Annotated in this window: 46 protein-coding genes, 4 tRNA genes and 1 pseudogene (2 of these 51 cut by a window edge); 23 read left to right on the top strand and 28 right to left on the bottom strand. The window is 63.7% G+C overall.

What is annotated here, in order from left to right:
- Window positions 1-1,167: the 3' portion of a guanine deaminase gene (gene guaD / locus ACK3BK_RS08460; RefSeq protein ID WP_411384102.1), read on the top strand. The gene continues 138 nt to the left of window position 1, outside the view; the window shows 1,167 of its 1,305 coding nt (coding positions 139-1,305); the start codon falls outside the window, past its left edge; the stop codon is at window positions 1,165-1,167.
- 201 nt (window positions 1,168-1,368) lie between these two features.
- On the opposite strand, the gene ACK3BK_RS08455 is transcribed toward guaD, so the two are convergent.
- A complete protein-coding gene (locus tag ACK3BK_RS08455; protein ID WP_186707889.1) occupies window positions 1,369-2,124 on the bottom strand; it encodes a GntR family transcriptional regulator in 756 nt (251 codons plus the stop codon).
- A gap of 467 nt (window positions 2,125-2,591) precedes the next feature.
- On the opposite strand from ACK3BK_RS08455, the gene ACK3BK_RS08450 reads away from it, so the two are divergent.
- The 12 genes and pseudogenes from ACK3BK_RS08450 to ACK3BK_RS08395 all read left to right on the top strand — a co-directional run.
- Window positions 2,592-3,827, top strand: a complete 1,236-nt coding sequence (locus tag ACK3BK_RS08450; protein WP_371105597.1) for an NCS2 family permease — start codon at window positions 2,592-2,594, stop codon at window positions 3,825-3,827.
- Window positions 3,828-3,986: 159 nt separating this feature from the next.
- Window positions 3,987-4,946: an AAA family ATPase gene (locus tag ACK3BK_RS08445; RefSeq protein ID WP_186666748.1), complete on the top strand. Its 960-nt coding sequence runs from the start codon at window positions 3,987-3,989 to the stop codon at window positions 4,944-4,946.
- Between the two features lie 5 nt (window positions 4,947-4,951).
- Window positions 4,952-5,893 carry a DUF58 domain-containing protein gene (locus ACK3BK_RS08440; protein ID WP_186666749.1) on the top strand — a complete coding sequence of 314 codons (942 nt, stop codon included), beginning with the start codon at window positions 4,952-4,954 and terminating at the stop codon, window positions 5,891-5,893.
- Entirely contained in the window at window positions 5,890-6,384 is a 495-nt protein-coding gene (locus ACK3BK_RS08435; protein ID WP_063543917.1) for a DUF4381 domain-containing protein, read from the top strand. The genes ACK3BK_RS08440 and ACK3BK_RS08435 overlap by 4 nt, the downstream gene beginning before the upstream one ends.
- Window positions 6,377-7,453 carry a vWA domain-containing protein gene (locus tag ACK3BK_RS08430; RefSeq protein ID WP_186666750.1) on the top strand — a complete coding sequence of 359 codons (1,077 nt, stop codon included), beginning with the start codon at window positions 6,377-6,379 and terminating at the stop codon, window positions 7,451-7,453. The genes ACK3BK_RS08435 and ACK3BK_RS08430 overlap by 8 nt, the downstream gene beginning before the upstream one ends.
- On the top strand, window positions 7,450-9,174 hold the full coding sequence (locus ACK3BK_RS08425; RefSeq protein WP_411384101.1) for a VWA domain-containing protein: 1,725 nt from the start codon (window positions 7,450-7,452) through the stop codon (window positions 9,172-9,174). Before ACK3BK_RS08430 ends, ACK3BK_RS08425 begins: the two co-directional genes overlap by 4 nt.
- Window positions 9,171-10,796, top strand: coding sequence for a BatD family protein (locus ACK3BK_RS08420; protein ID WP_411384100.1), 1,626 nt, complete (start codon window positions 9,171-9,173; stop codon window positions 10,794-10,796). Before ACK3BK_RS08425 ends, ACK3BK_RS08420 begins: the two co-directional genes overlap by 4 nt.
- A gap of 446 nt (window positions 10,797-11,242) precedes the next feature.
- Window positions 11,243-12,478, top strand: coding sequence for an exonuclease SbcCD subunit D C-terminal domain-containing protein (locus tag ACK3BK_RS08415; protein ID WP_186707896.1), 1,236 nt, complete (start codon window positions 11,243-11,245; stop codon window positions 12,476-12,478).
- Entirely contained in the window at window positions 12,475-16,119 is a 3,645-nt protein-coding gene (locus ACK3BK_RS08410) for an AAA family ATPase (protein WP_411384099.1), read from the top strand. Before ACK3BK_RS08415 ends, ACK3BK_RS08410 begins: the two co-directional genes overlap by 4 nt.
- On the top strand, window positions 16,116-16,709 hold the full coding sequence (locus tag ACK3BK_RS08405; protein ID WP_411384098.1) for a glutathione S-transferase: 594 nt from the start codon (window positions 16,116-16,118) through the stop codon (window positions 16,707-16,709). Before ACK3BK_RS08410 ends, ACK3BK_RS08405 begins: the two co-directional genes overlap by 4 nt.
- Before the next feature lie 203 nt (window positions 16,710-16,912).
- Complete coding sequence (locus ACK3BK_RS08400; RefSeq protein WP_411384097.1) at window positions 16,913-17,650, top strand: ribonuclease T2 family protein; 738 nt, start codon at window positions 16,913-16,915, stop codon at window positions 17,648-17,650.
- A 45-nt stretch (window positions 17,651-17,695) separates the two neighbouring features.
- A pseudogene (locus ACK3BK_RS08395) lies at window positions 17,696-17,836 on the top strand (glutathione S-transferase); the annotation flags it as partial.
- 126 nt (window positions 17,837-17,962) lie between these two features.
- Here ACK3BK_RS08395 and ACK3BK_RS08390 read toward each other — a convergent pair.
- The 5 genes from ACK3BK_RS08390 to ACK3BK_RS08370 form a co-directional block, all read right to left on the bottom strand.
- Window positions 17,963-18,142, bottom strand: a complete 180-nt coding sequence (locus ACK3BK_RS08390) for a hypothetical protein (RefSeq protein ID WP_186666757.1) — start codon at window positions 18,140-18,142, stop codon at window positions 17,963-17,965.
- A 121-nt stretch (window positions 18,143-18,263) separates the two neighbouring features.
- Window positions 18,264-19,394, bottom strand: coding sequence for a lactonase family protein (locus ACK3BK_RS08385; RefSeq protein ID WP_411384096.1), 1,131 nt, complete (start codon window positions 19,392-19,394; stop codon window positions 18,264-18,266).
- Window positions 19,360-19,650: a DUF5629 family protein gene (locus ACK3BK_RS08380; RefSeq protein WP_411384095.1), complete on the bottom strand. Its 291-nt coding sequence runs from the start codon at window positions 19,648-19,650 to the stop codon at window positions 19,360-19,362. The genes ACK3BK_RS08385 and ACK3BK_RS08380 overlap by 35 nt, the downstream gene beginning before the upstream one ends.
- Window positions 19,651-19,776: 126 nt before the next feature.
- Window positions 19,777-22,149, bottom strand: coding sequence for an efflux RND transporter permease subunit (locus tag ACK3BK_RS08375; RefSeq protein WP_411384457.1), 2,373 nt, complete (start codon window positions 22,147-22,149; stop codon window positions 19,777-19,779).
- A 20-nt stretch (window positions 22,150-22,169) separates the two neighbouring features.
- Window positions 22,170-23,192, bottom strand: coding sequence for a YCF48-related protein (locus ACK3BK_RS08370; RefSeq protein WP_288375325.1), 1,023 nt, complete (start codon window positions 23,190-23,192; stop codon window positions 22,170-22,172).
- Window positions 23,193-23,552: 360 nt separating this feature from the next.
- On the opposite strand from ACK3BK_RS08370, the gene ACK3BK_RS08365 reads away from it, so the two are divergent.
- The 6 genes from ACK3BK_RS08365 (at window position 23,553) to ACK3BK_RS08340 (ending at window position 30,261) form a co-directional block, all read left to right on the top strand.
- Entirely contained in the window at window positions 23,553-25,658 is a 2,106-nt protein-coding gene (locus tag ACK3BK_RS08365; RefSeq protein ID WP_411384094.1) for a type VI secretion system Vgr family protein, read from the top strand.
- On the top strand, window positions 25,628-26,017 hold the full coding sequence (locus ACK3BK_RS08360; protein WP_411384093.1) for a DUF4123 domain-containing protein: 390 nt from the start codon (window positions 25,628-25,630) through the stop codon (window positions 26,015-26,017). Before ACK3BK_RS08365 ends, ACK3BK_RS08360 begins: the two co-directional genes overlap by 31 nt.
- Before the next feature lie 199 nt (window positions 26,018-26,216).
- Entirely contained in the window at window positions 26,217-27,059 is an 843-nt protein-coding gene (locus tag ACK3BK_RS08355; protein WP_411384092.1) for a hypothetical protein, read from the top strand.
- On the top strand, window positions 27,052-28,935 hold the full coding sequence (locus ACK3BK_RS08350) for a hypothetical protein (protein ID WP_411384091.1): 1,884 nt from the start codon (window positions 27,052-27,054) through the stop codon (window positions 28,933-28,935). Before ACK3BK_RS08355 ends, ACK3BK_RS08350 begins: the two co-directional genes overlap by 8 nt.
- Window positions 28,936-28,937: 2 nt before the next feature.
- On the top strand, window positions 28,938-29,867 hold the full coding sequence (locus ACK3BK_RS08345) for a hypothetical protein (RefSeq protein ID WP_411384090.1): 930 nt from the start codon (window positions 28,938-28,940) through the stop codon (window positions 29,865-29,867).
- 124 nt (window positions 29,868-29,991) lie between these two features.
- Window positions 29,992-30,261 (top strand): PAAR domain-containing protein, encoded by a 270-nt coding sequence (locus ACK3BK_RS08340; protein ID WP_411384089.1) that lies wholly within the window; start codon window positions 29,992-29,994, stop codon window positions 30,259-30,261.
- Window positions 30,262-30,346: 85 nt separating this feature from the next.
- Here the strand turns inward: ACK3BK_RS08340 and pepN are convergent, their stop codons facing one another.
- The 6 genes from pepN to ACK3BK_RS08310 are packed head-to-tail and all read right to left on the bottom strand — an operon-like array spanning window position 30,347 to window position 36,859.
- Window positions 30,347-33,007, bottom strand: a complete 2,661-nt coding sequence (gene pepN, locus ACK3BK_RS08335) for an aminopeptidase N (protein WP_411384088.1) — start codon at window positions 33,005-33,007, stop codon at window positions 30,347-30,349.
- Window positions 33,008-33,020: 13 nt separating this feature from the next.
- Entirely contained in the window at window positions 33,021-33,851 is an 831-nt protein-coding gene (locus tag ACK3BK_RS08330; protein WP_186666763.1) for a DUF2797 domain-containing protein, read from the bottom strand.
- Window positions 33,848-34,108, bottom strand: coding sequence for a YeaC family protein (locus ACK3BK_RS08325; RefSeq protein WP_065861159.1), 261 nt, complete (start codon window positions 34,106-34,108; stop codon window positions 33,848-33,850). Before ACK3BK_RS08325 ends, ACK3BK_RS08330 begins: the two co-directional genes overlap by 4 nt.
- Before the next feature lie 14 nt (window positions 34,109-34,122).
- Window positions 34,123-35,001: a rhomboid family intramembrane serine protease gene (locus ACK3BK_RS08320; RefSeq protein WP_186707909.1), complete on the bottom strand. Its 879-nt coding sequence runs from the start codon at window positions 34,999-35,001 to the stop codon at window positions 34,123-34,125.
- A complete protein-coding gene (locus tag ACK3BK_RS08315; RefSeq protein WP_411384456.1) occupies window positions 34,998-35,972 on the bottom strand; it encodes a metallophosphoesterase in 975 nt (324 codons plus the stop codon). Before ACK3BK_RS08315 ends, ACK3BK_RS08320 begins: the two co-directional genes overlap by 4 nt.
- A complete protein-coding gene (locus ACK3BK_RS08310; protein WP_054893119.1) occupies window positions 35,969-36,859 on the bottom strand; it encodes an NAD(+) kinase in 891 nt (296 codons plus the stop codon). Before ACK3BK_RS08310 ends, ACK3BK_RS08315 begins: the two co-directional genes overlap by 4 nt.
- Between ACK3BK_RS08310 and ACK3BK_RS08305 the strand changes: the two genes are divergently transcribed.
- Window positions 36,858-37,892, top strand: a complete 1,035-nt coding sequence (locus tag ACK3BK_RS08305) for a DUF1853 family protein (RefSeq protein ID WP_411384087.1) — start codon at window positions 36,858-36,860, stop codon at window positions 37,890-37,892. The genes ACK3BK_RS08310 and ACK3BK_RS08305 overlap by 2 nt on opposite strands.
- 151 nt (window positions 37,893-38,043) lie before the next feature.
- Window positions 38,044-38,589 (top strand): cytochrome b, encoded by a 546-nt coding sequence (locus ACK3BK_RS08300; protein WP_186666766.1) that lies wholly within the window; start codon window positions 38,044-38,046, stop codon window positions 38,587-38,589.
- Here the strand turns inward: ACK3BK_RS08300 and ACK3BK_RS08295 are convergent.
- The 3 genes from ACK3BK_RS08295 to ACK3BK_RS08285 form a co-directional block, all read right to left on the bottom strand.
- Complete coding sequence (locus tag ACK3BK_RS08295) at window positions 38,580-39,479, bottom strand: 1-aminocyclopropane-1-carboxylate deaminase/D-cysteine desulfhydrase (RefSeq protein WP_411384455.1); 900 nt, start codon at window positions 39,477-39,479, stop codon at window positions 38,580-38,582. The two genes, ACK3BK_RS08300 and ACK3BK_RS08295, sit on opposite strands and share 10 nt — an antisense overlap.
- Before the next feature lie 34 nt (window positions 39,480-39,513).
- Entirely contained in the window at window positions 39,514-43,455 is a 3,942-nt protein-coding gene (locus ACK3BK_RS08290; protein ID WP_411384086.1) for a dermonecrotic toxin domain-containing protein, read from the bottom strand.
- Window positions 43,456-43,524: 69 nt separating this feature from the next.
- Window positions 43,525-45,561: an FAD-dependent oxidoreductase gene (locus tag ACK3BK_RS08285; RefSeq protein ID WP_411384085.1), complete on the bottom strand. Its 2,037-nt coding sequence runs from the start codon at window positions 45,559-45,561 to the stop codon at window positions 43,525-43,527.
- A 186-nt stretch (window positions 45,562-45,747) separates the two neighbouring features.
- Between ACK3BK_RS08285 and ACK3BK_RS08280 the strand changes: the two genes are divergently transcribed.
- Entirely contained in the window at window positions 45,748-46,866 is a 1,119-nt protein-coding gene (locus tag ACK3BK_RS08280) for a nitrilase-related carbon-nitrogen hydrolase (protein ID WP_186666769.1), read from the top strand.
- Window positions 46,867-46,870: 4 nt separating this feature from the next.
- On the top strand, window positions 46,871-47,911 hold the full coding sequence (locus ACK3BK_RS08275) for an AraC family transcriptional regulator (RefSeq protein WP_186719810.1): 1,041 nt from the start codon (window positions 46,871-46,873) through the stop codon (window positions 47,909-47,911).
- 411 nt (window positions 47,912-48,322) lie between these two features.
- On the opposite strand, the gene ACK3BK_RS08270 is transcribed toward ACK3BK_RS08275, so the two are convergent.
- From ACK3BK_RS08270 to ACK3BK_RS08210, 13 genes are all read right to left on the bottom strand, one after another.
- The gene (locus ACK3BK_RS08270; protein WP_186666771.1) at window positions 48,323-49,201 is read right to left on the bottom strand and encodes a DUF2242 domain-containing protein; all 879 of its coding nucleotides are present in this window, start codon (window positions 49,199-49,201) and stop codon (window positions 48,323-48,325) included.
- A gap of 257 nt (window positions 49,202-49,458) precedes the next feature.
- Window positions 49,459-49,535 (bottom strand) — tRNA-Asp (locus ACK3BK_RS08265).
- 139 nt (window positions 49,536-49,674) lie between these two features.
- Window positions 49,675-49,751: transfer RNA gene (locus ACK3BK_RS08260), tRNA-Asp, on the bottom strand.
- Window positions 49,752-49,850: 99 nt separating this feature from the next.
- A tRNA-Asp gene (locus ACK3BK_RS08255) sits at window positions 49,851-49,927 on the bottom strand.
- Between the two features lie 79 nt (window positions 49,928-50,006).
- Window positions 50,007-50,082 (bottom strand) — tRNA-Val (locus ACK3BK_RS08250).
- A 167-nt stretch (window positions 50,083-50,249) separates the two neighbouring features.
- Window positions 50,250-51,023, bottom strand: a complete 774-nt coding sequence (locus ACK3BK_RS08245; RefSeq protein ID WP_411384084.1) for an SDR family oxidoreductase — start codon at window positions 51,021-51,023, stop codon at window positions 50,250-50,252.
- Complete coding sequence (locus ACK3BK_RS08240; protein WP_411384083.1) at window positions 51,020-52,231, bottom strand: O-succinylhomoserine sulfhydrylase; 1,212 nt, start codon at window positions 52,229-52,231, stop codon at window positions 51,020-51,022. The genes ACK3BK_RS08245 and ACK3BK_RS08240 overlap by 4 nt, the downstream gene beginning before the upstream one ends.
- 25 nt (window positions 52,232-52,256) lie before the next feature.
- Complete coding sequence (purF, locus tag ACK3BK_RS08235; RefSeq protein ID WP_186666774.1) at window positions 52,257-53,762, bottom strand: amidophosphoribosyltransferase; 1,506 nt, start codon at window positions 53,760-53,762, stop codon at window positions 52,257-52,259.
- A 42-nt stretch (window positions 53,763-53,804) separates the two neighbouring features.
- Entirely contained in the window at window positions 53,805-54,359 is a 555-nt protein-coding gene (locus tag ACK3BK_RS08230; protein ID WP_411384082.1) for a CvpA family protein, read from the bottom strand.
- 196 nt (window positions 54,360-54,555) lie between these two features.
- Window positions 54,556-55,233: an SPOR domain-containing protein gene (locus ACK3BK_RS08225; RefSeq protein ID WP_186722458.1), complete on the bottom strand. Its 678-nt coding sequence runs from the start codon at window positions 55,231-55,233 to the stop codon at window positions 54,556-54,558.
- Window positions 55,217-56,524 (bottom strand): bifunctional tetrahydrofolate synthase/dihydrofolate synthase, encoded by a 1,308-nt coding sequence (gene folC / locus ACK3BK_RS08220; protein ID WP_186707927.1) that lies wholly within the window; start codon window positions 56,522-56,524, stop codon window positions 55,217-55,219. The genes ACK3BK_RS08225 and folC overlap by 17 nt, the downstream gene beginning before the upstream one ends.
- Entirely contained in the window at window positions 56,524-57,417 is an 894-nt protein-coding gene (accD, locus tag ACK3BK_RS08215; RefSeq protein WP_054893105.1) for an acetyl-CoA carboxylase, carboxyltransferase subunit beta, read from the bottom strand. Before accD ends, folC begins: the two co-directional genes overlap by 1 nt.
- Before the next feature lie 252 nt (window positions 57,418-57,669).
- Window positions 57,670-57,671 carry a 2-nt sliver of a phosphoribosylanthranilate isomerase gene (locus tag ACK3BK_RS08210; RefSeq protein WP_411384081.1) on the bottom strand. 619 nt of this gene lie beyond the right edge of the window, so a 2-nt sliver of its 621-nt coding sequence is all that appears in the window; its start codon lies off the right edge, out of view — the gene reads right to left on this strand; only part of the stop codon is in view: it crosses the right edge, with 2 bases visible at window positions 57,670-57,671.

Here is a 57,671-nt window from a genome sequence, read left to right as displayed (position 1 = left end):
GGGCACGCCACCGACCTGCTGCCGACCCTCGACGCCGATATCGAGGTGGTGCACTACCAGGACGCCCTGATCACCCCGGGCTTCATCGACACCCATATCCATTTCCCGCAGACCGGCATGATCGGCTCCTACGGCGAGCAACTGCTGGACTGGCTGAACACCTACACCTTCCCTTGCGAAAAGCAGTTCGCCGACAAGGCTCATGCCGACAAGGTGGCGAAGATCTTCCTGCAGGAACTGCTGCGCAACGGCACCACCACCGCGCTGGTGTTCGGCAGCGTGCACCCGGAGTCGGTCAACGCCCTGTTCGAGGAGGCCGAGCGTCTGGACCTGCGCCTGATCGCCGGCAAGGTGATGATGGACCGCAACGCCCCCGACTACCTGACCGACACCGCCGAATCGAGCTACAGCGAGAGCAAGGCGCTGATCCAGCGCTGGCATGGCAAGGCTCGCCTGCACTATGCGGTGACGCCGCGCTTCGCGCCCACCAGCACGCCTGAACAGCTGGCCATGGCCGGACAATTGCTCAAGGAACATCCGGGCGTGTACCTGCACACCCACCTGTCGGAGAACCTCAAGGAGATCGACTGGGTCAAGGAGCTGTTCCCCGAACGCAAGGGCTACCTGGACGTCTACGACCACTTCGAACTGCTGGGCGAGCGCTCGGTGTTCGCCCACGGCGTGCACCTGTGCGACGAGGAATGCCAGCGCCTGGCCGAGACCGGCTCGGCCGTGGCCTTCTGCCCGACGTCCAACCTGTTCCTGGGCAGCGGCCTGTTCAACCTGCCCCAGGCCGAGCGTTTCAAGGTCAATGTCGGGCTGGGCACCGACGTGGGTGCCGGTACCAGCTTCTCGCTGCTCCACACACTGAACGAGGCGTACAAGGTGATGCAGCTGCAGGGCGCGCGCCTGCACCCGTACAAGTCGCTGTACCTGGCCACCCTCGGTGGAGCCCGCGCCCTGCGCCTGGACGACCGCATCGGCAGCCTGCGCGCCGGCAACGATGCCGATTTCGTGGTGCTCGACTACAAGGCCACGCCGCTGCTGGACTACCGCATCCAGCAATCCAACAGCATCGAGGAGACCTTGTTCGTGCTGACCACCCTGGGCGATGACCGTACCGTGCGCGAGACCTTCGCCGCGGGGCGCTCGGTACATCGGCGCTGATGCACAAAGGGCCGCTGCGCGGCCCATCGCGGGACGAGCCCGCTCCCACAGAGAAAGCACCAGGCCCGAGGGATGTGCTGTACCTGAACTGCCGCAAAGGTTGGATTCATGTCCAACTTGGTAGCAGTCCATACCTGTGGGAGCGGGCTGTTCCCGCGATGGGCTGCACAGCAGCCCTCGGTCATTCATCCAGGCAAACGATCAACCCTTGGCGGCAGCCTTGGGTTTTTTCAGCAGGTGCGAGAACACCGCATGCAGGTCGTCCGATGCGCTGTCTTCGTCGAGGTTGAGCTTGCTGTCGATATGATCCATGTGGTGCATCATCAGGCTCACGGCCTGCTCGGCATCGCGCGCCTCGATGGCGTCGATCAGTTGCATGTGCTCATCGTACGAGCAATGCGAGCGGTTGCCGCTTTCGTACTGGGCGATGATCAACGACGTTTGCGACACCAGGCTGCGCTGGAAGCTGACCAGCGGCGCATTGCCGGCCGCCTCGGCCAGCTTGAGGTGGAACTCGCCGGAAAGGCGGATGCCAGCGCCACGGTCGCCACGCGAGAAGCTGTCGCGCTCATCGCGGACCATCTGGCGCAGCTCGTTGAGTTGCTCGTCGGTGGCATGCTGCACCGCAAGCTCGGTGATGGCGCGCTCGACCATGCGCCGGGAGAAGAACACCTGGCGCGCCTCCTCCACGGTGGGGCTGGCCACGACCGCGCCACGGTTGGGGCGCAGCAGCACCACGCTTTCATGGGCCAGACGCGACAAGGCGCGACGGATGATGGTGCGGCTGACGCCGAAGATCTCGCCCAGCGCTTCCTCACTCAACTTGGTGCCCGGCGCCAGGCGCTGTTCGAGGATGGCCTCGAAAATGTGCGCATAGACGATGTCGTCCTGGGTACCGCTGCGGCCGGCCTTGGCTGTGCGCGCAGGTTTCTTCAGAGGTTGCAGCTGTTCGTTCATGGGCACTCGAGCACAAGGGATCGGCCAGTGGAACCTCGACTGTAATACCTGTCAGAGGGTGGCTGGCAAGTCCTGGGGTGAAAAAAGGGATCAAGGTATCTGCGCATTGTACACAGGCTGAGCCGTTTCTGCAGGTGGCCAATACCCATATAGCTGCGTGAGCACAGATTGTGCGCTCAAAAGATAAAACATTATTTGCATTCTTTGTACACAAAAGCATAATCCACCGAGCAACTTCCTGACCCAAAAGTCAACAAACCCGTCAGACGTCTGCCACCCCCTCGCGGAGCCGCCAAGTGCATGCGCAGGACCAAGGCTCCAGAACAACAAGAAAGACTTGAGGAGTACTCGCTGTGGAAAGCCGCAAATCCGAAGCCCCAACGCTGGATCTCGCTGCGTCGCCCCGACCGGGATGGCTGGAGCGGATCTTCAAACTCCGGCACCACGGCACGACCGTCAGGACCGAAATGATCGCCGGGATGACCACATTCATCACCATGGCCTACATCATCTTCGTCAACCCCAACATCATGGCCGACGCTGGCATCGATCACGGTGCCGCCTTCGTCGCCACCTGCATCGCCGCCGCCCTGGGCTGTCTGCTGATGGGCCTGTACGCCAACTGGCCAGTGGGCCTGGCGCCCGGCATGGGGCTCAACGCCTTCTTCACCTACACCGTGGTCGGCACCATGGGCTACACCTGGGAGGCGGCGCTGGGCGCCGTGTTCGTCTCCGGCGTGCTGTTCATGTTGCTGACCCTGTCACGGGTGCGCGAGTGGCTGCTCAACAGCATTCCGGTGAGCCTGCGCCATGCCATGGGTGCCGGGGTCGGACTGTTCCTCGGGCTGATCGGCCTGAAGACCGCCGGCATCATCGTCGACAGCCCGGCGACGCTGATCAAGCTGGGCTCGCTGCATGAACCCGGACCGCTGCTGGCGGCCGTGTGCTTCCTGATGATCGCGGTGCTGAGCTACCACCGGGTGTTCGGCGCCATTCTCATCAGCATCATCGCCGTGACCCTGGCCGGCTGGGGCCTGGGCCTGGTGCAGTATGGCGGGGTGTTCTCGCTGCCACCGAGCCTGGCACCGACCTGGATGGCCATGGACGTGGCCGGCGTCTTCAACGTCAGCATGATCAGCGTGGTACTGGCCTTCCTGTTCGTGCACATGTTCGACACCGCCGGCACCCTGATGGGCGTGGCGCAGCGGGCGAACCTGGTGGCCCCGGACGGGCGTATCGAGAACCTGTCGCGCGCCCTGAAGGCCGACAGCGCCTCCAGCGTGTTCGGCGCCGCAGTGGGCGTACCGCCGGTGACCAGCTACGTGGAAAGTGCCGCCGGGGTCGCCGCGGGCGGGCGCACCGGCCTGACGGCGGTGGTGGTCGGCCTGCTGTTCGTCGCGGCGATGTTCTTCGCCCCGCTGGCCGGGATGATCCCCGCCTATGCCACGGCTGGCGCGCTGATCTACGTGGCGATGCTGATGATGGGCAGCATGGCGCACATCAACTGGGACGAGGCGACCGACAGCATCCCGGCGATCGTCACCGCGATCATGATGCCGCTGACCTTTTCGGTGGCCGACGGCATCGCCCTGGGCTTCATCAGTTACGTCGTGCTCAAGGCCGGGACCGGCAAGTACAAGGAAATTTCCGCAAGCCTGTGGGTGCTGTGCGTGATCTTCATCGCCAAGTTCGTGTTCCTCTGACACGTCGCCGGGCCCGCAACGGGCCCGGACCACGCCGGCCGTCAGGATTTTTTCTGACACCCAATTGGTCGCCGCCCCCCTGGATGGATTAAAGTATCACCCCCTGCCCGGCAACCGCCCTCCCCCAAGCGCCCGGCCCATTTCCAGGAACCGCCGACGATGGAACACCGTGAAGCGCTGATCGCGCTGCGCACCTTTCTCTCCTCCCAGATCCTTGGCCAGGAGAAGCTGGTCGACCGCCTGCTGATCGTCCTGCTCGCCGACGGGCACATGCTGGTCGAGGGCGCACCGGGCCTGGCCAAGACCAAGGCCATCAAGGAGTTGGCCGAGGGCATCGAGGCGCAATTCCACCGTATCCAGTTCACCCCCGACCTGCTGCCGGCCGATATCACCGGCACCGAGATCTATCGCCCGGAAACCGGCAGCTTCGTGTTCCAGCAAGGGCCGATCTTCCACAACCTGGTCCTGGCAGACGAGATCAACCGCGCCCCGGCCAAGGTGCAATCGGCCCTGCTCGAGGCCATGGCCGAGCGCCAGGTCAGCGTGGGCCGCAGCACCTACGAGCTGTCGCCGCTGTTCCTGGTCATGGCCACGCAGAACCCGATCGAGCAGGAAGGCACCTACCCGCTGCCCGAAGCGCAACTCGACCGTTTCCTCATGCACGTGAAAATCGGCTTCCCCGACGCGGCCGTCGAACGTCGCATTCTCCAGCAGGCCCGTGGCGAAGCGCTGGGCGGCGAGGTCAAGCCGGAGCGCCAGGTCAGTCAGCAGGCGATCTTCGCCGCACGCAAGGAAATCCTCGGCCTGTACATGGCCGATGCCGTGGAGGAATACCTGGTGCAACTGGTCATGGCCACGCGCACCCCGGCCAAGTTCGACGGCGAACTGGCCGACTGGATCGCCTACGGCGCCAGCCCCCGTGGCTCGATCGCCCTGGACCGCTGCGCACGTGCCCATGCCTGGCTGGCCGGGCGCGACTTCGTCAGCCCGGAAGATATCCAGGCCGTGCTGTTCGACGTGCTGCGCCACCGTGTCATCCTGTCGTTCGAAGCCGAAGCTGCGGGCATCGACCAGGACCGGGTGGTGCAGCGTATCCTCGACGTCGTCGCCGTCGCCTGACCCGCATGCCCGCCACGCACCTCGCCGAACCCGGCATCCGCATCGGCCTGGCCGAGCTGATCGACATGCGCCACCGCGTACGCGAGATCCAGCTGTTCTCCCGGCCCGGCCAGCGCAGCCCGCTGGTGGGCCTGCACCACTCCAAGCTGCGCGGACGTGGGGTCGACTTCGACCAGGTGCGCGTGTACCAGGCCGGCGACGACGTGCGCAACATCGACTGGCGTGTCACCGCACGCACCCAAGAGCCCCACACCAAGCTCTTCCATGAAGAGCGCGAACGGCCGATCTTCATCATGGTCGAGCAGAGCCAGCGCCTGTTCTTCGGCTCGGGCCTGATGTTCAAGTCGGTGCTCGCGGCCCAGGCTGCGGCGCTGTTCGGCTGGGCGGCGCTGGGCCATAACGATCGCATCGGCGGGCTGGTGTTCGGCGACAACGAACACCACGAGATCAAGCCCCGACGCAGCAAGCAGAGCCTCCTGCAACTGCTCAACCGCCTGGCCAAGGTCAACCAGTCGCTGCACACCGAAGCGCTACCCCAATCCGACAGCCTGGGCCTGGCACTGCGCCGCGCGCGCGAAGTGCTGCGCCCCGGCAGCCTGGCCATCGTCATCTGCGACGAACGCGCACTCACCCCAGCCGTCGAACAGCACCTGGCGATGCTCTCACGCCACTGCGACGTGCTGCTGATGCCGGTCTCCGACCCGCTCGACCACGCGCTGCCCGCCGCCGGCCTGCTACGCTTCGCCCAACGCGGCGCGCACCTGGAGCTCGACACCCTGGACGCCAACCTGCGCCAGCTCTATCGCCAACAGGCCGAAGCACGCATCGAACGCTGGGAACTGCTGGCGCAGAAAATGCGCGTGGTGCTGATGCCGTTGAGCACCCAGAGCGAAATGATCGAGCAGTTGCGCGAGTACCTCAACCAGCGTCCGGGAAGCGGCCAATGAACCCGCTCGACCAGTTGCAACCGCTGATCGCCCCGCCGGCCATCGGTCTGTGGCCACCGGCGCCGGGCTGGTGGCTGCTGCTGGCCCTGCTGCCGCTGCTCGGCTGGGGGCTGTGGCGCCTGCGCCGCTGGCGGCCAGGCCGACGCCAGGCGCCACCCGCCGAACAGCCGCTGGACCCGATCCGCGTCGAAGCCCTGGCCGAGCTCGCCCGCCTGCCGCGCCCCTACGACGGCGCACCGGCCGGGGCCTGGTTGCAGCAGATCAATGCCCTGCTCAAACGCCTGTGCCGCAATCACTACCCTGGTGCCAACAGCCACACGCTCAACGGCCGTCAATGGCTGGCGTTTCTCGACAACCGCTGCCCGGCTGCCGGCCTGACCCGCTGGATGGTACTGGTCGAAGGGGCCTACAAGCCCGAGTGCAAGCTCGACGACAAGGCCATCGCCGGGCTCGCCCAGGCGGTCGAGACCTGGATTCGCAAACATGTTTGACCTGGCCTGGCCGTGGATCTTCGCCCTGCTGCCGCTGCCCTGGCTGATGCGCCTGCTGCTGCCTGCCGCCGACAGCGGCGAGCCGGTGCTCAAAGTGGGCTTTCTCGATGAGCTCGAAGGCCTTGCCGGGCGCCGCGCCCGCCTCAACCTGCCAACCTGGCGCCAGCAGGCGCCCTTCGTGGTGATCTGGCTGCTTCTGCTATTGGCGGCCGCCCGGCCGCAGTGGTTGGGCGATCCGGTACCGATCGCGGCAAGCGGCCGCGACCTGCTGGTGGCGGTGGACGTGTCGGGCTCGATGGACTTCCCCGACATGCAGTGGAAAGGCGACGAAATCAGTCGCCTCGACCTGGTCAAGGCGCTGCTCGGCGATTTTCTCCAGGACCGCGAGGGCGACCGGGTCGGGCTGATCCTGTTCGGCAGCGAGGCTTATCTGCAGGCCCCGCTGACCTTCGACCGGCGCACCGTGCGTACCTTCCTCGACGAAGCGCAGATCGGCATCGCCGGCAAGAACACCGCCATCGGCGACGCCATCGGCCTTGCGGTCAAGCGTCTGCGTCAGCGCCCCGCACAGAGCCGAGTGCTGGTACTGGTGACCGATGGCGCCAACAACGGCGGGCAGATACACCCCCTGACGGCCGCGCGCCTGGCGGCCCAGGAAGACGTGCGCATCTACACCATCGGCATCGGCGCCAACCCCGACGCCAGCGGCACCCCGGGGCTGCTCGGCCTGAATCCGAGCCTGGACCTGGACGAAGCCTCGCTCAAGGAAATCGCCGAACTCACCCATGGCGCCTATTTCCGCGCCCATGACGGTGCCGAGCTGAACAGCATCGGTGACACCCTCGACCAGCTCGAACCAGTAGCCCAGCAACCGACCCAGGCGCGCACTGCCAGGGAGCTGTATGCCTGGCCGATGGCCCTGGCGCTGCTGCTCAGCGTCCTGCTGGTGATCGCCGTGCAGTGGCCAGACAATCTGCTGCAACGCCTGCTGCGTCGACCCCGCTTTCTGCAACCCCACCCCGAATGGCGCCAGCGCCTCAAGCGCCTGCGTCTGAGGAGGCGGCGATGATCGAACTCTGGCCACAATGGCTGCGCCCGCTCTGGCTGCTGGTGGTGCCCCTGCTCGGCTGGCTGCTGTTCAAGCTCTGGCATCGACGCAAACGTGCCGGCCGCTGGCAGATGATTCTGCCGCAGCAGTTCCATGCAGTGTTGCTCGGAGGCGGCAATGGCAGCACCAGCAAGCTGCCGTGGATCGCCCTGGGCCTGGCCTGGCTGCTGGTGCTCCTGGCCCTGCTCGGGCCCAGTTGGCAGCGCCTGGAAGAAACCCGCCAGCGCCCGGCCGACCCGTTGGTGATCCTGCTCGAACTGACCCCGCAGATGCTCGCCGAGGACAGCCCGCCCAACCGTCTGGAACAGGCTCGGCGCAAGGTCCTCGATCTGCTCGAACACCGTCGCGAAAGCCAGACCGCGTTGATCGTCTATGCCGGCAGCGCGCATACCCTGGTGCCACTGTCGGATGACCTGGGCACCACACGCAACCTGCTTGAGGCAGTCGACCCCTCGATCATGCCGCAGCCCGGCCATCGCGCCGATCTGGCGGTGCAAAAGGGCCTGGCACTGCTCGCTCAGAGCGGCCTGGGGCAAGGCCGCGTGCTGCTGATCGGTAGCTCGCTCAGCCAGCAGGAGCGCCAGGGTATCGTCCAGGCCCTGGGTCGCCAGGGCCCCTCTTTATTGATGCTCGGCGTCGGCACCGCCGAAGGTGCACCCGTGCGCCAGGCCAGTGGCGAGTACCTCAAGGACGACCAGGGCGCCATCCTCGTACCACGCCTGGACAGCGCCGAGCTCAAGCGCTTCATCGTCGGCACGGGCGGACGCTACCGGCATGCCCGTATCGACGATCTCGACCTGCGCGGTCTGGGCCTGTTCGACTCCCCCCGCGCCCTGCGCAACGACGGCCAGACCCTGCAACTGGACAGTTGGGCCGACCAGGGCTACTGGCTGCTGCTGCCGCTGTTGCTGCTGGCCGCCTGCGCCGGACGCCGCGGCTGGCTGTTCTGCCTGCCGCTGCTATTTGCCCTGCCCCAACCGAGCCAGGCGTTCGAATTCCAGGACCTCTGGCGTCGCCCCGATCAACAAGGCCAGTACCTGCTGCAACACCAGCGTCCCGCCGAAGCCGCCCAGCGCTTCGAGGATCCACAGTGGCGCGGCATGGCGCTGTACCAGGCAGGCGACTACACTGGCGCGGCCCAGGCATTCGCCCAGGGCAACAGCGCCGCGGCGCACTACAATCGAGGCAATGCCCTGGCCCGTGCCGGCGAACTGGATGCCGCCCTGGATGCCTACGAGCAGGCCCTGGAGCGCCAGCCCGACCTGCAACCGGCACTGGACAACCAGGCACTGGTGCAACAACAGCTGCAACAACGCGAGGCCAACGCCGAGCAAAAGCCGGACAACAGCGACGCGCAACCGACACCGAGCCGCGACACCGACGGCAACAGCAGCTCGGCTTCCAGCAGCGCCCAGGGCACGCCCGGCAACGACGAGCAGAGCCCAGCGCAGGATGGTGGCGACAGCACCCGCAACAGCAACAACCAGGCGTCGTCCGGCAACCAGGGCGGCGATGATGACAGCCTCACCCAGCCGCCGCAGCGGCCCACCTCGACCAGCCTCGACGCCGAACAGCGCCAGGCCCTGGAGCAGTGGTTGCGGGAAATTCCCGACAACCCGGCGCAACTGCTGCGACGCAAATTCTGGTACGAACAGCAATTGCATCAGGAACCCCAACGATGAGTCGCCTCGGCGTCTTCTTGCTCAGCCTTCTCTGGCTCACCCTGGCCCAGGCCCAACCGGCGCTGCAGGCGAGCGTCGATCGCACCCGCGTGGAGGCCGGCGAAACCCTGGAACTCACGCTGGAAAGCCAGGATGTCACCGAGTTCGGCAAGCCCGATTTGCGCGCCCTGGAGGGCGACTTCGAAGTGCGCGGTACGCGCCAGCTCAATAGCCTGCATACCCTCGATGGCGAAACCCGGGCCAGCACGCGCTGGATCGTCACCCTGCTGCCCCGGCGTAGCGGCAACCTGCAGATCCCGGAGCTGCAACTGGGGCAGTCGCGCAGTCAGGCCATCGAGCTGCAAGTGGTGCAACCCGACCCCAATCGCCCGGACAGCGCCTCGCAGGTGTTCATCGAGGCAACCCTCGACAGCCCCGAAGTGTATGTCCAGGCCCAGGCCGTACTGACCCTGCGCATCTACCACTCGGTGTCGCTGTACGATGACAGCAGCCTGAGCCCGCTGCGGCTCGAAAACGCCAAGGTCGAGCCGCTGGGCGAGTCGCGCACCTACGAGAAAGAAATCAACGGCGTGCGCCATGGCGTGATCGAAACCCGCTACGCGCTTTACCCGCAACAGAGCGGCACACTGCTAGTGCCGCCCCTGACCTTCACCGCCACCGCTGCCGACAGCACAGAGCCGCCTGCCACAGGTGCTCGCAGCGGGCGCCAGGTGCAGGTCAGCTCACTGCCGCTGACCCTGCAGGTCAAGGCCATCCCTGCGGCCTGGCCTGCCGGTTTGACCTGGCTCCCGGCCCGCAGCCTCACCCTGGAGGAGCGTTGGAACCCCGACCCGACCCAGCAGCCGACGCAGATCGGCGATTCGCTGACGCGCAGCACCACTCTGCGCGCCGAGGGGCTGTCCAGCACGCAGTTGCCACCGTTGCCGGCCACCGAGGTCACTGGCCTGCGCCGCTACCCGGACCAACCACTGCTGCGCAACGAGATCAACGAGCGCGGCATGACCGCCAATCGTGAAGAGCGCGAAGCGTTGGTGCCGATCCACAGTGGCAACCTGATGCTGCCTGCGCTGGAAGTCACCTGGTGGAACACCCTCGAAGATCATCTGGAGCACAGCAGCCTCCCGGCCCGAAGCATCAAGGTTGACGATAACCCCGCGCTGAGTGCCGACACGCCGGTGGGTGACGTTGCCAGCGGCGCCAATCCATTGTGGCCCTGGCAACTGGCGACGCTGGTCCTGGCACTGACCACGCTGCTCGGCTTTGCCCTGTGGTGGCGCGCCCGTTCGCAGCCTGCGGTGCTACGGGCGGCACAAAGCGGCCCAAGCCCCCGCACCTTGCTCGACGACCTCAAGCGCGCGACCCTCGCCAACGACCCCCAGGCCACGCGCCAGGCGCTGGACGCCTGGGCACGCCAACAACCGGAGACGCTGGCCGAGATGGCGGCGCGCTTCGTGCCCTTGTCCAACGCCCTCGACGGCCTCAATGGCGCGCTCTACAGCGAGTCGGGCCAGCATTGGCAGGGTGATGAGCTGTGGCGGGCAATTGGGAATATTCCTTCGGTGCAGCAGGGGTTGCCTGTGGGTGCAGATGGTGGGAGTTTGCCGCCGCTTTATCCCAAGTGATTTTTTCAGGTGCTCGTCGAAAGATTTTTGGGGCCTATGAGATCGAGCGCCGCCCGCGCGGCGCTTCGCGGGCAAGCCCGCTCCTACGTTTGTTTCGGGCCAGTGAGTCCTGTGGCATTTTCGCGCGCCCCCTTTGGCGCACGGCGCGGTACCGAGTCGTACACACCAGGCGGTCGCGCGCCTATGGCACAGGCATAACTGGCCCGAAACAAACGTAGGAGCGGGCTTGCCCGCGAAGCGCCGCGCGGGCGGCGCTCGATCTCATAGGCACCCAAAATCTTTCGGCAAGCACCTGTCAGCCTCTACGCAGACACCTCGCCCAACAACTTCGGCAGCAACAGCAAAGCGAACCTGCACAGCCACTTGGGTTACCATACCCGCCCTCCGAGACCCCATCTCAAGCGCAGCCCCGACCGGTCGCTTGATTCGACACCAACAGGTCCTCCATGCGTCTGTTTCACACCTCCGACTGGCACCTGGGCCAGAGCCTCCACGGCCAGGAACGCGACTTCGAACACGCCTGCTTCCTCGACTGGCTGCTCGGCCAGCTACGCCTGCGCCAACCCGACGCGCTGCTGATCGCCGGGGATATCTTCGACACGGTCAACCCACCGGTCAAAGCCCAGGAGCGCCTCTACGACTTCATCGTCCAGGCCCACGAACAGCAGCCCAAGCTGGACATCGTGATGATCGCCGGCAACCACGACTCCGGCTCGCGCATCGAATTGCCCGCCGCCCTGATGCGCCGCCTGCGCACCCACGCCCTGGGCCGGGTGCACTGGCTTGACGAAGGCCAGCTCGACGCCGAGCGCCTGCTGATCCCGCTGACCAACGCCCGCGGCAAGGTCTGTGCCTGGTGCCTGGCCCTGCCCTTCCTGCGCCCGGCAGAAGTCACCGGTCCGCAACTGGGCGATGACTACCTGCAGGGCATCACCCAGGTGCACCAGCAACTGATCGCCGCCGCCCTTGGCAAGCGCAAGAAGGACCAGGCACTGATCGCCATCAGCCACGCCCACATGGCCGGTGGCTCGATTTCCGAAGACTCCGAGCGCAGCCTGATCATCGGCAACGCCGAAGCCCTGCCGGCGCGGTTGTTCGACAAGGCCATCAGCTATGTCGCCCTGGGCCACCTGCACAAGCCCCAGAAGGTCAACCGGGAGAACCGCATCCGCTACAGCGGCGCGCCTATCCCGCTGTCGTTCGCCGAGATCAACTATCCGCACCAGGTACTGGAGATCGAGCTGGACGGCACCGAGCTGCTCAGCGTCGAACCGCGCCTGGTGCCTCGGGCCGTGGCCCTGCAGCGCATGGGCCCGGCACCGCTCGGCGAACTGCTCGAGCAGCTTGCCGACCTGCCGGTGATCGACCTTCTCGAAGACCCCAATCGCCAGCCATGGCTGGAAGTGCGGGTACGCCTGGACGAGCCGCAGCCCGACCTGCGCCAGCAGATAGAAAGCGCACTGCAGGGCAAGGCGGTGCGCCTGGTGCGCATCAGCGCCGAATATGCCGGGCGCAATGCTCAGGACGAGGACGAACAGGCCTTCGTCGAGCTGTCGCAGATGACCCCGCAGGACCTGTTCGGCCGCGCCTGGGAGCAGGCCTACGGCAGCCCCGTCGATGAACAGACCCTGAGCGACTTCGCCCTGCTGCTGCAGGACGTGCAACTGGAGGAGCAGCCATGAAGATCCTGGCCATCCGCCTGAAGAACCTTGCCTCCCTGGCCGGTCCCATCGATATCGACTTCACTGCCGAGCCCCTGGCCAGCGCCGGTTTGTTCGCCATCACCGGGCCGACCGGCGCAGGCAAGAGCACCCTGCTCGACGCCCTGTGCCTGGCGCTGTTCGGCACGGTGCCACGTCTGAACGAGATCGGCCGCGAAGCCAAGGTGCCGGACGCCGACGGCGAAATCCCCACCTCCGATCCGCGCAACCTGCTGCGCCGGGGCACCGGCAGCGGCTTTGCCGAGGTCGATTTCGTCGGCATCGATGGCAAGCGCTACCGCGCCCGCTGGGAGGCCAACCGCGCGCGTGACAAGGCCAACGGCAAATTGCAACACAGCCGCCAGAGCTTCTACGACCTGGACGGCGAACAACTGCTGGCCAGTGGCAAGAACGAATACAAGCAACTGGCCGAAGCCCGCCTGGGGCTGAATTTCGAGCAGTTCACCCGTGCGGTGATGCTGGCCCAGAGCGAGTTTGGAGCCTTCCTCAAGGCGGACGATCGCGAACGTAGCGAACTGCTGGAAAAGCTCACCAACACGGCCATCTATACCCGCCTGGGGCAGCGCGCCTTCACCCGCTCGCGCGAGGCCGCCGAGGCGCTCAAGGCACTTGAGGAGCGCGCCAGCCACCTGCTGCCGCTGGCCGCTGAGGCCCGTGCCGAACTTGACCAGCGCCTGGAACAGGCGCAACAGCACTTCAAGGGCGAACAGGCGCGCGAGCGGCAGCTTGAACAACAGTGCATCTGGCTCAGCGAACAGCAGCGCCTGCTGGCCCAACACACCGAAGCCAGTGAAGCGCTCAAGGCCGCCGAGCACGCCAGCGCCCAGCTCAGCGAGCAGCGCATCGACCTGCAACGCCTGGAGCGCCTGGCCCCCCAGCGTCATCAGTTCCACCGCCAGTTGACCCTGGCCGCCCAGCTCACACCGCTGGCCGCCGAAATCGCCGAGCAGGTACGCCAGCAGACCGAACTGCACACCCGTATCGGCGAACTGGAGCAGGCGCAGCTCAGCGCACGCGATGCGCTCGCACAAAGCCAGGCGCAGCACAGCGAGAACGCCCCCCGTCTGCGGCAGGCCTTTGCCGCCCAGGACGGCCTCGCCCGCCTCGACCAGGACCTGGCGAAACAGCACTCGGCCTGCCAGCAGGGTGAGCAAGGCCTCGCCGAAGGCCAGCAACAGTTGCAGCAGCTGGAGCAGAACCAGCAGCGCAGCCTGGAACAACTGGCCCTGATCGACACCGCGCTGGCCGACAGCCAGCACTTGGCGGGCCTGGCCAATGCCTGGCAGGCCTACCTCCCGCAACTCAAGCAGGTGATGCTGATCGGCAGCCGCTTGGCCAAGGGTCGCGAAGAACTGCCAGGCTTGCAGGCACAGGCCAGCCAGGCCAATACCCAACTGCAAACCCAGCGCGACAGCTTCGAGTTGCTGTTCCGCGAAGCCAAGGCCGAACCCCAGGCCCTGGCCGAACAGATCGACCTGCTCGGCGGCATGCTGCAGGACAACCGCAAGCAGCAGCGCGCAGTCGAGGAACTGTCGCGCCTGCACGGTCGCGAGATGGAACTGCGCCAGCAGCTCGACGCCCTGCGTGAGCGGCAGCAACAGGCCATGCAGCAGCGCCAGCAACTGATCGGCGAAGGCACATCGGCCAAGGCCAGGCTGGAAACGGCAGAACAGGCACTCGCCCTCACCCGCCAGTTGCTCGATCGCCAACGCCTGGCGCGCAACACCAGCGTCGAAGAATTGCGCGGCCAACTGCGCGACGGCGAACCCTGCCCGGTCTGCGGCAGCGCCGAGCATCCGTTCCACCAGCCCGAAGCGCTGCTGCAGAGCCTTGGCCGCCATGACCAGGCCGAAGAAGAAGCCGCGCAGAAACAGGTCGAGACCCTCAACGGCCAACTGGTGGAACTGCGCACCCAATTGGGCGTGGTCAACGCCCAGCTCAAGGATTTCCAGCAGCAGCAACAGCAACTCGGCGAACAGTTGCAACCCTTGGTGGCACAGGTGCAGGCCCACAGTCTGTGGCCAGCCCTGGCACCACAGGACGACAAGGCACGCAGCGTCTGGCTCGACAGCCAGCTGCGGCGCCTGGACGAGGAAATCGGCAAGGACGAGAAACGCCAGAGCGCCCTGCTCGCCCTGCAGAAGGACGCCGCACGCCTCACCCAGCAATTGCAGGCGGCCCAAGAAGCCCAGCAACAGGCCCAGCGCCATCTGGACCAACAACACCAAGCCTTGGCCAACGACGAGCAGCAACTGGAGCAAGGGCTGAAGGACCTCGCCAGCGTGCTGCCGGGCGACGTGCTCAAGGCCCTGAGCGACCATCCGACCCACGCTTTCGTCGCCCTCGACCAGCAGATCAGCCAGCGCCTGCAGCAGCTCGAACAGCGCAAGGACGAACAGGAAGAACAGCAGGCGCGCCAACTCCAGTTGGACAAGCTGCGCGATCAGCATCAAGCACGGCTGGACACCCAGGAGCAACTGCGCCAGCAACTCGCCGCCCTCGAGGCCCAGCGACAGCAGGCCCAGGCCGCGCTGGCCGAGTTGCTCGGCGAACAGCCCAGCGCCGAAGCCTGGCAACAGCATATGGATGCGCAACTGGAGCAGGCACGGGCGCTCGACGCCGATACCGCACAACACCTGCAGACGCTGCGGACCCAAGGCGTGCAGTTGGCCAGTGAGCTCAAGGCCAACGGCAATCGCCAGCAGGCACTGGAACAGGAACACCAGCAACTGCACGGCGACATCGCCCAATGGCGCGCCGAACACCCTGAACTGGACGACGTCGGCCTGGAGCGCCTACTGGCCATCGATGAGGCCGCCGTCAGCGCGCTGCGCCAGCACCTGCAAGATGCCGACAAGGCCGTCGAGCAAGCGCAGGTGCTGTTGCACGAGCGCGAACAGCGTCTACAACAGCACAGCGCCGAGTGCGCCGTCCAGGCTTCCGCCCAAGACCTGCAGCAGAGCCTTGGCGAACTGCGCGAGCAACTGGCCATCCACGAACAGCACTGCGCCGAGCTGCGTGCCCAGCAGGCCGACGACCAGCGTCGCCAAGAGGCGCACCAGGCACTCGCCGAGGACATCGACAAGGCCCGTGGCGAGCGCCAGCGCTGGGGTCGGCTCAATGACCTGATCGGCTCGGCCTCAGGTGATGTGTTCCGCAAGATCGCCCAGGGCTACAACCTCGACCTGCTGCTGCACCACGCCAACAACCAGTTGCGCCAGCTGGCCAGGCGCTACCGCCTCAAACGCGGCGGCAGCGCCCTCGGCCTGCTGGTGCTGGATACCGAGATGGGCGATGAACTGCGCTCGGTGCACTCGCTGTCGGGCGGCGAGACCTTCCTGGTCTCGCTGGCACTGGCCTTGGGGCTGGCATCGATGGCCTCCAGCACCCTGCGCATCGAATCGCTGTTCATCGACGAAGGCTTCGGCAGCCTGGACCCCGAGTCACTGCAACTGGCCATGGATGCGCTCGACGGCCTGCAGGCCCAGGGTCGCAAGGTCGCGGTGATTTCCCACGTGCAGGAAATGCATGAGCGTATTCCGGTACAGATCCAGGTGCGTCGCCAGGGCAACGGCCTGAGCGATGTCGAGGTCTGCGGGTGATTCTCTATTCGTTCCGCCGTTGCCCCTGGGCCATGCGTGCGCGCCTGGCCCTGCGCTATGCAGGCTGTGACGTGGAAATTCGCGAGGTGTCGCTCAAGGAGAAGCCGGCCGAGCTGCTGGCTCTGTCGCCCAAGGGTACGGTGCCGGTGCTCGATACCGGGGAGCGGGTGCTGGAAGAAAGTCTGGATATCATGCGCTGGGCACTGGCGCATGACGATCCGCAGGACTGGCGGCTGCTGGCCGATCCGCTGGCGGCTGAACGAGGCGAGGCGTTGATCGCGCGCAATGACCGGGATTTCAAGGCACAGGTCAACCTGTACAAGTACGCCGAGCGCTACCCGGAGCATTCACGCGAACACTACCGCCAGCAGGCCGAGGCCTGGCTGGCGGAGCTCGAAGGCCTGCTCGAGAACAGGCCTTTCCTGCTGGCAGACCACCCAAGCCTGGCCGATGCCGCGTTGCTGCCACTGCTGCGCCAGTTCGCCGGGGTCGAACCTCAGTGGTTCGCCGAGGCGGCTTATCCGCGGGTGCGGAGCTGGTTGCAGGGATGGCTGGACTCAAGCCTGTTCAAGGCAGTCATGGCTCGGTGAAACAACCTTTTCTGGGCCAGGTCGGACTTGTTTCCAGCCGTCCGGCGGCCTGAACCGATAGGGAATAAACCCATGTCAGTTCGGCACCGTCCAAGTTGACATGCCCATGACCTGTCATTTTTGCCAGTGGTCAATAACGCGCATAGCGCAGTAGATTCCTCGTAAACCGCATCAACATGCGGTGTTATCTGAGGATGGATCCGATGAAAAAACTACTCGCCAGCCTGGCACTTCTCGCTGCCACCAACGCTTGGGCAATGGATGCCAACGAAGAAGCCGGCCCATCACCCTCTGAATTTCCCACCGATTTCCTGGTGTATTCGGTGACTTGGCAACCCTCTTTCTGTGAAATGGAAAAACTCAGGAAGCCCCAGGACAAATGGGCTGCGGGTTGTGAGAACGCGCCACAGGCCTTCCTCACCCATGGAATCTGGCCTTACAGCAAAAGCATTGAGCCCAAGAACAATCGCCACCCACAATTCTGTGAGGCCCTGTCCAAATGTACGGGCAAGGAATGCACGATCTCCGACGAGCAGATGCAAGCAGTCCTGAAGATTCCCAAGCTGGCCAACATGGTCACGCAGCGACCAGAAGGTATGTTTCGCCATGAGTGGAGCAAGCATGGCAGTTGCTCGGGCCAGGAATTGCATAGCTATTTCGCGGACTTCGTGAATTTGCGCACCGTGGTGAAGTACGACCCATCCAAGTTCAATCAAATGATCGGGAAAGACACGCCTTTCGCCGAGATCAAATCCGCTTTCCCAGAGAACACCTCATTCCGCTGCTACCAAGAGCAGGGTAAGCAATACCTGCATGAAGTCTTCTACTTGATTGATCGCCAAGGAAACCCCTACAACGGCGAAAAGAACCTGCAAATCGGTGTCGCTTGCAACGACAAGGCACCTACCCATATTCCTGGCGGCAAGCCGCATGAAATCTGAAAGGTCTCTGCCAACGGCGAACACCTTTCACGCATTACTGGGCTGAACACCGCGTTGCTGCCATTGCTGCGCCAGTTCGCCGGGGTCGAACCTCAGTGGTTCGCCGAGGCGGCTTATCCGCGGGTGCGGAGCTGGTTGCAGGGATGGCTGGCATCGGACCTGTTCAAGGCGATCATGGTCCGCTGAAAAACCGATTGACCAGGTTCCTGTGGGAGTAGGCTTGCTCGCGAACACCGGCGGAGTCGGTGCCATAGCACCGTGGTGACTGCTTCGCCAGCAAGCCCGCTCCCACAAGAACCTGTCAGGGGTCGATCAGTTGCTGTGCTTGGCACTCAGGGCTGCGTGGAAGTGGGCACTCTGGCGCAGGTACTGCTCGGTGTAGCTGTGGGTTTCGGCAGCCTTGCTGCGGCTTTCCGACTGGGCATGGACCGGCAGCACGACGGAAGCGGAAATGGCGGAAGCGGCAATGACCGGGAAGAGATTGAAGTTCATCGGAGTGTCCTCGTCTTCGGTGTTTGACAGTGGCCCTCTTGGGCCTTGGGTCAAACTTACGCCGACGAGGCGCTTGGCTGAAATTCATTGCAGCAGTAGCGATTATCACGCCGATTGATAGTCAATCGAGAAACTTCAGGTCCGAAGGCGCATCCTGGGGCAGTGTCTGCACCGTTTCGCCAAGCTTGCCAGTACGCGGATCGCAGCGCATGACCACGATCTGGTTGCTCTTCTGGTTGGCCACCAACAGGAAGTTGCCGCTTGGGTCCAGAGTGAATTCGCGTGGGTGATCGCCTTCCACCGAGCGACGCTGCAGCAAGGTCAACTGGCCGTCGTCCTTGCCCACGGCGTAGACCACGATCTGATTGGCGCTGCCGCGGTTGCTGACGTACAGGAAACGTCCGTCGGCGGACAAGTGCAGGCCACCCGCGGCCTTGGCGGCAGGATCGCTGCTGTCGGTCAACGGCAGGCGCTGACGCTCATGCAACGCACCGTCCAGAACATCGAAGGTCACCACCTCGGCACTCATTTCCAGCGTGAGGTAAGCATGCCGGCCCTTGGCATCGAACAGCAGGTGCCGTGGCCCGCTGCCTGGCGGCAAGCTGACGAATGCGGGTATCGCCGGGCTCAACGGCCGGTCGGCACTGGCGCCGTCGTAGCGGTAGATGAACACCTTGTCGGCCCCCAAGTCACTGGCATACAGGTGGCGGCCATCGGGCGACTGGACCACCGAATGCACATGAGCACCGGCCTGGCGCTCGGGGTTGACCTTGCTCGGGGCATGGCGCAACTGCTGTAGCGCCGCCTTGAGCTTGCCGTCACGCGCCACCGGGACCACCACCAGGCTACCGCCAGGATCGGGCACCACGGCGTAATTGGCGACGAACAGGTAGCGCTGGTCGTGACTGAGGCTGGCGTGGGTCGGTTCGTCGCCCAGGCTGGCGACCTGGTTCAGCGGCGTGATCTCGCCATTGGCACTCACCGCGAAGCTGCTGAGGTGCCCCATGGGCGTTTCGTTCACCGTGAACAGTTGCCGCTGGTCGGCCGACAGCACCAGCCACGAAGGGCTGACAGCCTTGACCACCTGCCGGGCTGGCGTGGCGATCTGACCACTGCGCGGGTCGAATTGATAACGGTAGATGCCTTGGCTGGCACCCTCGGTGTAACTGCCGACCAGCAAGGTGGCAGCCTGGGTGTGGATCGACAGGCTCATCAGACTAGCGGTCAGCAGGCGCTTCCAGGTCAACTTCATCTTCGTCATCTTCCGGGGCGCGAAACGCACTCATCAAGACTAGACGGTGTTCTGCTTGGGCGTCGTGGAGCAACCAATCGTTCCCTTCTGCGCGGGCGGCAGCCATTTGCTCGGGGGTGAAACTCCAGCGGCGCAACTGGCGGCCGTCCATGCATTCAATCATGAGGCCGGAAGTGTCGCAGGTGAACTCGAAGGCGTGCAGGCCATCGATCAGGAGCATGTCGCAGGTTTGCAGGGCGGTCGCGAGAGGGGGCATGGGGGCACCTTGGGCTAGGAAGGTGGCCATTATATCTTCGGATCACTTCTTCGGATCACCGCAAGAGGCCTTGAAACCGTGCAGGAGCGGCCTTGCGCCGCTCCTGCACCAATAGCGTCGGTTTCCTCAATGGGCGAAGATCGAGCCACCCTCCTTGCCCACCATCTTCTCGGGCTTGATCAGGAACCGCGCCAGGGCCGGCAGCAGCCACAGCGCGCCGAACATGTTCCACAGCAGCATGAAGGTCAGCATCAGGCCCATGTCGGCCTGAAACTTGATCGCCGAGAAGATCCAGGTGCACACGCCGATCGCCAGGCACAGGCCAGTGAACAGCACCGCCTTGCCGGTGGAGCGCAGGGTCTCGTAATAGGCTTCCTGCAGCGGCAGGCCCGCGCGCAGGAAGCTTTCCAGGCGGCTGTAGATGTAGATGCCGTAGTCCACACCGATGCCCACGCCCAGGGCGACCACCGGCAGCGTCGCAACCTTCACGCCAATGCCCATGAACGCCATCAGGGCGTTGCCCAGCACCGAGGTCAGGACCAGCGGCAGGACGATGCACAAGGTGGCGGCGAAGGAGCGGAAGGTGATCATGCACATCACCGCCACGCAGATGTACACCAGGATCAGGATGGTCAGCTCGGCCGACTTGATCACCTCGTTGGTGGCCGCCTCGATGCCGGCGTTACCGGCCGCCATGAGGAACTGCAGGCCTTCCTTGTTGTGCGCATCGGCGAAGGTCTTGGCTGCAGCGGTGACGCGCTCGAGGGTCTCGGCCTTGTGGTCGTTGAGGAACACCAGCACCGGCGCCAGCGAGCAGTCGGCGTTGTACAGGCCATCGGCACGGGCGATGGAGTTGTTGAGGATGTCCGGGTTGCGCGAGAGGGTCTCCCACTTCAGGCTGCCCTCGTTCATGCCCTTGATCACCTGCTTGGACACGGTCACCAGGGAGATGGTCGACTGCACCCCCGGGGTGTTGTCCATGGTCCACATCAGTTCGTCGATCGGCGCCATGGTCGAGTGGATCGAGCAGCTCTCGGCCGGGGTCTTGACCATGATCACCAGTACATCCGAACTGGTCGAGTAGTTGTTGATGATGAAGCTGTTGTCCTGGTTGTAGCGCGAATCCGGACGCAGCTCCGGCGCGCCTTGGTCGAGGTCGCCGATCTTCAGGTTCTGGCTGTACCAGAGCCCGCCGGCAAAGGCGACCAGCGCGAGTGCGATCGACACCGGCGCCACCTTGGGGCTGGCGAAGTTCGACAACAGGCGCCAGAACGGATGCTCGCAGACCGCATCCTTCTTGCTGCGGGCGATGGCCTTCTGGCTGATGCCGACATAGCTGATCGCGACCGGCAGCAGGATCAGGTTGGTGAAGACGATCACCGCCACACCGATCGAGGCCCCGATGGCCAGCTCACGGATCACGCCAATGTCGATGATCAGCAGGGTAATGAAGCCCACTGCATCGGCGAGAATGGCGATCATCCCCGGCAGGAACAGCTGGCGGAAGGTGCGCCGCGCGGCGGTCAGGGCGTTGTCGGCATCGCTGGACTGCAAGGCGATACCGTTGATCTTCTGCACCCCGTGGGAAATGCCGATGGCGAAGATCAGGAACGGCACCAGCATCGAGTACGGATCGAGACCGAAGCCGACCGCGTGCATCAGCCCAAGCTGCCACACCACCGCCACCAGGGTGGTGATGAGCACGGCGATGGTGCTGCGGATGCACCAGGTGAACCAGTACAGCAACGCCCAGGTGATGACCAGCGCCACCCCGAAGAACATCGCCACCATCACCAGGCCGTCGATCAGGTCACCAACCTTCTTGGCGAAACCGACGATATGAATCTTCACGTTCGGGTTCTGCGCCTGGAACTTGTCGCGGATCTTCTCTTCCAGCTGGTGGGAGAATTTCTGGTAGTCCAGCTTGGTCAGCTTGCCCGGGTCCTGCGGGTCGGGGAAGTTTTCCAGCAGCGGAATGTCGACGATGCTCGACTTGAAGTTGTTGGCCACCAGCCGCCCGACCTGGCCAGACTTGAGCACGTTGTCACGCAAGGTGTCGAGGCTGTCCTGCGAGCCGTTGTAGGTGTTGGGGATGACTTCGCCGCCGGAGAAACCTTCCTCGGTCACTTCGCTCCAGCGCACGCTCGGGCTCCACAGCGACTTCAACCCGGCACGGTCGACGCCGGGGATGTAGAACACCTCGTCGTGGATCTGGCGCAGGGTCTCCATGTAGTCCTTGTCGAAGATGTCGCCATTGACCGCCTCGACCGAGATGCGCACGGTGTTGCCGAGGTTGGCCAGGTCATTGCGGTGCTCCATCATCTGTTCGATGAACGGATGCTGCAGCGGGATCATCTTCTCGAAGCTGGTGGAGGGGCGAATCTGCGTGGCCTGCCAGAACAGGAAGATGCTCACCAGCACGCACAGGGCGATGACCACGGGGCGGTTGTTGAAGATCAGCCGCTCGAGCAGGGTGGCCTTGTCCTTGTGGTGGGGCATGTTGAAATTCTCCGGACGGGTCATGGCCGAGCCTCCTCGGCGCCTTCAGCAGTGGCCAGGTGTATGCCACCCTGCCCCACCAACAGCAGGCCGCCATCGGCCAGGCCGCTGACACCGGCCAGCGCGATGCGGTCGGCGCGGTTGTACACCGTGAACGTCTGGCCATCGTCGCGGCTGCGCAGCACGCTGCCACCATTGCCGACCACGACGAGGCTGCCATCTTCGAGAAGCGTAGCGTTAGCCAGGCCGAATTCGAGCGGACCCCGCCCTGCCTCCAGCGGGATGGCTTGCCAGGTGTCGCCAAAGTCGGTGGAGCGCAACAGGTTGCCGCGCAGTCCGTAGGCCAGCAGCGTGTGCGCTTGCCCGGTGCCGGTCACGCCGAACAGCGAGCCCTCGTAGGGGCTTTCGACATGCGACCAGGTCTGGCCGTCGTCGCTGGAGCGGAACATGCTGCCCTGCTCGCCCACGATGAACAGGCCGGCATCCTTCACCTGGGTGATGCCATTGAGGTGCAACTGGTCGGGGTTGTCGAGACGCTCGGCGACGTCCTGCCAGTTCTGCCCACCGTCGGTGGTTTCCAGCAGCGCGCCATAGGCGCCGACGGCGAAGCCGTGCTGGGCATCGATGAAACGCACATCGAGCAGCGGGGCTTCACGGGAGAGGTCTTCGAACTGCTTGCTCCAGGTCGCACCGCCGTCGCTGCTGGCGAGAATCTGCGCGTCATGACCGACCGCCCAGCCACGCTTGTCGTCGAGGAAGAACACGGCAGTGAGCAGTTGACGGGTGGGTACCCGGGCCTGGGTCCAGGTCTTGCCCTGGTCGTCGGAGAACAGGATATGGCCGCGATCGCCGACCACCACCAGGCGTTTGCCGGCGTGTACGGCGTCGATCAGCAGGCTCTGGCTGGCCTTGGCCGATTCCACCGAGTATTCAGCGACGGCCGCGGCCTGTGCGGTGCCTGTCCATGTGCCCAGCGCCAGTAACGCGCTGGCCGTCAACGCCAAGGCTCCGCGCCTGGCATCCGCCTTCAGCCATTCCCTCATGACCGCCCCCTGTTGTGTTCTTGTAGTGGGTCAATGCCTTGCAGGTACTGCGAAAACCCTTGATCCAGAGCCCTGCAATAGCTTTGGGCCATCCTATCGGGGAAGATCGCGCGAACACAACGGGCGGGACGTTATGTTTTGTTAACCGCCCCATCGCTGCACGGGATGCTGGGATGCTTTCCCCGCGAACGAGTGCTGTGCCGGGCCCAGCGCGCCGCTACGCATCCGGGAAATCTCCCACAACACTAAAGGAAGCCGCTGGCAAGACGCTTATTCCCCATCGCATTACGGTCTTTTCTGACTGCCTCCGAACGCTTTACCCCGTTCACAGAGACATGCAGAACCCGACAAGGACCGTTTATGCCAAGCCAATCCGACTTGCGCTTCACCTTCACGCCCCTGGCAGGCAGCGCTGAATTCGAGGTGGTGTCGTTCACGCTCGATGAAACCGTCAGCACGCCATTTCAGTTGACACTCGATCTGGTCAGCCACGAAAACGACATCGACTTCGGCCATCTACTCGATAAACCCGCATTGTTCACCCTCTGGCAAGGCGCACGACCGGTACGTTATGTCCACGGCCTGGTCAGCAGCTTCAGTCAGGGTGAAAGCGGCTTTCAGCGCACCTTCTATCACGCTCGGGTAGAGCCACAGCTGGCCCGCGCAAGGCTGCGCTCGAACTGGCGCATCTTCCAGCACAAGACGGTCCCGCAGATTCTCCAACTGATGCTCGAACGCCAGGGCATCACGCGATTCGAAATCAGCACCGTGCTCGACCACCAGGTCCGTGAGTTCTGTGTACAGGCAGGGGAGACGGACCTCGACTTCATGGCTCGCCTCGCGGCCGAAGAGGGCTTGGTCTACCGCTTCGCCCACAGCGCCAAGCACCACACGTTGCTCATCACTGATCGTCTGCTGTCGATGGGAACGCTCACCCGCAGCGCCATCCAGGCCGATGACCAGGATCCATTCGATGACGACACACCCGGCGCCGCCTATACAGTGCTCTACCATTGCACCGGCGGTGGCGATCCGGAACAACCATGCCTGCGCAAGCTTCGCTACAGCGAGCAGGTCCGTACCGCACGGCAGGTGCAACGCGACCATACCTTCACACACCCGGCCTACCGCCAGGAGCACAGGGCGTGCGCGCCCGCCAGTCATCTGGCCCACCAATCGTCGAACTACGAACGCTTCGACTACCCCGGTCGCTACAAGCGTTACAAGGTCGGCAAGCCATTCACCGAAACCCGCATCAGCGCCCTGCGGCACGACGCCCGCATCGCCGAAGTCGAAGGTGATGACATACGCCTGCAACCAGGCCTGGGCTTCACGCTCACCGATCATCCGCGAGACGACTTCAACGTCCACTGGCGAGTCATCGGCCTGACCCACACGGGCAAGCAGTTCACCAGCCTGCAGGAGGAAGCAAGCCGCGCGGACCAGGGCACGCATTACCAGCACACCGCAGTGCTGGTCCCGGGGCTGGACGAGTGGCGCCCTGCCCCGCTGGACAAACCTCGCATCGACGGCCCGCACATGGCTACCGTCGTCGGACCACCTGGCGAGGAGATCTATTGCGACCAATGGGGACGCGTCAAAGTCAGCTTCCCGTGGGACCGTGAAAGCCACGACAACGAGTTCAGTTCCTGCTGGGTACGCGTCTCGCAGGGTTGGGCCGGGGGCAGTTGGGGATCTATGGCCATCCCGCGCATCGGCAATGACGTGATCATCCACTACGTCAATGGCGACCCCGATCAGCCCATGATCACCGGCCGCACCTACTGCGGCACCCAGCTGCCGCCCTACGACCTGCCCGACCACAAGACGCGCATGACCATCAAGAGCCAGACCCACAAAGGCAACGGCTTCAATGAACTGCGTTTCGAGGATGAACTGGGCTGCGAAGAAGTGTTCATTCATGCCCAGAGGAATATGAACACCAAGGTGCTTCATGACGACCAGCGCATCGTCGGCAACGACCGGACCACCAAGACTGGCCGTGATGCGCAGTCCAGCATTGCCCGGGACGAGACGACCAGCACAGGGCGTGACCGCCGCGATCATGTGCATCAGGACAGTTTCACCACCATCGACCGCAACGCGGTGCGCGACATCGGCAATGCCAGCAAGGAAACCGTCGGCACAGACCAGCATTTCACGGTAGGGCGAAACCAGACACTCATCGTCGAAGGTACTCGCACCCTCGAGATCCGCACCGGCCAACGCTTGCTGACCCCCTCCTACATGCTCCAGGGCACCGAGCGCATCCATATTCGTGGCCCCAGCGGCAAGATTGTCTTCGATGCCGACGGCATCACGATCGAAGCGACGAATATCCGCTTCAACGGCAACGTCACCTACCAGACGCCTGCAAACGCACAGACCGACGCGATCGAAGCGGCGATCCGCGAGGGTTCTCCACTGATCGAGGAATGCCCCTTCAGCAAGAAGGGGGGCGCATGAGTTTTATTGCGCAGTTGCGCGAATGCGGGCTCGGAACAGAGCCTGCCAGCGGCCATCTGTACCTGCTCGCAGAAGCCTCCGCCCACCCGGGGTTGATAGGGCACCTGGAGTTCCAGGGCGCAAGCCACCTGTGCCTCTGGCACCTGGAACCGGGGAGCGGGCTGGAAAAACATGCCCCATGGCTGTTCCAGCTTACCCCCGACAGCGCCCTTGATACCTGGCTAGGTTCCGCGCACGGCGGCCTGGGCTGCACGGTGATCGAGACCGATGCAGCGATTGCAGGCACCTGCGCCGGTTCAGCAAGATCCAGCAGGGCAAAAAACGCTATTTCCTGCGTCTGGGTGACCCCGGATCGCTGAGCTTCTATGTCGCGTCACTGGCAAGGCAGCCGAGTGCACTCGCGCAGTTGTTCCATCATGTGCGTCTGCGCACGCTTTATTTCCATGACCCGAAAACCGAGCTGGCAATGACTGCACAACCATTGTTCGAGCAAGCAGCGGACACGTGCGAGCAGATGGGCTGTCTGGCCTGGCGGTTTCCTCGAGCGAAGGACACACCATGAAGCTGCCGCCTCTGGAACTCGAGGCTGTACGCAAAGCCATGCTGCATGCCAACAACCGCCGCCTTTCTCGAAGCCTGCTGGCAACGCTCGGGCCTTCGCTGGCCACACTGCATACCCGTCCCGAACGCGTGCCGCTGCTGGTCGCCTGCGTAACCGAGCTACTCGAGCATACCGAGGCCTACCACCCTGGTGACTACAGCATCCTGGTCCTGCCTCACTTCCTCCTGGGGCTGGGGTGGTGGAAAGACCCGGCCTGCGAGCTGCTAGCACACGTCGATCAAGCCCCCGGCATGCGCCAGCAGGAGCGGCTGGCCCTGTTGACCGAGCACACGATCAACCATCGCCAGCAGTTGGAGAAGCAGCTATCGCGCATGCATGACATCACCCTGTCCATGCTCGAGGCCCCAGCGCAAAGCGAAGATCCCAACCACCTCTGGTACGCCCTCGAGCAACTGATGACGCTGCGTGGTATCGCATGCGAAACGCAGCAGGCCAGTTATCGCCTGTACGAGGCAGATGCCTACGCCAGGTACGCGCTGGCCCGCCCCTCGCCCCAGGAACTCAGCGGCAACCAACTACTGGGCTACCAGCATTACGGCATACGGATTCCGCAGCCATCCGACGACCTGCGAAAGCTTGCCCCCCTCTCACGCCATCACGTGTTGTTGCACATCGCGCTAGCGATCACGTTCGGCCGCTATTTCCACCATAACCCTTTGTTCAGTTCATGGGTCAAGCCGCTGGATGAACTGCAATGCCCGCGCGAAAGAGGCCGGCAGTTGGCCCGGGAACTGATCGCTCACCAGCAAGCACTCAAGGACAACTTCTCGCATGCCTGAACCCCTCCCGAACTCTGGCCTGGAACGGTTGCGCCAGGATGTGCGCAACGGCGCCCTGCCCGCTCCAGCCAGTGTCTGCATTCCCTGCTCGCTCCCCGGCGCACTGTTTTCGCTCGATGGCATGGACGGTTGCGACTCGCTGCTGGGCATCCCCTCCGGCGATGGCGTAGGCCCAGGCTGGTTCCGCAACAACCCGTGGATCCGCGACCACGCCCGCAACTACCGCGATACGTTTCTGCAACAAGTGCTGGAACACGCCGGCACGACCCTGGGCGATGCCTGGCTCGCCGAGTTCCATGCGTTCGTCAGCCGCGAAAAATTCGAACTGCTGTGCGTCGATGAGCAGATCCGGGACAACGACCTGGCGCCGCCGGTGCTCGACCACATGGGTGTCCGTACCCATGACGGGCTCGGCTTCGAACTGCAGCGCAACTTCCTGTTCCTGGCCGGCAAGCTCTATTTCGCCACATTCACCCACGCCAGCTGGGCTGAAGCTGCGCGCGAGGAATACCTCGACGACAACGGCGAGCGTCGGATCAGCCCGCCGTATACCTGGCATAGCCCCACCGGTCTGTATCCCATCGCCGACGCGTGCGAGCAATTGGCACGGCATTTCATCGAGGCCAAGGCCAGCGCGCGCTTTTGGGCAAGCGTGGCAGGCGCTGGCGAAGCCGCCCTCGGCGTGTTGGCGATGATACCGGTAGTACGTGGCATCACCGGTGGTGTGACCGTGGGCCGTTATGCCTTCGCCGCCATCGAAGCCGCGCTGGCCGCCGATGCCATCGTCGATGGCAGCAGCCGCATGATCACCGGCGAGGGCTTGAGCATCGGCGAGCGATTCTTCACCGACCTGGCCCGCCTGGCCAACCCTGACACCGCCGAAGCCCGCGGCAAGCAGGTTTTCATGGCCATCAATCTCGCGCTGTTGCTGCCCGCGGCCTACGGTGGCGCCCGTTGGCTCATGCACAAGGTCCGCCCCGGCAGCGTGACCACTGTGCGCCTGGACGACACCGCCTTGAGCGAAGACGCGGTCCGACGGCTGGGCAGGCGCACGGCGGGCGAAATCAACGTACTGGAAACCCGTATCGACCGACGCGTGGTTGACGGCGGCCTGCCAGTGCGCGCGAGCGAGCTCCATTCAGTGGAGCGCAACGCCAGCCTGGTAGGCCTGGACGTCACCGGCGGCAAGGCCGACTACCAGTACATGGCCACCACCCTGCGCGACCGCCTGGTGGCGTTGATCCAGCACAGCGTCGGGCCGGTGCGCATGGGCGGCAGCCTGACCCGCGTGGTCGCCGATGCCGGCGAAGAAGCCCTGGCAGCGGCGTTGGTCAGTCACTGGAAGGTCAAGCCCGAGAACATACTCGGGCTCAGCACCCAGCCCGGCAAGGCCAGCCAGTTCGGGCTGAAGAACAGGAGCGATCAAGGCATCGACATGCTGGTATACGTGCCGCCACCGCCGTCGATGACCGTGAGGAATCCCACTACCGGGGCCATGCGCCATCACATCGATGGGATCAAAGGGACGGCACCGGTGGAAGAGTTGAGGTTCGAGGAAGGGACGTTGTTGGTGATCGAGGTGAAGACGACGCTGGGGAAGAGTAGGACGCCTGGGTTTTTGAAGACTCAAGCAAGTGGGGGCGAGCATGATCTGGAGCGTATTCGACAATTGATCTTAACGAAAAAACAAGGATGGAACATTGGAAAGTTATCAAGTTCGGATCCAATGTTTTCAGAAAAGTTAAGCTCAGTAAACGATAGACTTCTAACTGGAAAAATATCATATCTCCACGCTCAAGTTTTTTTTGATTCCGCAGGAAACCCTAGCAGATTGACGGGGAATAGTACTGGCATTCAAATCAATCACTGGAACTAGAAATGATAAAAACCAGACTAAGAAAAGCGCTTAGCCAAATTTTCGACTGGGCGAAAGATGACATCCCAACAAGATACCACATACTCAATTCGTACTTTGAGGGCAGCGGAAATGTAGCAATCGCCTGCAGCGAGCTCTACACGATTGGCATGAACGATCTTGGAAAAGCTTTACAATTAGAGCCGAAAAACAATACATATACTGCAACACTTCAATTAAGCACAGGGCTTGCCAAACAACTAGTTTCGAACTCAATTCTAATTAGCAGCTTAAAAGGTACTGCGAGAAATGCAATAAACGATCTGGATGGTATGACCCAGCAGATGTTCTACACCCTTGCTATTGGACAGTTGGACATGATCGTGCCCTTCCACCAAGCTGTTATTACAGGGCTGGAAAACAGGTACGGCATTCGCGACGGCCACAATCTCCCAATAGGCACCACTCTACGCTATGCCGCCTTTGGCCTCACCATCATCGGTGATTGGCTCGGTAAACCTCTGGACCTCGACAAACACGCCCTCCCCCGCGACCCCGCCTGGGGCCAACTGGTCGCACACTGGCGCGAACCCGATCCCGAAAAGCTCCTCCCAATCCTGCTCGACGCCTGCGATACCCACGTCGAACGCATTGCCCTGAACTCACGCGAAGTCGACTCCGGCAATTTCGAGTTCGGCTCACCCTTCGAGGCCGTCTACCCTGCCGAAATCCTCGCCATCAAAAACCTGCGCCGCTCGCTCGGCCTGGAGACTCCCTCCATCGATCACCCGTTGATGAAAAGCCCCTACGCCATGCTGACCTTGCCGCCAAACACACCGTTGGAGCACGACGAACTGTTGGAGCAATTCATGAAAGCTGCCTGCCGCTACAACCCTGAAGCCGTTCCTGAGGGGTTGTATGAAGCTGTGCGCGAAACGGGCGCGATACGTTGACACATGCTTGCTCTGAAGCAGTGGCAGCGCCCTCGGTGCTGTCGAGGATCCGAGCATCATGGCCAACGGTTCAGCGGCGCTTGCACCGAGGAGAGGGTTCCAAGAACCAAAGGAGATCTGAAGCATGAGCAGACGCGGTGCCATTCGCATGGATGACGTCCACGCAGGAGGAGGCAGGATGATCGAGGCCAGCGGTATGCTGATCAACGGTCGTGCGCAGTGTGTACTCGGGGATCGAGCAGAATGCCCACTTCACAACGGGGTGTTCGCACTTGTTTCGGGCGGGGAGGACAGCATCAAGTCCAACGGCAGACCCTTGGTGTTCGAGCCAGCCAAGCTGGACTGTGGCTGCCAGGTCAGGTCCAGTTGCTCGGCGGGATATGCCAAGCGCTGAACGGAGCATTGGCGCGAGTGTCCGCCTCATCGCCGACCTACCTGCTCGACTGGACTCAGGTTGGTCGACGATAAGGTCCATGTGATCAAGCCAGGCTCTTGCTCACCACCTCATACACATCACTGGACAGCGCCCCGGAGGCGAGGATCCGCTCGAGCTCGCCCTTCATCAGTGCCTGACGCGCGGCATCGTACTTGCGCCAGCGGGTCAACGGCGCCAGTTGGCGCGAGGCGATCTGCGGATTGAGCGCGTTGAGCTCGATCACAAGGTCCGCCAGGAAGCGATAACCCGAGCCGTCGGCGGCATGGAAGTTGACCAGGTTCTGCCCGGCAAAGGCGCCGACCAGCGCACGTACCTTGTTCGGGTTCTTCAGGGTGAAGGCCGGGTGCTGCATCAGCGCCTTGACCCGCGCCAGCCCGCCCGGCAGGCTGCTTGCCGCCTGCACGCTGAACCACTGGTCCATGACCAGGGGGTTGTCCTTGAAGTGCTCGGCGAAGGCCTCCAGCGCCTTGGCGCGCTCGGCTTCGAACGGCGAATTGACCAGCACGGCCAGCGCGGTCAGGCGCTCGGTCATGTTGTCGGCGTGCTCGAACTGCTCCAGCGTAGCCTCCAGCACCTGCGCCTTGCCGCTGAGCATCAGGTACGACAGCGCGATGTTCTGCAGGCTGCGGCGGGCGAAGTGTTCGGCTGCGGCTACATAAGCGGTGTTGCGCGACACTTCGCGGTTGGCCTGGTAGCGCGCCCACAGCGCATCGAACAGCTGCTCGGCGATCTGCTTGCGAGCGAACTCGCGGGCCGCATGAATCGCGTCGACATCCGCCACCTGGCTGATTTCGGTGAGGTAGGCCTCGCCTGGCAGCGACAGCATTTCGGCGACCATGGCCGGGTCCAGCGACTCGTTGGCCAGTACCGTACCCAGGGCAGTGATCAGCCGAGGGTCGAGTTTCAGCGCTTCGCCGCGCTGATGCTGGCCGATCAGCTCCTGCAGCACCTGCACGGCCAGCTGCTGGCCCGCTTCCCAGCGGTTGAAGCCATCGCTGTCGTGCTGCATGAGGAACATCAGCTGGTCGCGGTCATAGGGGAAGCTCAGCTTGACCGGTGCACTGAAGCCACGCAGCAACGACGGCAGCGGCTTGGCGACGATGCCCTGGAAGGTGAAGGTCTGCTCGGCTTCGGTCACCGAAAGTACGCGTTGGGTCGCGGCGTTGGCAGCCGCTTCACCGGCCAGTTGCAGCGGCAGGTCATTGCCCTCGGCATCGAGCAGGCCCAATGCTACCGGGATCACGAACGGCAGTTTGTCGAGCTTGTCCGGCGTCTGCGGGCAGCTCTGGCGGAAGGTCAGGCTGTAGGTCTGCGCCGCGCCATCATAGGCTTCGCTGACCTCGAGGCGCGGCGTGCCGGCCTGGCTGTACCAGCGCTTGAACTGGGTCAGGTCGACGCCGTTGGCGTCTTCCATGGCCTTGATGAAGTCGTCGGTAGTCACCGCCTGGCCATCGTGACGCTCGAAGTACAGGTCGCTGCCCTTGCGGAAGCCCTCGGCGCCCAGCAGGGTACGGACCATGCCAACCACTTCGGCGCCCTTTTCGTACACGGTCAGGGTGTAGAAGTTGGAGATCTCGATGAAGCTGTCCGGGCGCACCGGATGGGCCATGGGGCCGGCGTCTTCGGCGAACTGGTGGGTGCGCAGGTAGGCGACGTCCTCGATGCGCTTGACCGTGCGCGAGTTCATGTCGGCGCTGAACTCGGCGTCGCGGAACACCGTGAAGCCTTCCTTGAGCGACAGCTGGAACCAGTCGCGGCAGGTCACGCGGTTGCCCGACCAGTTGTGGAAGTACTCATGGGCGACCACCCCTTCGACGCGCTGGTGGGCAGCATCGGTGGCGGTTTCGGCGCGGGCCAGCACGCAACTGGAGTTGAAGATGTTCAGGCCCTTGTTTTCCATGGCGCCCATGTTGAAGTCGTTGACCGCGACGATCATGAAGATGTCCAGGTCGTACTCACGGCCGTAGACCTCCTCGTCCCAGCGCATGGACTTCTTCAGGCTGACCATCGCGTGGTCGCACTTGTCGATGTTCTCGGGCTCGACGTAGATGCGCAGGGTCACATCGCGACCCGACTGGCGGGTGAAGCTGTCCTCGACGCACCAGAGATCGCCCGCCACCAGCGCGAACAGGTAGGCCGGCTTCTTGAACGGGTCTTCCCAGGTTGCCCAATGGCGGCCGTCTTCTGCCGGGCCGCTGCCGACCGGGTTGCCGTTGGACAGCAACACCGGGTAGCGGTGCTGCTCGGCGATCACCGTGGTGGTGAAGGTGCTCATCACATCCGGGCGGTCGAGGTAGTAGGTGATCTTGCGGAAACCTTCGGCTTCGCACTGGGTGCAGAACATCTTGCCGGACTTGTACAGGCCTTCCAGCGCGGTGTTGCTTTCCGGATGGATCTTCACGCTGGTGTCGAGGGTGAAGCGCTCAGATTTGGGGTGGAGGGTCAGGCTGCTGTCATCGAGCTGGTAGTCATCGGCCTGCAGCTCCTGGTCGTCCAGCGCGGCGCGCTGCAGCGCCAGTTGCTGGCCATCGAGCACCAGTGGCGGCAAGCCGGCACCGCGCTCGGGGTTGCGGCGCATGACCAGTTGCGCATGGACCAGGGTGTGGTCCTCGAACAGCTCGAAGGTCAGGTGCGTCTCGTCGATCAGATACTCGGGCGCCTGATAGTCCTTGAGGTAGATCACTTGCGGTTGTTCGGTACGCATGGTGACGATCCTTTTACTGGAGCACGGCCAGCTGGTAGGCCGTGTACTTGCGAATATTGATCACGCCGGTGTCGAAGATCAGGTACTGGCCCTTGATGCCCAGCAGCGTGCCTTCCACCACCGGGTCCTTGTCCAGGTTGAAGCTGACGATCTTCTTCGGGTAGGCCTGGACCGGGTAGCGCATCTCGACCACTTCGGCATCGGGCAGTGGCTGGATCGCCTGCAGGCCGAAGCGGCCTTGCAGCTCGCGCAAGCCTTCGGCGCAGGCATCGAAGATCTGCTCGCGCACCGCGACCAGGTCCAGCGCTTCGGCATCGCCCTTGAGCAGGGTGCGCCAGTTGGTGCGATCCGGTACCTGGCTGCGCAACAGGTCTTCGACCAGGCCCGACTGTTGGCGGGTGGCCACGCGCATGATCGGCAGTGCCTGGCTGGCGCCCTGGTCGAGCCAGCGGGTGGGCAATTGCGTGGCACGGGTGATTCCCACCTTGATGCCCGACGAGTTGGCCAGGTACACCACATGGTCGGTCATGCAGAACTGCTCGCCCCACGACGGCTCGCGGCAGGTGCCGGCATCGTAGTGGCAACGTTCCGGGGCCATGATGCACACATCGCACTGGGCCAGTTTGGTCATGCAGGGGTAGCAGTAGCCCTGGCTGAAACTGGTCTTGGTGCGCTTGCCGCAATGGGTGCAGTGGATCGCACCGAGGTATTCCAGACGCAGCGACTGGCCGATCAACGGGTTGACCGGCACCTGCTCTTCACCGAGGCGAAAGCTGTACTGCACGACCGGTGCTTCGAGACGCACCGCCATCTTGCTCAAGGAGCCACGAGCGAGTTCAATCAATGTACCGAGTCCGACTTGAACAGAATGTTGGGGATCGGCGCGGATTTGGAGGCGCATTCCTGCGGCCCCATGTAGCCGGTGCGCTCTTCCTCGGGCAGGTTCTGGATTTCCCAGGCGATCACTGCCTGCAGCGACAGCTCCTTCTGCTCGGCGGTGAGCTTGCGGCCATCGGACCATTTGCCGAGTTCCACCGCCGTCTTCAGGCTCTGGTAGATCTCGGGGGTGATGTTTTCGATCATTTGCGCGAAAGTGGACATGAGCGTCTCCTAAATCAAGCCGACAGTTTACGCCGGGCCAGCAGTCCACCCAAGAGGCCTGTCAGGCATCCGATGAGCAACCCGCCGACATGGGCGGCATTGGCGATCTGGCCGAAGCCGAGCTGGCCGACCACGCCACTCAGGCAGATCACCAGCCAGATGAGCATCATCACCAGCACGCCGCGGGGCAGGCTGAACAAGGGGTTGGGCGCCAGCCACTGGTAGAGCCAGAGGTAACCGAGCAAGCCGTAGAGCACTCCGGACAGGCCACCGAACAGGTTTGGGCCGCCGATGAAATGCTGGGCCAGGTTCGACACCAGGCTGAACACCAGGGTCAGCGCCAGCAACGCCCAAGGCCCTTGGCGCAACTCGATGCGCCGCCCCAGCTCCCAGTACCACAGCCCGTTCATGGCCAGGTGCAGGACGCCGAAGTGCAGCAGCATGGGCGACACCAGGCGCCACCACTGGCCCTCACCCAGGCTTTGGGCCAGCGGCACGAAGTAGAGGTAGTCGCCCTGTACCTGGTAGTCCTGGAAGGTGAACCAGCTCAGGGTCGAAAGGTTTTCGCCAAGGCCGGTCAAGCCGACCACGGCAATGCACAGCAGCAGGATCGCAGCGGTGACCTTGCAGGCGCGCAACTGCTCCTTCAGCGGCGGCCGGGTCGGCTCGCTCGCGGGCGTTTGCGCACCCACGAGCGAATCCGCATCGGCATTACCGTCAGGGTAGCGGCGATAGAGCTCGAGCACCTGCGCGGCCATGGCGGGCGGCACCCAGAGCACTTGCTCACTGCCCTCCTCGACCACCCGGTGCGGCACCTCGAGGCGCCGCAACAAGGTGACGAAGCCACTGAGGTCGACACCCAGCGGCAGACGCATCACTTCGATCACGTTCATTGGCTGGCCTGCGGTCGGTCGACATCGACCCAGACGAACTTGTGCGGGTCGATGCGGGTTTCTTCGTCCAGCCGGTAGGCGGCCAGCTTGCCGTAGAGCACCGCGCTGTAGTCCAGGCAGGCCAGGTTGGCGCGGATCGGCGCGGGGTGGCCGCTGCGCCAGTAATGACCGACGAACAGCAGTGGTTCATCCTCCGAATAACGCAGCAGCGCGTTCTTCTGGCTGTGGCTGAGCGGCGCGCGGGCCACTTCCTCGGGCAGCGCATCGGGCTGGAACACGATGTCGCCATAGGTTTGCGGGTCTTCCTCCCAGAATTTGGTGCGGAAGAAGGCGCGGGTCAGGCCGTCGCCGCCGGTCAGCGTGAGGCCGTCTGGCAGGCGCATGTCGGTGCCGCGCAGCAGGCGGTTGCACACGGTCGAGGCAAAGCTTCCCGAGACCGCAGAGGCCTGCACGAAGTGCTCGTCGATACGGCCGTTCGGGTATTGGGCGCGCAGTTGTGCGATCAGTTGGTGGTCCCAGCAGGCATGCACCAGGCGGAAACGCCCGGCGTCGACGAACAGCGGCAGGGTGTAGAACCACTGGATGAAATCATGCCAGTCGCCGGGATGCTGGGCGAATTGGGTGAGGGTCTCGTCGATCAGGCGGGCATGACGCGGCGTGTGCTCGCGCACGAAGGCCTTGCCGCTGCCGGGAAGCGCCGGCGTGACCCAGCCCAGGGCGTTGTACTCGTGATTGCCCATGATGCAGTGGGCCTGGCCGGCTTCGACCATGTCATGGACGATGTGCAGCGCCTCGCGGATGCGCGGGCCTCGATCGACGATGTCGCCGAGGAACAGTGCCTGGCGCCGCGCATGGCGCCAGACACCACCCGTGCGCGTGTAGCCAAGGGTGTCGAGCAGGCGTTCGAGGGTCAACGCACAACCGTGAACGTCGCCGATGATGTCGAAACTGCGTGCCGGATCGAGCATCAGTCGTCCCTGCCCCCCAGACGACTGCCCCAGCCAAGCTTGGTGCGGCAGACTTCGTAGTAGTTATGATCCAGCGGATGGATCAAGCGCAGCTTCTGTGGCTTCTTGCTCACCGTGATGGTGTCGCCTGGAGCGCAGGTGAAGTGGTTCTGCCCGTCGCAGGAGACCTGCGGGTAGATCTGCAGGTCCTTGGCGACCACGATCTTCAGCTCGCTGTTGCCATCGACCACGATCGGCCGGCCAGACAGGGTGTGCGGATACATCGGCACGATGACGATGGCATCGAGCTTGGGGTGCATGATCGGGCCGCCGGCCGACAGCGCGTAGGCGGTGGAACCCGTGGGCGTGGCGACGATCAGGCCGTCGGCCTTCTGGCTGCAGACGAACTGGCCGTCGATGTAGATCTCGAACTCGATCATCCGCGTCGACTTGCCCGGGTGCAGCACCACATCGTTGAGCGCGTCGCCCTGGCCAATGGCTTCGTTGTGGCGGCGAACCTCGGCCTGCAGCAGGAAGCGGTTCTCGACCAGATAGTGGCCGTCGAGCACCTCGGCGACCTTGGTTTCCAGCTCGTCGGGGCGAATGTCGGTGAGAAAGCCCAGGTTGCCGCGGTTGATACCCAGCACCGGGATGTTGTGCCGGGCCAGCGCTCGGGCGGCGCCCAACAGGCTGCCGTCGCCACCGACGACGATGACCAGGTCGCAGACCTCGCCCAGCAGCTTGCGCGTGGAGGTCTGCAGGCCGTGGCCGGGCAGCACTTCGGCGATAGTGTCCTCGAGGATCACGTGCAGGTGGCGCTCGAGCAGGAACTTCTTCAGTCGGCGAATGGTGTCGAGCACCTGCGAGCTACCGAGGCGTCCGATGATACCGATATTGCGAAATTGCTCCATGGGGCTCCTGCAAGGCTCTGCGGCGGGTGACAATGCCTGGATTATGGGCGAAACGACCGGCCAGCGGCAAACCGGCTATGCTCGCAGGATGACGCCCTTCACCGACCTCCATGCCCTGCCCCGCCAGCTACGCCACCCTGGCGTGCGCGATCTGGCGTGGACGCTGCTGTCGTCGCCGCTGCTGAGCGAACCGCCCTGCCCGCAACGCCATCCGCTGGCGGCCAGCGGCTGGGCGGACGATCCCGGGCAGTTGCGCGACTGGCTGCTCGCCCTCGACCGCGATCCGCAGCCCTTGCAGGCGTGGCTGGCGCGCCTCACCAGCCGGCGCTTGGGGCTGTACTACGAAAGCCTCTGGCAATTCGCCCTGCAGCAGGCACCCGGCGTCGAGCTGCTGGCCGCCAACCTGGCAATCCGCCAGGGCCGGCAAACCTTGGGTGAGCTGGATATCCTGCTGCGCGATCGCACGGGCGACCATCACCTGGAACTGGCGATCAAGCTCTACCTCGGGCCGGATCAGGCTGATGCCCGCGACCCGGCGCAGTGGCTGGGTCCAGGTTGCCACGACCGGCTGGGCAGCAAGCTGGCGCATCTGGTCGCACATCAACTGCCGATCTCGGCTCGGGCCGAAAGCCGCGAAGCCCTGAATCAACTGCAGGTGGGCGATGTGCAGTCGCACCTGTGGCTGGGCGGCTATCTTTTTCATCCATGGCCGGGACAAACCACATCCCCCTTCGGGGCCAACCCTGCGCACCTGCGCGGGCGCTGGCTGCATCGACGCGAGTGGGCGCAGTATGCCAGCGCTCACCCGACGGCACTCTGGCAACCGCTGCAACGCCATGCCTGGCTGGCACCTGCACGGGTCGAGGCTGGGGATCGCTGGGGGGCGGCGGGTTTTGCAGCCTGGCTGTGGCGCCTGGAGGAAGGAGCCGCGGCACAATTGCTGGTGAGGTTGGAGGAGGATGGTGAAGGCGCCTGGCAAGAGGCGGAGCGAGTGTTTCTGGTGCGTGACAGCTGGCCAAACTTATCGGGATGACCCAGAACCAGTGCTCGAGAAAATGCCGTTCCGAGCCCAAAAATCATCGAAACAACCGACCTGAAACAACGAAAAATTACCAATCGACGCGCTAAAGTCCACACCAGGCGCCAGCAAGAGCGCCCACCCAACCTGATGACGAGGACCGACCATGGTTTCATCCACTCCCGAGCCCCACTATGCGCGCCTGTCCATCACCCTGCACTGGTTGATGCTGGTGCTGCTCGCCGCCGTCTATGCCTGCATCGAGCTACGCGGGCTATTCCCCAAGGACAGTGCCGAGCGCGACCTGATGAAGAGCCTGCACTTCATGCTCGGGCTCACAGTGTTCGTGCTGGTATGGCTACGCCTGGCCATGCGCCTGACACGCCCGACACCGCCTATCGTGCCCAAGCCACCCGCCTGGCAGACCGGCCTCTCCCATCTGGTTCACGTGCTGCTTTACCTGCTGATGATCGGCATGCCATTGGCCGGCTGGCTGATCCTCAGCGCTGCGGGCAAGCCGATACCATTCTTTGGGCTGGAGCTGCCTGCACTGATCGGCCAGGATCCGGACCAAGCGAAGTTCATCAAGGGCTGGCATGAACGCATCGGCACCTGGGGCTACTGGCTGATCGGGCTGCATGCCATTGCCGGGCTTTACCACCACTACATACGCCGGGACAACACACTGCTGCGCATGCTGCCCTACAAGTAACCGCGCCGCCCCTGCAGGCCACCGGTATGAACGAAGATCAGGCGGGTGCCGGGCGAAAATCGCCCGGCCTCGACCTGCTCACGCAGGGCCAGCAGCGCCTTCCCCGTGTAGATCGCCTCGAGCGGCAGACCGCTGTAACGCTCGCTGTCTGCAATGAATGCCAGCAACGCGTCATCGCGCCGGGCGAATCCAGCGCGGCTGGCGTCGTGCAGGCAATAGCCAGCTGTACCCGCCAACTGCGCAATGCCCTGCTCCACACCATGGTCGCGCGGCACCGCCAGGGCGCCATGCACCGGATGCGCGCCCTGCTCGGCCAGCACCAGGCCTGCCAGCGTGGTGCCGGTGCCCACCGCCAGCCACCAGGCGTGGTAATCGTCCCAACCGATAGACGCCAGTTGCGCCCGCGCCTGCTCGACGATCTGCCCACACCCCAAGGCGCCCTCCACGCCGCCCCCTCCCTCGGGGATGCAATGCCAGCCTGGATAGCGCGCCTGCCAGGGTTGCCAGAAGCCCTGCTCATTTCGCGCCCGGTAACCACCGTAGCCCAACCAGTGCAAGGTCATGCCCAGCGCCTCCAGGTCACGGACGGTCGGGGTGTCTTGCCGCTGACCACGCAACAACCCGGCGGTGGCGAAGCCGAAGCGCCTGCCCGCAGCGGCCAAGGCGTGCAAATGATTGGAGTGGTTGCCGCCCAGGCTGATCAAGCCGGGTGCACCTGCCTTCTGGGCAGCACTCAGGTGGTGCTGCAGCTTGAACCACTTGTTGCCACTAACCAGTGGGTCGATCAGGTCCAGGCGCAATACTGCGCACGCCACGCCAGCCTGCACCAGCCAGGGCAGGTGCAGGCTTTGCAGGGGCGCGGCGGTGGAGCCGGGAAATCCATCGAACATCTGCAGCATCCCGAAAAACCTGCACGTTAGCAGGTCAACGGCGCCCCGTCTTCCAACTGTGGGCATTGCCGGTATCGATGAAGTCCTCCAGCGGCGTCAGCAGTGCAGAGACGCGTTTCACCCATGCTGATACCGAAATTTCGGGACGCACACCGTTGTCCTGTAGTTCGAAGATATACATCTTCGCTTCGGTCAAGGCCTTATCGATCGCACTGGCCCGATGCCGCACGGAATTGAGCAGATCGGGGCCGGTCACCCTGGATATCTCGCGCATGTACGCGGTGAAACCCGGGTCGGAGAACTTCGGGCGATAGCCAAGCTTCTGGCTCTCGCTGAAACGCTTGGACATTTCACGCAACACCGCATCGAGCAACGGGTTGCCCTTGAGCGAGGCGAAATGGCTGTTGTTGGGGCCGTAGAGCTGCAGGGTCATGTTGCTCACCACCCCGCCTACCGCCAGTTGCCCGGGCTGCAGCATGAAGCCTGGCAGCGGGCTGAGCAGTACATCGTCCATGTCCATGTACACACCGCCCAGTTCGTGTATCAACCTGTAGCGCAAGGCGTCGCAGGCCGCTGCGTAGTTACGGGTTTCCGGCCGGAGGAAGAACTTGAACACTTCGCCCTGCGGGCTATCTTCGAAAGGTTTGAAGAACACCTCATGCCTCACCGCCGTGCAGGTCGCTCCCGGGTAGCGCGAGCGCAGCTTGCGCAACTGCACCACATTGCCCAACCCCCACCTACTGAGGCCCAGGAAGTGCAGATGCAATTTATAACCGCCCTGTTGTGCCATCTCGATGTTGGCCTTGAGCGTAGCGTCGTGCGCCTCTATCAGAGCGTCTGCACTTCCGATCCAGATCTGGTGGATATCCTTGGGCAGCGGCTCCAGCCCACTGCTCGGCGGCTGCTCCGGCAGCACTGGCCGCTGGGGACACTCCAGCTCCAGACGCGCCTGCTGGCGCACCATTCGAGACGCCTTCGGGCCAGGATCGGCAGCGCCCACATAGCGGCTTGTCTGTTCATCCCACCGGTAGTACAAGCGTTTGGACGACGAGTACCAACAGCAGTACTCCAGATCGAACATCACCTTCAGTTCCTGGGCGCCGTCCATGATGCGGAAAACCCGGCCACTGCCATCGGCGCTTTCACTGACCCCACGCAGCGCGTTCACCGGCATCGTCCGAACCGGCAGTGGCTGGTCCATCCCCCCCAGCAGCCCCGGACGGCGCACGATCAGCCAGTCACCTGTGCGCGGATCACGTTCGATCCTCGGATCGGGATTGGAAAACAGCGAGCGGCTCTGAGTGTCGCCGCCTGATCCGATATGGAAACTCGAGGTCCGTTGCAGCGGGTCACGCACCTCATAGACAGGGTAGTAACGGCCCTGCAAAGACACGTTCAACCGGCCGTCGAAGACCAGCAACCCCTGCCGCGGCCCCTCAGAAATGGCAAAGGGTGAGCCCTGTGGCTTGGGCGCCTCGCTGATCGCAGCGACCGTCCGCGTACCACTGCCTCCCGCCAGGCGCAGCGGCACTCCCGAGGCGACGGGTGCCCTGAACCTGTAGAACTTGGCATTGGCCAGTCCGCTCAGGCTGCTCAAGAACTCGATGGCATAGGCTCCGGCCTGCTCACGCTCCCCACTGGCTAGCGCCGCGTAACTGTTGAACAGGTAATAACCAAGCTCTGCGAGGTCGAGCATGGTCATGACCCGCGCGGGAATCAGCGTACTCAACACGCGGAACACGGTGACAGCGATGTCCAGCCCACGCTCCAGTCGCAACTCGGCATCGGATACCGCCAGGCTGTTACCTTCGGCCAGCAGATAAGCGATCCGATAATCGAAAACAGCCATGCCCACCGATTGGCTGAGGGTTTGCGTGTTCAGGTCTGCGCCGGCCTTGCCATCCGCGATGCGAAGCAACAAAGGAAAGGCCTGCCCAAGCTGATGACGCCCGAACCGCGACACCCAGTACTCGGTGCTTGCGCTCCACTGCGCCGGATCTCGGATGCCTTCGAGCTCCCGGGTCATCACGGCGCGCAGGGTACTGCGGGAGCTGTGGCGCCTGAACGGCTTGCCGGACGGATGGCCGGGGGTGTAGCAAACCAGCGACGACTCGCCGGTTTCATGGAAGATCAGCACGTCACGCAAAGAGTTGCCACCCAGCTTGAGTACTTGCAACTCAGCGCGTTGTCCTTCGCGCAGAGGCCGCTTGCCAGGCGATGGATGATCCAGAACATCCTGGATAGCCTGATACCCGGAATCGTCCAGATCACCCGTGGCATGGGCCAGAAACGCATCGAGCCGCAGGCGTTTCTCGAACAGGGCTGTCGCGGCATCGCGGCGCCGTTGGTGCAGATCCTTGGTCTCGCCAGTCGCGGGTGTCGTCAACGCCTTGTTGATTGCTTGCTGATAGTGCTTCTGCAGGTCCAGTCGACGGCTCAGGGCCGTCAGCCGCGTGCTGGAGAGATAGCGCGACTGCGCCTGCGTCACGCCACTGAAACTGACCGTCCAACTGGCGTCGGCCCTGGCGTCCATGCGCATGGCAATGTATTCGACCAGCGAGCACTCGCTCTGCACGCTTTGCGACTGTGCAAGATCAGGGGTGACACCCGGTGCAAGTTCCACCTCCGGCAATTCAGGGCTGTACTCAACGATTTCGATCTCGACGGTGACTGCCCGGGGGTCCAGATCCTGCCCTTCCTCGCGCAACTCGGCGCGGATCCGATCACGGGCGAAATCCTCGAACGCGGGCAACTCCTTCCAATAGCCTTCGGCGAGGCTCTGCTGCCGGGCAATGTCGAGCAACATACCATCCAGTACCTTCTGCTGCGCTTGAGCGAGGTTGCGCAGCCCTTCCGGCAACTGTGCCCGCAGCAATTGGCGCTCGGCTTCGAACGCTAGCAACACCCGCGTGGAGCGTGCGCGTGACACATCCAGACCATTGCGGTCATCCCATACACCAGAATGTTCGCTGGTCGCGCTGGCATACCAGGTATCACGTTGCTGTTTGGCCAGATGCTCGAACGGATTGCCCTCGATCAACCCGGCTCGTACCTCGAAGCTTGCACCTTCACGCTCCCACTCCTCGAGCAAGTCCCGTTGCGCCTGCGGTGTCAGGCGCATCAACAAGGCCAGGCCCCAGGCGCGGTCCTCCAACAGCGCCTTGCGCACCTCATCCAGGGTGACCTGGAGGTTGTCGTGACGAAGGACAAACCCAAGATATCCGCTGCAATACAACACAGCTTCGCCGGTCAGGGCCTGCCGCTCGGTCACATAGGAAAGTGCCGGATCGTAGCCGGCCGGGGTTTCGGTGAGAACCAGCATACCTGGCAGGGAGAAGGACTTCGCAGCGCCACCGGTGTGGACTGTCAGGTCGTAGACGCCACGTGCCAGGCTGCGGTCGGAGAAACGAGGGTGTTCGACGATGTCTTCGATCAGTGCCCTGGCTTCGGCAGTGAGCGTTCCGACGCTCTCCAGCAGCTGTACATCGTCCGCCAGACTCGAGCGCACCTGCTGCTCCATGGCCAATTTTCGAGGAGCCGAAGACAACTGCGGGGGCACCTCCCAGTAGGTTTGCGCATCGTCCTCGAAACGGCTGAGCACAGCCTTGGCGTCGATAAGCTGCAAGGCGTCGAGCACCTGCTTCAGGGTCACGTCAACGAGCAGATCATCTTCGGCCAGCGAACTGGCGCTCGACGAAAGCACCGCCTGCGCCGGATCGAAGAGGTCGGCTTTCGTCTGTCCCAATCGTGCGGATTCGACCAAGGTTGTCAGGGCATGCGCATGGGCAAGCGAGCGTTCAGCAGCGCCATCGCCGCCGGTGAATTGCAACAGGTGCGGCGTACGCGCCAGCAGGCCCGGCAAGTGCTCCTCGAACAACGCGAGGGCTGCTGCCCGAAGCGTGGGCAGCGTGTCGATTTCAGGTAGTTGATCAGGCAGTTCGGCGGTAAGCGGCTGGGGCTGCGAGGTACTGGTCATGGCGGCAATCTCTCTGAAAACCGAGAGGTTGCCGCCACCGTGCGAACAAACGGTACTAACTATGTCTGCCTAGAGTTCTGCCGCCAGGCGCGACCCCTGGTTGATCGCACGCTTGGCATCGAGCTCGGCGGCGACATCCGCACCACCGATCAGGTGCACCGATTGCCCGTTCGCCAGCAGCCCCTCATACAGCTCGCGCTGGGGCTCCTGGCCGGCGCATATCACCACGTTGTCCACCGCCAGCAGCTGCGGTTCGCCTTCGCCAATGCGCACATGCAGACCAGCGTCATCGATCTTCAGGTAATCGACGCTGTTGAGCATCTGCACCTGCTTGTTCTTCAGGCCCGTGCGGTGAATCCAGCCAGTGGTCTTGCCCAGGCCGTCGCCGACCTTGGTCTTCTTGCGCTGCAGCAGATAGACCTGGCGTGCCGGGGCATGGGGCTCAGGCTTGACCCCCGCGATACCGCCGCGGGCTTCAAGGTGGGTATCGATACCCCACTCCTTCCAGAACGCCGCACGATCCTGGCTGGTCGCAACACCCTTGTGCACCAGGTACTCGCTGACGTCGAAACCGATACCTCCGGCACCGATCACGGCAACTCGCTCCCCTACTGGCTTGCGCTCGAGCAGCACGTCGAGGTAGCTCAGCACCTTGGCATGCTCGACGCCGGGGATGGTCGGCGTACGCGGGGTGATGCCGGTCGCCAGGATGATCTCGTCGAAGCCGCCCGCCGTCAGGTCGTCGACACCGACACGGGTGTTCAGGCGCAACGTCACGCCGCTGCTCTTCACTTTGTTGGCGAAGTAGCGCAGGGTCTCGAAGAACTCTTCCTTGCCGGGCACGCGCTTGGCCACGTTGAACTGCCCGCCGATCTCGGCGCTGGCATCGAACAGGGTCACCTCGTGCCCACGTTCGGCGGCGACCGTCGCCGCGGCGAGGCCAGCAGGCCCTGCGCCGACCACGGCGATGCGTTTCACCGCACGTACCGGCAGGTAGTTGAGCTCGGTCTCGTGGCAGGCACGCGGGTTGACCAGGCAACTGGTCAACTTGCCGCCGAAGGTGTGGTCGAGGCAGGCCTGGTTGCAGCCGATGCAGGTGTTGATCTCGTCCGCGCGGCCCTCGGCGGCCTTGTTGACGAAGTCAGGGTCGGCAAGGAAAGGCCGAGCCATCGACACCATGTCGGCATCGCCTTCGGCCAGCACCGCTTCGGCCACTTCGGGCGTGTTGATGCGGTTGGTGGTGATCAGCGGAATCTGCACTGCGCCGCGCAGCTTGGCGGTGACCTTGCTGAACGCCGCGCGCGGCACCTTGGTGGCGATGGTCGGGATACGCGCCTCGTGCCAGCCGATGCCGGTGTTGATCAGGGTGGCGCCCGCCTGCTCGATGGCCTTGGCCAACTGCACGATCTCCGCCCAGTTGCTGCCACCTTCGACCAGGTCGAGCATCGACAGGCGGAAGATGATGATGAACTCGCGGCCCACCGCTTTGCGTACGCGCCCGACGATCTCTACTGCAAGACGCATGCGGTTCTCGTAGCTGCCGCCCCAGCGGTCAGTTCGGTGGTTGGTGTGCGCGGCGAGGAACTGGTTGATGAAATAGCCTTCCGAACCCATGATCTCGACGCCGTCATAGCCGGCACGCTGGGCCAGTACCGAACAGTTGACGAAGTCGTCGATCTGCTTCTCGATACCCGCCTCGTCCAGTTCCTTGGGCTTGAACGGGTTGATCGGTGCCTGGATGGCACTGGGCGCCACCTGCCGCGGGCTGTAGGCGTAACGACCGGCATGCAGGATCTGCAGGCAGATCTTGCCTCCCGCCGCGTGCACCGCCTCGGTGACGATCCTATGCTTGTCGGCTTCTTCCTCGGTGCTGAGCTTGGCCGCGCCCGAGTACACGCCACCCTCGTCGTTCGGTGCAATACCGCCGGTCACCATCAGGCCGACACCGCCACGGGCACGTTCGGCGAAGTAGGCGGCCATCCGCTCGAAGCCCCCCGGGCGCTCTTCGAGCCCGGTGTGCATGGAGCCCATCAGGGTGCGGTTACGCAGGGTGGTGAAGCCCAGGTCGAGCGGGGCCAGCAGGTGTGGGTAGCGTTCGGCAGCCATGGAGGGACTCCAGATGAGGCGTGATCACGGAATGCGGGTGCCTCACACGGGCCCCGTCGTTTGTCTGCCGTCGACATTAAACAGGCGTTTGAACCGGCTCAATGATCGAAACTGACAACTTATTGATCCTGCTGCACAGCGGGACTACCCTAAGACACCCTTGGCCTAAAGATGCCGTACCGTTTCATGCGCAAACTCCTGGCAAGCGCCCTGGCGCTGGTGATGATCGCCGCCCTGTTCAGCTATGGCTTCTGGACCCAGCAGCGCCCGGAAGGTCATTACCTATCCGATTTGCGCATCCAACTGGCGCTCAACCAGGGCGTTCCCGGCGAACACGGCAACCTGCTGGGCATCGAGCCGCTGCTCTACCCCAGCGACTACCAGAACCTCGAGCGCCTGCACCGCAAGCTCTCGGCCTATCTGGAACAGGCCCGCGCCCAAGGCTTGGTCAATCCGCGAACGGTGGTGGTGCTGCCCGAGCATATCGGCACCTGGCTCTGGGCCCGCGGTGAGAAAAAGGAGCTGTACCAGGTCACCCAGTTCCGTGAAGCCTGGCAGTGGCTGGAACTGAGCAATCCCGTGCGCTACGGCCTGGCCATGCTGGCGGCCACTGGCGATGACCGCCGCTCCGACGCACACCTGCGCATGAAGGCGCGGCAGATGGCCGCTGACTACCAGCAATTGTTTGGCGGCCTGGCCCGCGAGTTCGGTGTCACCCTGGTGGCCGGCTCCATCGTGCTGCCGGCGCCCTATGTCGAAGAGGGTCAGCTGCATGTCGGCAAAGGACCGCTGTTCAACAGCAGCCTGGTGTTCGCCAGCGATGGCACACCACTTGGCCAGCCACAGTTGCAGCAATACGCCGACAGCGAGGTCCGTCGCTTCATCGAGGATGGCCAGGCCCAGCCGCTGCAGGTCGTGCAGACCCCGGCCGGACGCCTGGGCGTGCTGGTGGGCAGCGACAGCTGGTATCCGCGCAACCATGAGCTGTTGGCTCGCCAGTCGGTGCAACTGATCGCCAATCCGGTGTTTCTCAGTGGCAAGGGAAGTTGGCAGGCACCCTGGCGTGGCAACCGCCACCAACAGGCGGCCAACCAGTTGCCGTTGAGCAAAGGCGAAGTCAGCGAGGAGGCGGCCTGGCGTCAACTGATCCTTGCCGCCAACCCCAAGCTGCCAAGCATCAGTGTCTTCCTGCGCGGCCAGTTCTGGGAGCTGGGCAGCGACGGCCAAGGCTTTGTCAACCAGGCGGGCGCACAACTGGCTGGCAATCCCAGCCAGGGCGCCCGCCTGCTTAACCTGTGGCTGTAAGGGCATGCGCCAGCCACGCGTGCGCCTGGGTGACCTCTCGGTAGGTTTCGTCCAGCCGCTGACCGAAGCCCTGCAGGAACTGGGTCATGACCCGACGCCGCTGTTGCAACGTTATGGGTTGGATGCCGCGCGTGTGAATGAAGCCTGTGCCCGCCTGTCGATTCCCCGCTACATGCACCTGGGGCACGCAGCCATCGAGCTCAGCGCCGAGCCCGCGCTGGGGCTGCGCATGGGACGCCTGAGCCGCCTGGCCCAGGCCGGCCTGGCGGGCGTGACGGCAGCACAGGCCCCGAACGTGCGGGAGGCTGCGCGTACTCTGCTGCGCTTCGAGCCGCTGTACGCTGCCAACTATCGTGGCAGCTCGGCCTTCATCGAAGACGCCCAAGGAGCCTGGCTGCGCTTTTACTCGATCAGCCCGTACAACACCTACAACCGCTTCGTGGTCGACTCGTTGCTGGCCGGCTGGCTGGCACAGTTGTCGGGGCTGGCCGGCACGCCGGTGCTGGCAGAACGCATGGAGATCGAGTTCGAAGCACCCGCCTACAGTGCCCTGTATCAACCGTTGTGCAGCACGCCCGTGCAGTTCGGCGCTGCCAGCAACCAGCTACGCCTCGGCCAGGCCGCACTCGCGCTGGGTAACCCACACCACTGCCCTAGCACCTGGCAGCACCTGCTGCAGCTGTGCGAAGCGGAGCTGGCACAGCGCACGCGTGTGCGCAGCCTGGGCGAGCGCATCACTCATCTGCTCGGCCCGTTGCTCAACGGCGGACGGGAACCTGATCTGGAGGAGGTGTCACACCATCTGCAACTGCCCACCTGGACATTGCGTCGCAAGCTGGCCGAGGAAGGCTCGAGCTTTCGCGGCCTGCTCAACGACACCCGACGCGACCTCGCCGAAACCTACATCCGTGATACGGAGCTGGCCTTCGGTGAGATCGCCTATCTGCTGGGGTTTGCATCAGCCGAAGCCTTCCAGCGCGCATTCAAGCGCTGGACGAGGCTGACACCGGGGGAGTTTCGCCGCCATCAGCGGCAAGTGGGCTAGAGCTCGGTGGCGTCTTCTGCCGGCTCCGGAGTGTCCAGTTCATATGCCTGGAATTCGAGAAGCTCTTCCTGATAATCGTCCATTGGCCTGCGTCCTCTTGCATTCATTTTTTCACGGGTCTGGCCATCAAGCTATGCGGGCCGGATGAAGGAATCATGACATCCCCATGAGGAATAAACGTAGCAGGCGTTCGAGTCGTTAACAGCAGCTCTTGTGTAACAGCGGATGAAGCATTTACCTAGGGTCTGTATGAAAAGCCTTGAGACGAAGGTCAGGCAAGGCGAAAACAGCCGAGGAACGGCCGGGGTCGCGCTCGACTTTACGGGTTGTAAATGAGCATTCCGACCGGGCTGGCGCACCAGGCTGTTTTCAACGCAGCATCACCGAGTATCAAGGTTTTTCATACAGAGCCTAGAGTGACGAGGGGGCCGGCTCGCTGGTCGGTGCTGCTTGCTGCACCTGGATCGGCGCAGCTTCGACCGGCGGCGCGATAGGCTGCGAGCCCTGGCTATCGTCGACCACAGGCGCCGCTGGCGCCTCGCTGGCGGCTGGTGCGGCTGGTGCTGCAGCGGTCGGCGATGGCGCTTGCTCCGAAGGAGTCACCGGCGCTGCCGGCTCGACCTGTGGCGCGCTGCCAGACACCGGTACCGCCGCTGGCTGAACGGCCGGGGCCAATGCTGCAGGCTCGGGCAAGCCCAACTCCTGCGCCGGTTTTTCAGGCTTGGGCGGCTCCACTTGAGGGGTGGCCTTCTTCTGCTTCTTCGGCTTTGGCAGGTAGCTTTCGACCAGGGAGAAATAACGCTCGTAGAACTGCGGCGAAGTCACGGTTTCGCTGGCCACCTTGACCATGGAGTCGTCGGTGGAGCCGATCGGCATCGACACCGAGCCGAGGATGCCCACCCCGAGGCTGGCCGAGGTATTGGATTTTTTCAGGGTGTAGCGATCCTGCAAGGCGTTGGCAAAGATCGTCGAGCGCTGATCGTCGCTGCTGTCGGGAGCACAGGTGATGTTGAAGCTGATCTGCAGGTGGTTCTCGGCGTTCTGCTGGAAGCTCTTGTTGCCGGCCACCTGGCTCGCGTCACTGCTGGTGATGATATAGCCCTGGCTCAACAATGCCCGGCGCGCGGCTTCGCACGATCCGGCATCGCTGACCTGGAAACTGCGCGAGAACGTCCCCGAGTCGTCGAAGTTCTCGTGTTCGTAGATCGCTGCCTTTTTCGAGGAACAGCCGGAAACACCCGCCAGCACCAGGGCCAGCCCGAGCGCTACTGAGACGGTAGATCTGGACATTGTCAATTCCGGGAAGAACGAATGGTGCCTATTGTGCAACACATCGCTGGGTCGCTGAAACCGCTGGTCGGTGAAGAGTCTGTCAGCATCAGGTAAATGTTCAAACTGACCCTGTCAGCTCAACGCCGATGTCTAACAGCACTGGCGATTGATATAAAGGCGGGTACTAGCCATTCACCAGGCCACAGAAACAAAAAAAGCGACCCGAAGGTCGCTTTCTTTGTGCCTCGAGGTGTTCAGTGACCTCGAAGCGGATATGGCGCAGCGGACGGGACTCGAACCCGCGACCCCCGGCGTGACAGGCCGGTATTCTAACCGACTGAACTACCGCTGCGTATCGCACAGACCGAAGCCTGCTTGAAACTGGGATCTGCGTGCCAGCGCATGACGCTGGTATTGCAGGCACAAAAAAGGCGATTGGTTCATCGCCTTCAATGTCGCTTCGAGGAGTTCTAGGGCCTCAAAGCAGAAGATGGCGCAGCGGACGGGACTCGAACCCGCGACCCCCGGCGTGACAGGCCGGTATTCTAACCGACTGAACTACCGCTGCGTATCTTGCAGGCCGTAACCTGCTTGAAACTGGGATCTGGCAGAAAGGTCTTGCCTTTATGCCACAGACCGGTGAATCTCACCCATCTGTTGAAGTAAGTGGCGCAGCGGACGGGACTCGAACCCGCGACCCCCGGCGTGACAGGCCGGTATTCTAACCGACTGAACTACCGCTGCGCATGTGGACTTGCGTCCTGTTCCTCTCTGGTAGGAAGCCTCTTTCGAAGCGTCCCGGGCCAGGAACAATCTCAGGAAGTGGTGGGTGATGACGGGATCGAACCGCCGACCCTCTGCTTGTAAGGCAGATGCTCTCCCGGCTGAGCTAATCACCCTCGCGATGTTGCTTGTTGCGTTTGCTTCGCTGAGGCCGCGAAATTTACGCAGGTACCGATGCTAAGTCAATAGCCCCGTTGAATTTTTTTTCAAAAACCTGAAAAAACGCCAGAACGAAAAAGGAGCCTTGTCGGCTCCTTTGCTTTGCACAGCGACAAGTGACGCGTCAGCTGTAGATCATCTTGCGGCTCATGCCACCATCGACCACGAACTCCTGGCCTGTGACGAACCCGGCCTGACGCGACAACAGCCAGGCCACCAGTGCCGCGACATCCTCCACCGTCCCTACCCTGCCCGTTGGATGCTGGGCATGGTCGGCTTCGGTGAGGGGTTCGGCGCGGCGCTGGGACGGATCGCGAGCGTCGACCCAACCAGGGCTGACGGCATTGACCCGGATCTCCGGCCCCAGGCTCATGGCCAGGGCGTGGGTCAGTGCCAGCAGCCCACCCTTGCTCGCGGCATAGGCCTCGGTATCCGGCTCCGACTGACGTGCACGTGTGGAGGCCAGGTTGACGATCGCCCCGCCATGCGCGCGCAGGTAAGGCGCACAATGCTTGGCCAGCAACATCGGGCCACTGAGGTTGACCGCCAATACACGATTCCATTGCGCGAGGCTCAGGCTTTCGAGTGTATGGTTGTGCGGGTTGGCAATGGCCGCGTTGCACACCAGCGCATCCAGACGCCCGAACTGGCCCAGTACCTGCGCCACGCCAGCGCTGACCTGAGCCTCGTCGGAAACATCCATGGCGATGAACCAGGCGTTGCTGCCCAGTGTCTTGGCAACCTTGGACCCACGTTGGCGGTCCAGGTCACTCAACACCACCTGCCAACCTTCGCAGATCAGCCAGGCGGCGATGCCCAGGCCGATGCCGCGCGCGGCACCGGTCACCAGGGCCACCCGACCGTTATGGTCTGGCTCGCCGCCTGCCCAGTCGATCACAGCGCTGCCAACCCACGCGCCAGGTCAGCCTGCAGGTCGGCGACGTCCTCAAGCCCCACCGCAACGCGAATCAGGCTGTCGCGGATGCCGGCTGCCTCACGCTCCTGCGGGCTCAGACGACCGTGGGAGGTGGTCGCCGGATGGGCGATAGTGGTCTTGCTGTCACCCAGGTTCGTGGTGATCGAAATCACTCGAGTGGCGTCGATAAAGCGCCAGGCGCCCTCTTTGCCACCCTTGACCTCGAAGCTGACCACGGCGCCGAAGCCACTCATCTGGCGCTTGGCCAGTTCGTGTTGCGGGTGGCTTGGCAGGCCGGCGTAATGCACCTTCTCTACACCATCCTGCTGCTCCAGCCACTCAGCCAAGGCCTGCGCGCTCTCGCAGTGTGCACGCATGCGCAGCTTGAGGGTCTCAAGGCCCTTGGTGAAAATCCAGGCATTGAACGGGCTGAGGGTCGGCCCCGCGGTACGCAGAAAGCCCACCACTTCCTTCATCTGCTCGGCACGACCGGCAACCACACCGCCCATGCAACGGCCCTGGCCGTCAATGAACTTGGTCGCGGAGTGGAAGACGATGTCGGCACCCAGCTTGAGTGGTTGCTGCAGCGCCGGAGTGCTGAAGCAGTTGTCCACCACCAGCATCGCGCCACCGGCATGGGCGATTTCGGCCAGTGCAGCGATATCCACCAGTTCTGCCAGCGGGTTGGACGGCGACTCGACGATCAGCAGCTTGGTGTTGGCCTTGAGGGCGTTCTTCCAACCGCCGAGATCGACCAGCGGCACATAGTCCACCTGCACGCCGAAGCGCTTGAAATACTTTTCGAACAGGCTGATGGTCGAGCCGAATACGCTCTGCGATACCAGCACGTGATCGCCAGCGCTGCACAGCGACATGACCACGGCGAGAATCGCCGCCATGCCGGTGGAAGTCGCCACGGCCTGCTCTGCGCCTTCCATGGCCGCCAGGCGTTCCTCGAAGGCACGCACGGTCGGGTTGGTGTAGCGCGAATAAACGTTGCCCGGCGTTTCGCCAGCAAACCGCGCAGCCGCATCGGCGGCCGTGCGGAAGACATAGCTGGAGGTCAGGAACAGTGCTTCGCTGTGCTCGCCCTCAGGCGTACGGTGCTGACCGGCACGCACTGCCAGGGTGTCGAAACCGACACCCTCCAGGTCGCTGTCCAGCCGTCCGGCATCCCATTGATCCGTCATGCCGTTACTCCTAAAAAGCCCAAAGTCAGTTGTTGTACAGGTCGATGATCGCGCTGACAGCCTGGGTCTTGACCTTGGCCGCATCGTTACGAGCCTGCTCGATACGTTCCAGATAGGCATCGTCGATGTCGCCGGTGACGTATTCACCATTGAACACCGCGCAATCGAAGTGCTCGATCTTGATCTTGCCACCACCGACCGATTCGATCAGGTCCGGCAGGTCCTGATAAATCAGCCAGTCGGCGCCGATCAACTCGGCCACCTGTTCGGTGGTACGGTTGTGGGCGATCAGTTCGTGAGCGCTCGGCATGTCGATGCCGTAGACGTTGGGGTAACGCACAGCCGGCGCCGCGGAGCAGAAGTAGACGTTCTTCGCGCCTGCCTCACGGGCCATCTGGATGATCTGCTTGCAGGTGGTACCACGCACGATCGAGTCGTCCACCAGCATCACGTTCTTGCCACGGAACTCGAGTTCGATGGCGTTGAGCTTCTGGCGTACGGACTTCTTGCGCGCAGCCTGGCCGGGCATGATGAAGGTACGGCCGATGTAGCGGTTCTTGACGAAGCCTTCGCGGAACTTCACACCCAGGTGGTTGGCCAGCTCCAGGGCCGCGGTGCGGCTGGTGTCCGGGATCGGGATGACCACGTCGATGTCGTGCTCGGGGCGCTCGCGGCGGATCTTCTCGGCCAGCTTCTCGCCCATGCGCAGACGCGCCTTGTACACCGAGACGCCATCCATGATCGAGTCAGGACGGGCCAGGTAGACATGCTCGAAGATGCAGGGCTGCAGTTTCGGGTTGTTGGCACACTGCTTGGTGTACATCTGCCCTTCTTCGGTGATGTATACCGCTTCACCCGGCGCCAGGTCACGGATCAGGGTGAAGCCGAGGACGTCCAGGGCAACGCTTTCGGAGGCGATCATGTACTCGACGCCTTCGTCGGTGTGGCGCTGGCCGAACACCACCGGGCGAATCCCGTTGGGATCGCGGAAGCCGACGATGCCGTAGCCGGTGATCATCGCCACCACCGCATAGCCACCGACGCAGCGGCTGTGCACGTGAGAGACCGCCGCGAACACGTCTTCCTCGGTCGGCTGCAGCTTGCCGCGTACAGCCAGCTCATGGGCGAACACGTTGAGCAGCACTTCCGAGTCGGAATTGGTGTTGACGTGACGCAGGTCGGACTCGTAGATCTCCTTGGCCAACTGCTCGACGTTGGTCAGGTTGCCGTTGTGCGCAAGGGTGATGCCATATGGCGAGTTGACGTAGAACGGCTGGGCCTCGGCCGAGGTGGAGCTGCCCGCGGTCGGGTAGCGCACATGGCCGATGCCCATGTGGCCAACCAGGCGCTGCATGTGGCGCTGCTGGAAGACGTCGCGCACCAGGCCATTATCCTTGCGCAGGAACAACCGGCCGTCATGGCTGGTAACGATACCGGCAGCGTCCTGGCCGCGGTGCTGGAGGACCGTTAGCGCGTCATACAGCGCCTGATTGACGTTCGACTTACCGACGATACCGACGATGCCACACATGCGACGCAACCCCTACTTTGACGAAACTTGAGTGAAAAGCGCTCAGGGCCGGGATGGACCGAGCAGCTGTTCCTTGAACGGAAGATCAACTGGAGAGCTGATCCCACTGGACATCCACTGACCGGCAAAACCGAGAATCAGGTTCTTCGACCAGTCAGCGACCAATAGAAATTGTGGTATCAGGCGTGATTCCTGCCACCACGGATCCTGTTGTACCGGGCCCAGGCTGAGCAGCCCGACGGCCACCACCACCAGCAAGGCCCCGCGCGCGGCGCCGAACGCCATGCCGAGGAAACGATCGGTGCCGGACAGCCCGGTCACGCGGATCAGCTCGCCGACGAGGAAGTTGATCATCGCCCCCACCAACAGGGTGGCGACGAAAAGAATGGTACACCCGGCGATGATTCGTGCCGAGGGTGTCTGGATATAGCTCTCCAGGTACTGCGACAGCGACCCGCCGAACATCCAGGCGACCGCGCCGGCAATGATCCAGATGAGCAAGGACAAGGCTTCCTTGACGAAGCCGCGCTTGAGACTGATCAGTGAGGAAACGGCGACGACCGCAATGATCGCCCAATCAATCCAGGTAAATGCCACGGTGCTGCCTGCAGACGTTTGAGGCGGCGCATTTTAACAGAGCGAAGGGCTTGGGGTAAGCGGAATGTCACGTCGCTGAAGGCCTGCAGCCTGACTTCCAGGACAACTTTGCCGCATTCGCGAAGGATGGAATCCGAACGAAAAACGGCCCTGCCCGACCTGCATCAATGCGCAGATCGGGCAGGGCCGTCCGGATTCAGCCTCGTTCCGGCTGGAAACGAACCACGATACCCTTGAGATTCTGCTGGCGGTTGATCACATCACGCACACGCTCGGCTTCAGCGCGGTCGATCAGCGGACCGACGAACACCCGATTCATGCCGTCAGCCGAACGGATGTAGGCGTTGTAGCCCTGACTGCGCAGGGTCTTCTGCAGGTTATCGGCCCCAGCGCGGTTGGACAGGCTGGCCAGTTGGATCGACCAACTTACCGGCAGACCGTTGGCGTCGATCTTCGACGCTGCCGCCGGCTTGCTTGCACTGGCGGTGGCAGCAGGTGCCGGAGTGGCAGGCTGCACCGGGCGCGTTTCAACTTTAGCGGCAGGCGCTGGCGGCTTGACCACCGGCACCTGGGCGACCTGCGAAGGCGACGGAGTGATCGGCTGGCTTGGCGCGCTGACCGGCGCAGTGGACTCATCGACCACCACCGGCGCTTGCTCCGAGGGATCGGGCAGCGCCTGGGGCTCCGGCACCTGCACAGGCTCCACCTTGACCTCAGGCAGGCTTGGCATGGCCGGCGCCTGGGGCGCCTCGACACGCACCTGGCGCATCTCGTCCTCGCGGGTGAACAGCATCGGCAGGAAGATCACCGCCAGCGCCACCAGCACCAGCGCACCGACCATGCGCTGCTTCATCCCTTTATCCAGCACTGCCATCTACTCCATCCTCCGGGGCCTGCCGCTCGAGCCATTCCAAGGCTTGGCCGACGCAGAAAAACGAACCGAACAGCAGGATCTGGTCATCCGCCGTTGCCTGTGCACACTGCCCTTCGAGGGCTGCGGCGACACTGGCATAAGACTTCACCGTAGCACCTTCGTTCGTCAAGGCGGTGGCAAGTTCGGCAGCGGTGCGGCTGCGCGGGGTGTCCAGAGGGGTTACCGCCCAGTCGTCGACCAGGCCCTGCAATGGCGCGATCACGCCTTCCAGGTCCTTGTCTGCGAGCAGGCCGAAAACCGCCAGGCGACGCCCCTTCAGCGGGCGTGCAGCCAGGCGGCGAGCCAGGTACTCGGCGGCATGCGGGTTGTGCCCGACATCCAGCAGCAGCTCCACCGCCTTGCCCTGCCAGGTCAACTGGCGACGGTCCAGGCGACCGGTAATGCGGGTATCGAGCAATGCCTGGCGAACTTGCGCTGCCTGCCACGGCAAACCCATCAGCAGATAGGCCTGCAGTGCCAGGGCAGCGTTTTCCATGGGCAGGTCGAGCAGCGGCAGGTCATGCAGCTCCACCGACTGACCATCGGTCGCAGTACCACGCCAGCTCCAGCGGCCTTCAGCGCTGCCAAGGTCGAACTCACGCCCACGCAGGAACAGCGGCGCAGCCAGTTCGGCGGCCTTGTCCAGCAGCGGCTGCGGTGGGTCCAGGTCGCCGCACAGCGCCGGCTTGCCCGCACGGAAGATGCCAGCCTTCTCGAAGGCCACCAGTTCGCGGGTATCACCCAGGTAATCGACATGGTCGACACCGATGCTGGTCACCAGCGCCAGGTCGGCATCCACCACGTTCACGGTGTCCAGACGGCCACCAAGGCCCACTTCGAGTACCACGGCATCGAGTTGCGACTGCTGGAACAGCCAGAACGCCGCCAACGTACCCATCTCGAAGTAGGTAAGGGAAATCTCGCCCCGCACCGCCTCGACGGCGGCGAAGGCTTCGCACAGTCGCTCATCGCTGGCTTCGACGCCATCGATCAGCACCCTTTCGTTGTAACGCAACAGGTGCGGCGAGCTGTACACGCCGACCTTCAGCCCCTGGGCACGCAGCAGCGAGGCGACGAACGCGCAGGTCGAGCCCTTGCCGTTGGTGCCGGTAACCGTCACCACCCGCGGCGCCAGCCGACCGAGCGCGAGGCGCGCCAGCACCTGCTGCGAACGCTCCAGGCCCATGTCGATGGCCGAAGGGTGCAACTGCTCGAGGTATGCGAGCCACTCGCCCAGAGTACGCTGGCTCATCACGCGACGACGGCCGCTTCTTTCGCCTGCTCGGGGGTCGGTTGGCCGGTCATCTGGGCCAACAGGCGGGCCAGGCGTGGACGCAGCTCATGACGGGAGATGATCAGGTCGATGGCGCCGTGCTCCAGCAGGAACTCGCTGCGCTGGAAGCCCTCTGGCAGTTTTTCGCGCACGGTCTGCTCGATCACACGCGGGCCGGCAAAGCCGATCAACGCCTTCGGTTCGCCAACGATGACATCGCCCAGCATCGCGAGGCTGGCGGATACACCACCATAGACCGGGTCGGTCAGCACCGAGATGAACGGGATGCCCTCTTCACGCAGGCGCGCCAGCACCGCCGAGGTCTTGGCCATCTGCATCAGCGAGATCAGCGCTTCCTGCATGCGCGCACCGCCGGAGGCGGAGAAACAGATCATCGGGCAACGGTTTTCCAGGGCGTAGTTGGCTGCGCGCACGAAGCGCTCGCCGACGATGGCACCCATCGAACCCCCCATGAAGGAGAACTCGAAGGCGCTGACCACGATCGGCATGCCCATGAGGGTACCGCTGACCGAGACCAGCGCGTCCTTCTCGCCAGTCTGCTTCTGGGCAGCGGTCAGGCGATCCTTGTACTTCTTGCCATCACGGAACTTCAGGCGATCGACCGGTTCCAGGTCGGCACCGAGCTCGGCGCGCCCTTCGACATCGAGGAAGATGTCGATACGCTCACGGGCGCCGATACGCATGTGATGGTTGCACTTGGGGCAGACGTCGAGTGTTTTTTCCAGCTCCGGACGATACAGCACGGCTTCGCAAGCCGGGCACTTGTGCCACAGGCCTTCCGGCACCGAGCTCTTCTTCACCTCGGAACGCATGATCGAAGGGATCAGTTTGTCTACCAACCAGTTGCTCATGCTCTATTCTCCCGTTTTGGCCGCTGGCGGGCTTGCTGTCGCCTGCCCTGCCCCGACCCTTGAGCTCAAATTCGTGTTCGAAACGACGATGGACCGGTCACGGGGACCACCCGCGCACCACTCCACCTTCAACCTGTACGCCGACGCCCCTGGCGTCGCGTGTTCTGATGACCAGCCCCACGGGGCCAGCCGGGCAGCACCGGGCTGCGATAGCTATGGACGATGGCACGCCGCCAACCGTCACATCCACCGTC

Source organism: Pseudomonas sp. L7, assembly GCF_046605565.1.
Lineage (GTDB): Bacteria > Pseudomonadota > Gammaproteobacteria > Pseudomonadales > Pseudomonadaceae > Aquipseudomonas > Aquipseudomonas wayambapalatensis.
The sequence above is the reverse complement of the archived record's forward strand: the minus strand, read 5'-3'. Positions and strand labels throughout refer to the sequence as shown.

Coding starts and splice junctions, on each gene's coding strand:
- ACK3BK_RS08455 (WP_186707889.1), bottom strand. CDS start 2,124: ATGAACGAACAGCTGCAACCTCTGAAGAAACCTGCGCGCACAGCCAAG.
- ACK3BK_RS08450 (WP_371105597.1), top strand. CDS start 2,592: ATGATCGCCGGGATGACCACATTCATCACCATGGCCTACATCATCTTC.
- ACK3BK_RS08445 (WP_186666748.1), top strand. CDS start 3,987: ATGGAACACCGTGAAGCGCTGATCGCGCTGCGCACCTTTCTCTCCTCC.
- ACK3BK_RS08440 (WP_186666749.1), top strand. CDS start 4,952: ATGCCCGCCACGCACCTCGCCGAACCCGGCATCCGCATCGGCCTGGCC.
- ACK3BK_RS08435 (WP_063543917.1), top strand. CDS start 5,890: ATGAACCCGCTCGACCAGTTGCAACCGCTGATCGCCCCGCCGGCCATC.
- ACK3BK_RS08430 (WP_186666750.1), top strand. CDS start 6,377: ATGTTTGACCTGGCCTGGCCGTGGATCTTCGCCCTGCTGCCGCTGCCC.
- ACK3BK_RS08425 (WP_411384101.1), top strand. CDS start 7,450: ATGATCGAACTCTGGCCACAATGGCTGCGCCCGCTCTGGCTGCTGGTG.
- ACK3BK_RS08420 (WP_411384100.1), top strand. CDS start 9,171: ATGAGTCGCCTCGGCGTCTTCTTGCTCAGCCTTCTCTGGCTCACCCTG.
- ACK3BK_RS08415 (WP_186707896.1), top strand. CDS start 11,243: ATGCGTCTGTTTCACACCTCCGACTGGCACCTGGGCCAGAGCCTCCAC.
- ACK3BK_RS08410 (WP_411384099.1), top strand. CDS start 12,475: ATGAAGATCCTGGCCATCCGCCTGAAGAACCTTGCCTCCCTGGCCGGT.
- ACK3BK_RS08400 (WP_411384097.1), top strand. CDS start 16,913: ATGAAAAAACTACTCGCCAGCCTGGCACTTCTCGCTGCCACCAACGCT.
- ACK3BK_RS08390 (WP_186666757.1), bottom strand. CDS start 18,142: ATGAACTTCAATCTCTTCCCGGTCATTGCCGCTTCCGCCATTTCCGCT.
- ACK3BK_RS08385 (WP_411384096.1), bottom strand. CDS start 19,394: ATGAAGTTGACCTGGAAGCGCCTGCTGACCGCTAGTCTGATGAGCCTG.
- ACK3BK_RS08380 (WP_411384095.1), bottom strand. CDS start 19,650: ATGCCCCCTCTCGCGACCGCCCTGCAAACCTGCGACATGCTCCTGATC.
- ACK3BK_RS08375 (WP_411384457.1), bottom strand. CDS start 22,149: ATGCCCCACCACAAGGACAAGGCCACCCTGCTCGAGCGGCTGATCTTC.
- ACK3BK_RS08370 (WP_288375325.1), bottom strand. CDS start 23,192: ATGAGGGAATGGCTGAAGGCGGATGCCAGGCGCGGAGCCTTGGCGTTG.
- ACK3BK_RS08365 (WP_411384094.1), top strand. CDS start 23,553: ATGCCAAGCCAATCCGACTTGCGCTTCACCTTCACGCCCCTGGCAGGC.
- ACK3BK_RS08360 (WP_411384093.1), top strand. CDS start 25,628: ATGCCCCTTCAGCAAGAAGGGGGGCGCATGAGTTTTATTGCGCAGTTG.
- ACK3BK_RS08355 (WP_411384092.1), top strand. CDS start 26,217: ATGAAGCTGCCGCCTCTGGAACTCGAGGCTGTACGCAAAGCCATGCTG.
- ACK3BK_RS08350 (WP_411384091.1), top strand. CDS start 27,052: ATGCCTGAACCCCTCCCGAACTCTGGCCTGGAACGGTTGCGCCAGGAT.
- ACK3BK_RS08345 (WP_411384090.1), top strand. CDS start 28,938: ATGATAAAAACCAGACTAAGAAAAGCGCTTAGCCAAATTTTCGACTGG.
- ACK3BK_RS08340 (WP_411384089.1), top strand. CDS start 29,992: ATGAGCAGACGCGGTGCCATTCGCATGGATGACGTCCACGCAGGAGGA.
- pepN (WP_411384088.1), bottom strand. CDS start 33,007: ATGCGTACCGAACAACCGCAAGTGATCTACCTCAAGGACTATCAGGCG.
- ACK3BK_RS08325 (WP_065861159.1), bottom strand. CDS start 34,108: ATGTCCACTTTCGCGCAAATGATCGAAAACATCACCCCCGAGATCTAC.
- ACK3BK_RS08320 (WP_186707909.1), bottom strand. CDS start 35,001: ATGAACGTGATCGAAGTGATGCGTCTGCCGCTGGGTGTCGACCTCAGT.
- ACK3BK_RS08305 (WP_411384087.1), top strand. CDS start 36,858: ATGGGGCTCCTGCAAGGCTCTGCGGCGGGTGACAATGCCTGGATTATG.
- ACK3BK_RS08310 (WP_054893119.1), bottom strand. CDS start 36,859: ATGGAGCAATTTCGCAATATCGGTATCATCGGACGCCTCGGTAGCTCG.
- ACK3BK_RS08300 (WP_186666766.1), top strand. CDS start 38,044: ATGGTTTCATCCACTCCCGAGCCCCACTATGCGCGCCTGTCCATCACC.
- ACK3BK_RS08295 (WP_411384455.1), bottom strand. CDS start 39,479: ATGTTCGATGGATTTCCCGGCTCCACCGCCGCGCCCCTGCAAAGCCTG.
- ACK3BK_RS08290 (WP_411384086.1), bottom strand. CDS start 43,455: ATGACCAGTACCTCGCAGCCCCAGCCGCTTACCGCCGAACTGCCTGAT.
- ACK3BK_RS08285 (WP_411384085.1), bottom strand. CDS start 45,561: ATGGCTGCCGAACGCTACCCACACCTGCTGGCCCCGCTCGACCTGGGC.
- ACK3BK_RS08280 (WP_186666769.1), top strand. CDS start 45,748: ATGCGCAAACTCCTGGCAAGCGCCCTGGCGCTGGTGATGATCGCCGCC.
- ACK3BK_RS08275 (WP_186719810.1), top strand. CDS start 46,871: ATGCGCCAGCCACGCGTGCGCCTGGGTGACCTCTCGGTAGGTTTCGTC.
- ACK3BK_RS08270 (WP_186666771.1), bottom strand. CDS start 49,201: ATGTCCAGATCTACCGTCTCAGTAGCGCTCGGGCTGGCCCTGGTGCTG.
- ACK3BK_RS08240 (WP_411384083.1), bottom strand. CDS start 52,231: ATGACGGATCAATGGGATGCCGGACGGCTGGACAGCGACCTGGAGGGT.
- purF (WP_186666774.1), bottom strand. CDS start 53,762: ATGTGTGGCATCGTCGGTATCGTCGGTAAGTCGAACGTCAATCAGGCG.
- ACK3BK_RS08225 (WP_186722458.1), bottom strand. CDS start 55,233: ATGGCAGTGCTGGATAAAGGGATGAAGCAGCGCATGGTCGGTGCGCTG.
- folC (WP_186707927.1), bottom strand. CDS start 56,524: ATGAGCCAGCGTACTCTGGGCGAGTGGCTCGCATACCTCGAGCAGTTG.
- accD (WP_054893105.1), bottom strand. CDS start 57,417: ATGAGCAACTGGTTGGTAGACAAACTGATCCCTTCGATCATGCGTTCC.